This is a genomic window from Flavobacterium sp. LK-23 (assembly GCF_058135255.1).
The window spans coordinates 288,358-346,028 of sequence record NZ_JBYUVT010000004.1 but is presented as its reverse complement, the minus strand read 5'-3'; the positions used below and the strand labels follow the sequence as shown (position 1 = coordinate 346,028).

At 34.7% G+C, this 57,671-nt stretch carries 46 protein-coding genes (2 of these 46 only partly in view); 19 read left to right on the top strand and 27 right to left on the bottom strand.

Annotation, left to right across the window (positions count from 1 at the left end; genetic code table 11):
• The 7 genes from AC3Y25_RS08990 to truA all read right to left on the bottom strand — a co-directional run.
• On the bottom strand, positions 1 to 632 hold the 5' portion of the coding sequence (locus AC3Y25_RS08990; protein WP_489902506.1) for a YegJ family protein. The gene continues 118 nt to the left of window position 1, outside the view; only the first 632 of its 750 coding nucleotides appear in the window; it begins with the start codon at positions 630 to 632; its stop codon lies off the left edge, out of view.
• 310 nt (positions 633 to 942) lie between these two features.
• Positions 943 to 1,533, bottom strand: a complete 591-nt coding sequence (locus AC3Y25_RS08985; RefSeq protein ID WP_489902505.1) for a hypothetical protein — start codon at positions 1,531 to 1,533, stop codon at positions 943 to 945.
• Positions 1,534 to 1,720: 187 nt separating this feature from the next.
• Positions 1,721 to 3,109, bottom strand: coding sequence for a dihydrolipoyl dehydrogenase (gene lpdA / locus AC3Y25_RS08980; RefSeq protein WP_073416603.1), 1,389 nt, complete (start codon positions 3,107 to 3,109; stop codon positions 1,721 to 1,723).
• 855 nt (positions 3,110 to 3,964) lie between these two features.
• Positions 3,965 to 4,549, bottom strand: a complete 585-nt coding sequence (locus AC3Y25_RS08975; protein ID WP_489902504.1) for an NUMOD4 domain-containing protein — start codon at positions 4,547 to 4,549, stop codon at positions 3,965 to 3,967.
• A 487-nt stretch (positions 4,550 to 5,036) separates the two neighbouring features.
• A complete protein-coding gene (locus AC3Y25_RS08970; protein WP_489902503.1) occupies positions 5,037 to 5,270 on the bottom strand; it encodes a ubiquitin-like protein in 234 nt (77 codons plus the stop codon).
• A gap of 239 nt (positions 5,271 to 5,509) precedes the next feature.
• The gene (locus tag AC3Y25_RS08965) at positions 5,510 to 7,264 is read right to left on the bottom strand and encodes an ABC transporter ATP-binding protein (protein ID WP_250836816.1); all 1,755 of its coding nucleotides are present in this window, start codon (positions 7,262 to 7,264) and stop codon (positions 5,510 to 5,512) included.
• Positions 7,265 to 7,349: 85 nt separating this feature from the next.
• A complete protein-coding gene (truA, locus tag AC3Y25_RS08960) occupies positions 7,350 to 8,084 on the bottom strand; it encodes a tRNA pseudouridine(38-40) synthase TruA (protein WP_489902502.1) in 735 nt (244 codons plus the stop codon).
• A gap of 218 nt (positions 8,085 to 8,302) precedes the next feature.
• Between truA and AC3Y25_RS08955 the strand changes: the two genes are divergently transcribed.
• On the top strand, positions 8,303 to 8,797 hold the full coding sequence (locus AC3Y25_RS08955) for a metallophosphoesterase family protein (protein WP_095928829.1): 495 nt from the start codon (positions 8,303 to 8,305) through the stop codon (positions 8,795 to 8,797).
• Here the strand turns inward: AC3Y25_RS08955 and AC3Y25_RS08950 are convergent, their stop codons facing one another.
• The 3 genes from AC3Y25_RS08950 to AC3Y25_RS08940 form a co-directional block, all read right to left on the bottom strand.
• Positions 8,798 to 9,703, bottom strand: a complete 906-nt coding sequence (locus AC3Y25_RS08950) for a sensor histidine kinase (RefSeq protein WP_489902501.1) — start codon at positions 9,701 to 9,703, stop codon at positions 8,798 to 8,800.
• Positions 9,704 to 9,715: 12 nt separating this feature from the next.
• Positions 9,716 to 10,375 (bottom strand): response regulator, encoded by a 660-nt coding sequence (locus tag AC3Y25_RS08945; RefSeq protein WP_427874660.1) that lies wholly within the window; start codon positions 10,373 to 10,375, stop codon positions 9,716 to 9,718.
• A gap of 149 nt (positions 10,376 to 10,524) precedes the next feature.
• Positions 10,525 to 10,935: a DUF4293 domain-containing protein gene (locus tag AC3Y25_RS08940; RefSeq protein WP_008468670.1), complete on the bottom strand. Its 411-nt coding sequence runs from the start codon at positions 10,933 to 10,935 to the stop codon at positions 10,525 to 10,527.
• Positions 10,936 to 11,116: 181 nt separating this feature from the next.
• Between AC3Y25_RS08940 and rho the strand changes: the two genes are divergently transcribed.
• Positions 11,117 to 12,955 (top strand): transcription termination factor Rho, encoded by a 1,839-nt coding sequence (gene rho / locus AC3Y25_RS08935; RefSeq protein ID WP_489902500.1) that lies wholly within the window; start codon positions 11,117 to 11,119, stop codon positions 12,953 to 12,955.
• Positions 12,956 to 13,131: 176 nt separating this feature from the next.
• Here rho and AC3Y25_RS08930 read toward each other — a convergent pair whose 3' ends face one another.
• The 4 genes from AC3Y25_RS08930 to AC3Y25_RS08915 all read right to left on the bottom strand — a co-directional run bounded on the left by AC3Y25_RS08930 (position 13,132) and on the right by AC3Y25_RS08915 (position 16,522).
• Complete coding sequence (locus AC3Y25_RS08930; RefSeq protein ID WP_489902499.1) at positions 13,132 to 14,148, bottom strand: M28 family peptidase; 1,017 nt, start codon at positions 14,146 to 14,148, stop codon at positions 13,132 to 13,134.
• 9 nt (positions 14,149 to 14,157) lie between these two features.
• Complete coding sequence (locus tag AC3Y25_RS08925) at positions 14,158 to 15,132, bottom strand: DUF3667 domain-containing protein (RefSeq protein ID WP_489902498.1); 975 nt, start codon at positions 15,130 to 15,132, stop codon at positions 14,158 to 14,160.
• Positions 15,133 to 15,186: 54 nt separating this feature from the next.
• Positions 15,187 to 15,960 (bottom strand): dienelactone hydrolase family protein, encoded by a 774-nt coding sequence (locus AC3Y25_RS08920; protein WP_489902497.1) that lies wholly within the window; start codon positions 15,958 to 15,960, stop codon positions 15,187 to 15,189.
• A gap of 109 nt (positions 15,961 to 16,069) precedes the next feature.
• Positions 16,070 to 16,522: an Lrp/AsnC family transcriptional regulator gene (locus AC3Y25_RS08915; protein WP_095928823.1), complete on the bottom strand. Its 453-nt coding sequence runs from the start codon at positions 16,520 to 16,522 to the stop codon at positions 16,070 to 16,072.
• 223 nt (positions 16,523 to 16,745) lie between these two features.
• Here AC3Y25_RS08915 and rocD point away from each other — a divergent pair, with 223 nt between their 5' ends.
• Entirely contained in the window at positions 16,746 to 17,999 is a 1,254-nt protein-coding gene (gene rocD, locus AC3Y25_RS08910; protein ID WP_489902496.1) for an ornithine--oxo-acid transaminase, read from the top strand.
• Between the two features lie 143 nt (positions 18,000 to 18,142).
• On the opposite strand, the gene AC3Y25_RS08905 is transcribed toward rocD, so the two are convergent.
• From AC3Y25_RS08905 to AC3Y25_RS08860, 10 genes are all read right to left on the bottom strand, one after another.
• Entirely contained in the window at positions 18,143 to 19,795 is a 1,653-nt protein-coding gene (locus tag AC3Y25_RS08905) for an arylsulfatase (protein ID WP_489902495.1), read from the bottom strand.
• 30 nt (positions 19,796 to 19,825) lie between these two features.
• Positions 19,826 to 21,274: a RagB/SusD family nutrient uptake outer membrane protein gene (locus AC3Y25_RS08900; protein ID WP_489902494.1), complete on the bottom strand. Its 1,449-nt coding sequence runs from the start codon at positions 21,272 to 21,274 to the stop codon at positions 19,826 to 19,828.
• A gap of 10 nt (positions 21,275 to 21,284) precedes the next feature.
• On the bottom strand, positions 21,285 to 24,332 hold the full coding sequence (locus AC3Y25_RS08895) for a SusC/RagA family TonB-linked outer membrane protein (protein WP_489902493.1): 3,048 nt from the start codon (positions 24,330 to 24,332) through the stop codon (positions 21,285 to 21,287).
• A 907-nt stretch (positions 24,333 to 25,239) separates the two neighbouring features.
• Positions 25,240 to 26,499 carry a YeiH family protein gene (locus tag AC3Y25_RS08890; protein ID WP_489902492.1) on the bottom strand — a complete coding sequence of 420 codons (1,260 nt, stop codon included), beginning with the start codon at positions 26,497 to 26,499 and terminating at the stop codon, positions 25,240 to 25,242.
• Positions 26,500 to 26,622: 123 nt separating this feature from the next.
• A complete protein-coding gene (locus AC3Y25_RS08885; RefSeq protein ID WP_489902491.1) occupies positions 26,623 to 28,242 on the bottom strand; it encodes a sulfatase-like hydrolase/transferase in 1,620 nt (539 codons plus the stop codon).
• 221 nt (positions 28,243 to 28,463) lie between these two features.
• Positions 28,464 to 29,180 (bottom strand): thioredoxin domain-containing protein, encoded by a 717-nt coding sequence (locus AC3Y25_RS08880; RefSeq protein ID WP_320492081.1) that lies wholly within the window; start codon positions 29,178 to 29,180, stop codon positions 28,464 to 28,466.
• An 11-nt stretch (positions 29,181 to 29,191) separates the two neighbouring features.
• Positions 29,192 to 30,247 (bottom strand): sterol desaturase family protein, encoded by a 1,056-nt coding sequence (locus AC3Y25_RS08875; RefSeq protein ID WP_489902490.1) that lies wholly within the window; start codon positions 30,245 to 30,247, stop codon positions 29,192 to 29,194.
• Between the two features lie 232 nt (positions 30,248 to 30,479).
• Positions 30,480 to 32,396: an arylsulfatase gene (locus AC3Y25_RS08870; protein ID WP_489902489.1), complete on the bottom strand. Its 1,917-nt coding sequence runs from the start codon at positions 32,394 to 32,396 to the stop codon at positions 30,480 to 30,482.
• 209 nt (positions 32,397 to 32,605) lie between these two features.
• Positions 32,606 to 34,078, bottom strand: coding sequence for a RagB/SusD family nutrient uptake outer membrane protein (locus AC3Y25_RS08865; protein WP_489902488.1), 1,473 nt, complete (start codon positions 34,076 to 34,078; stop codon positions 32,606 to 32,608).
• 15 nt (positions 34,079 to 34,093) lie between these two features.
• Positions 34,094 to 37,225, bottom strand: coding sequence for a SusC/RagA family TonB-linked outer membrane protein (locus AC3Y25_RS08860; RefSeq protein WP_489902487.1), 3,132 nt, complete (start codon positions 37,223 to 37,225; stop codon positions 34,094 to 34,096).
• Between the two features lie 989 nt (positions 37,226 to 38,214).
• On the opposite strand from AC3Y25_RS08860, the gene AC3Y25_RS08855 reads away from it, so the two are divergent.
• From AC3Y25_RS08855 to moaA, 16 genes are all read left to right on the top strand, one after another.
• Positions 38,215 to 39,693, top strand: a complete 1,479-nt coding sequence (locus tag AC3Y25_RS08855; protein WP_489902486.1) for an MFS transporter — start codon at positions 38,215 to 38,217, stop codon at positions 39,691 to 39,693.
• A 16-nt stretch (positions 39,694 to 39,709) separates the two neighbouring features.
• Positions 39,710 to 41,302 carry a magnesium transporter MgtE N-terminal domain-containing protein gene (locus tag AC3Y25_RS08850; RefSeq protein WP_489902485.1) on the top strand — a complete coding sequence of 531 codons (1,593 nt, stop codon included), beginning with the start codon at positions 39,710 to 39,712 and terminating at the stop codon, positions 41,300 to 41,302.
• A gap of 30 nt (positions 41,303 to 41,332) precedes the next feature.
• The gene (locus AC3Y25_RS08845; protein ID WP_489902484.1) at positions 41,333 to 42,382 is read left to right on the top strand and encodes an MFS transporter; all 1,050 of its coding nucleotides are present in this window, start codon (positions 41,333 to 41,335) and stop codon (positions 42,380 to 42,382) included.
• A gap of 146 nt (positions 42,383 to 42,528) precedes the next feature.
• A complete protein-coding gene (locus AC3Y25_RS08840; protein ID WP_489902483.1) occupies positions 42,529 to 44,745 on the top strand; it encodes a molybdopterin oxidoreductase family protein in 2,217 nt (738 codons plus the stop codon).
• Positions 44,746 to 44,762: 17 nt separating this feature from the next.
• Positions 44,763 to 45,332: a 4Fe-4S dicluster domain-containing protein gene (locus AC3Y25_RS08835; protein ID WP_379795274.1), complete on the top strand. Its 570-nt coding sequence runs from the start codon at positions 44,763 to 44,765 to the stop codon at positions 45,330 to 45,332.
• 10 nt (positions 45,333 to 45,342) lie between these two features.
• Positions 45,343 to 45,855 (top strand): Rieske (2Fe-2S) protein, encoded by a 513-nt coding sequence (locus AC3Y25_RS08830; RefSeq protein ID WP_379795275.1) that lies wholly within the window; start codon positions 45,343 to 45,345, stop codon positions 45,853 to 45,855.
• A gap of 11 nt (positions 45,856 to 45,866) precedes the next feature.
• A complete protein-coding gene (locus tag AC3Y25_RS08825; protein WP_379795276.1) occupies positions 45,867 to 46,121 on the top strand; it encodes a DUF6755 family protein in 255 nt (84 codons plus the stop codon).
• A 163-nt stretch (positions 46,122 to 46,284) separates the two neighbouring features.
• The gene (locus tag AC3Y25_RS08820; RefSeq protein WP_489902482.1) at positions 46,285 to 47,457 is read left to right on the top strand and encodes a molybdopterin molybdotransferase MoeA; all 1,173 of its coding nucleotides are present in this window, start codon (positions 46,285 to 46,287) and stop codon (positions 47,455 to 47,457) included.
• Between the two features lie 176 nt (positions 47,458 to 47,633).
• A complete protein-coding gene (locus AC3Y25_RS08815) occupies positions 47,634 to 48,380 on the top strand; it encodes a sulfite exporter TauE/SafE family protein (RefSeq protein WP_489902481.1) in 747 nt (248 codons plus the stop codon).
• Between the two features lie 177 nt (positions 48,381 to 48,557).
• Positions 48,558 to 49,130 carry a molybdenum cofactor guanylyltransferase gene (locus AC3Y25_RS08810; RefSeq protein WP_489902480.1) on the top strand — a complete coding sequence of 191 codons (573 nt, stop codon included), beginning with the start codon at positions 48,558 to 48,560 and terminating at the stop codon, positions 49,128 to 49,130.
• A 6-nt stretch (positions 49,131 to 49,136) separates the two neighbouring features.
• Entirely contained in the window at positions 49,137 to 49,925 is a 789-nt protein-coding gene (cobA, locus tag AC3Y25_RS08805) for a uroporphyrinogen-III C-methyltransferase (RefSeq protein ID WP_489902479.1), read from the top strand.
• A gap of 2 nt (positions 49,926 to 49,927) precedes the next feature.
• Positions 49,928 to 50,167 (top strand): MoaD/ThiS family protein, encoded by a 240-nt coding sequence (locus AC3Y25_RS08800; protein ID WP_489902478.1) that lies wholly within the window; start codon positions 49,928 to 49,930, stop codon positions 50,165 to 50,167.
• A gap of 11 nt (positions 50,168 to 50,178) precedes the next feature.
• Positions 50,179 to 51,255, top strand: coding sequence for a molybdopterin-synthase adenylyltransferase MoeB (moeB, locus tag AC3Y25_RS08795; RefSeq protein WP_489902477.1), 1,077 nt, complete (start codon positions 50,179 to 50,181; stop codon positions 51,253 to 51,255).
• Positions 51,256 to 51,420: 165 nt separating this feature from the next.
• Positions 51,421 to 51,852 (top strand): molybdenum cofactor biosynthesis protein MoaE, encoded by a 432-nt coding sequence (locus AC3Y25_RS08790; RefSeq protein WP_035648088.1) that lies wholly within the window; start codon positions 51,421 to 51,423, stop codon positions 51,850 to 51,852.
• A 9-nt stretch (positions 51,853 to 51,861) separates the two neighbouring features.
• Positions 51,862 to 52,776: a bifunctional molybdenum cofactor biosynthesis protein MoaC/MoaB gene (gene moaCB / locus AC3Y25_RS08785; RefSeq protein WP_489902476.1), complete on the top strand. Its 915-nt coding sequence runs from the start codon at positions 51,862 to 51,864 to the stop codon at positions 52,774 to 52,776.
• Positions 52,763 to 53,770 carry a GTP 3',8-cyclase MoaA gene (gene moaA / locus AC3Y25_RS08780; protein WP_489902475.1) on the top strand — a complete coding sequence of 336 codons (1,008 nt, stop codon included), beginning with the start codon at positions 52,763 to 52,765 and terminating at the stop codon, positions 53,768 to 53,770. The genes moaCB and moaA overlap by 14 nt, the downstream gene beginning before the upstream one ends.
• 276 nt (positions 53,771 to 54,046) lie before the next feature.
• On the opposite strand, the gene AC3Y25_RS08775 is transcribed toward moaA, so the two are convergent.
• The 3 genes from AC3Y25_RS08775 to AC3Y25_RS08765 all read right to left on the bottom strand — a co-directional run.
• Positions 54,047 to 54,655: a hypothetical protein gene (locus tag AC3Y25_RS08775; RefSeq protein ID WP_489902474.1), complete on the bottom strand. Its 609-nt coding sequence runs from the start codon at positions 54,653 to 54,655 to the stop codon at positions 54,047 to 54,049.
• Positions 54,656 to 54,786: 131 nt separating this feature from the next.
• On the bottom strand, positions 54,787 to 56,217 hold the full coding sequence (locus AC3Y25_RS08770; protein ID WP_489902473.1) for a rubredoxin: 1,431 nt from the start codon (positions 56,215 to 56,217) through the stop codon (positions 54,787 to 54,789).
• Between the two features lie 290 nt (positions 56,218 to 56,507).
• Positions 56,508 to 57,671: the 3' portion of a molybdopterin-dependent oxidoreductase gene (locus AC3Y25_RS08765; RefSeq protein WP_489902472.1), read on the bottom strand. Its footprint extends 2,355 nt past the window's final position; 1,164 of the gene's 3,519 nt are visible here — the last part of the coding sequence; its start codon lies beyond the right edge, outside the window — the gene reads right to left on this strand; the stop codon is at positions 56,508 to 56,510.

The window sequence follows — 57,671 nt, the reverse complement described above, 5'->3', positions numbered from 1 at the left end:
GAAGTTTGATTTCCAGCAATAGCTTCACGATGCAAAAAAGTGTAGCCTAAATCGTCTTGCGCTTCTATTTCTTCTGGATTGTTTTTTAAGAATTCGATGAGACTTTCTTTCATATTGATACTCATCGGATGCTCTACCAAGTTCTCTGGCTTCTCTTTCTGATTTGTAACAACCAGAATATCATCGTAATCTCCAAACTCTAAGCCCCAAGCGTCGTCGTGGTCTTTTCTTTCGTCTTCGTCCATTTCTGAGCGCATGGCATGTATTGTAAAAGCCCCGTATGTTTTTCCTTGACTTGCAAATAACCAATCGCTGATTTGATTAATCGGAATTGCAATTTCGTCTCCATTATTGACATTGGTTAAGTCATTGGGATCATTTACTAAAATTCCGTATATCATTTCGCCATCAAAGTTTACGTCGTTAATCCACATATGTTCTACGATGGTTTCGTCGTCTATATCTTGAGTGAAAGCCAATTTTACACAAGCAACATCCAATCCTGGAACTATTCTTCTGTATTCCCAAGATAATTCTCTCCAGAAATATTTAAAGGTTTCTTGTGCTCTTTTATAAGCTTCGATCATTTTTGGATTTTCTCCGTCGGCGTAGAATATTTTTGTTTCTTCCATAAAAAAGGATATTTATAATGATTTATAAAAGTAATCTTTTTAGTACTTTGGGAGAAATGTTATTTAATTATTTTGAGGTTTTAATTTAAAAGTAAACCTTTTTTTAGACAAAGTATTGTCATTTCGACCGAAGGGAGAAATCTCCGCAAGAAACTCCGCAAAGTAAAGTTATTAGCAAAGAGTTTTACTAATCTTTGTCGAGCTACTTATGGAGATTTCTCCCTTCGGTCGAAGTGACAAAACTATACGCACAAAAAAATCCGACCTGTTTTCACAAATCGGATTATATAAAAAAATAGAAGTTAATTTCTTAAAAAGTATACCCTATTCTTAAATGGAAATAAAGCAAGAATTGTTCTTTTGTGTAATCAAAATTATCTACACTTTGTGCATTTCCAAAATTAGAATTTGCTTTAATAAATACCATTCTGTATCCTATTCCTGCACCAGCTTCGTAAGTAAAATGATCTCCAATTGCTCTTTTCATTCCCCATGTTGGTGTAATAGATAAATCTGCATTTTTAGTGATATTATCATCTAAATTAATGACAAACCAATCTGGATGGTAACTTGTTTTAAGAGAAATATAATTACCGCTATTATTTGAAATGTTTTTTCCTCTAGCGTTTCTTTTTTTCAGATTGAAATAAAATTTTGGCTCTGCTGTAATTACGGGTTGTAATATAAAACCAGCTTCATCATAATGATCTCCAACTGCAAAATCATGTTCGATACCAATTTCGCTTCTTAAAGCAATTGAATTAGCAAGTTTTAATTCGTTATTAAGCCAAATTCCGGCAAAACCTGTTTGTACCGAAAAGATTGATTTTTCTACACTAGCTTCTTGAGCCGTGGCATTAATAGTTATTCCTAAGATTATAAATAGGATTAATTTTTTCATACTAGTATTTGTTGTTTTGTAATTGGTTAGATTAATTTTGGTGCGAAAATAGTATTAAAATTTTAAAATCCTAATTTGCAAAAACTATAATAGTTTAAAGGGAAAAGGCACAAAAAAAATCCGACTTGTTTTCACAAATCGGATTTATTAAATTGAGAATTATATATAACCGTAAAACGGTATATTTTTACAAGTGAATTACTTCGCCGTAAGCATCAGCTACAGCTTCCATAACAGCCTCGCTCATTGTTGGGTGAGGGTGGATAGATTTAAGGATTTCATGACCTGTAGTTTCTAGTTTACGAGCTACAACTGCTTCAGCAATCATATCTGTAACACCAGCACCAATCATGTGGCATCCTAACCATTCTCCGTATTTAGCATCGAAGATTACTTTTACGAATCCGTCAGCATTTCCAGCAGCTTTTGCTTTTCCAGAAGCTGAGAATGGGAATTTACCAATTTTTAATTCGTAACCTTTTTCTTTTGCTTGTTTTTCTGTTAAACCTACAGAAGCGATTTCTGGAGTTGCGTAAGTACAACCAGGAACGTTTCCGTAATCGATTGGGTCTACGTGTAAACCTTTAATTTTTTCTACACAGTTAATTCCTTCAGCAGAAGCTACGTGAGCTAAAGCTTGACCTGGAGTAACGTCTCCAATTGCGTAGTATCCTGGAATGTTAGTTTCGTTGTACGCGTTTACTAAGATTTTATCTCTATCAACAGCGATTCCAACTTCTTCTAATCCGATGTTTTCAATGTTTGTTTTGATTCCAACTGCAGAAAGTACGATGTCAGCTTCTAAAACTTCTTCTCCTTTTGCCGTTTTAACAAAAGCTTTAACTCCTGCACCTGTTGTGTCAATGCGCTCAACAGAAGAGTTAGTCATTACTTTAATTCCTGATTTTTTCAAAGAACGCTCAAATTGTTTTGAGATATCTTCGTCTTCTACAGGAACTACGTTTGGCATAAATTCTACGATAGTAACATCTGTTCCCATTGAGTTGTAGAAGTGAGCGAACTCAACTCCAATTGCTCCAGAACCCACAATGATCATAGATTTTGGTTGAGTTGGCAATGTCATTGCCTGACGGTATCCAATTACTTTTACACCATCTTGAGGTAAGTTTGGTAACTCACGAGAACGAGCACCAGTTGCGATGATAATATGATCAGCGCTGTATTCTGTAACTTTATTGTCTTTATCGGTAACGTCAAGTTTTTTTCCTGGTTTTAATTTTCCAAAACCTTCGATAACGTCAATTTTGTTCTTTTTCATTAAGAATTGAACACCTTTGCTCATTCCTTCAGCTACACCACGGCTACGTTGAATAACTGCAGGGAAATCTTTATCAAATTCAGAAACTTTCAATCCGTAGTCAGAAGCGTGTTTAAGGTAATCAAAAACTTGAGCAGATTTTAAAAGCGCTTTTGTTGGGATACATCCCCAGTTAAGGCAAACTCCACCTAGATTTTCTTTTTCTACTACAGCAGTTTTAAAGCCTAATTGTGAAGCTCTAATCGCTGTTACATATCCTCCAGGACCACTTCCTAAAACAATAACGTCGTATTTCATTTTTTTTGCTTTTAGTATTAACTATCGAAAATGAAGTTTGTATTTCCGAAACTCATCTTTCGATTTTTTCTTTGTTATTTGTGTTTGCGAATTTAAGGATTTATTTTATATGAACACTTGAAATTTTATTTTTAAAGACATAGATTTTGGTCTTTTCACATAAAGCGAACTAATTGTGAATTGTAAATTGTGAATTATGAAGTGATTTTTAAGATTTAGTGATTAGTTCTTAGTAATTAGAGACAAGTGCCTTAAAAAAAAATAAAAAATAAGCCACAGATTATTGGGATTAAAATGATTTTAAAAAATCTGTGTTAATCTGTGTAATCTGTGGCTATTATAATTTTGTCTCTCTGAGCGAAGTCGAAGAGCTTTGCGCGGGCTTCGACTTCGCTCAGCCTCACAGTTATTGAATATTATGAAAAAAATAAGCCACAGATTATTAGGATTAAAATGATTTTAAAAAATCTGTGTTAATCTGTATAATCTGTGGCTATTATAATTTTGTCTCTTTGAGCGAAGTCGAAAAGCTTTGCGTGGGCTTCGACTTCGCTCAGCCTGCCAGTTATTGAATAGTATGAAAAAAATAAGCCACAGATTATTAGGATTAAAATGATTTAAAAAAATCTGTGTTAATCTGTGTAATCTGTGGCTATTATAATTTTGTCTTTCTGAGCGAAGTCGAAGAGCTTTGCGCGAGCTTCGACTTCGCTCAGCCTGACAGTAATTGAATATGCTGTAAAAAAAATAAGCTACAGATTATTAGGATTAAAATGATTTTAAAAAATCTGTGTTAATCTGTATAATCTGTGGCTTATAATTATGAATTAATAATTTGCCATTCACAGTTAAAAATTAAATCTTAACGTGTCCCCAGTTTTCTCCACTGGCAATTCTTCTAATTTGCATTTCGCTTACACCAAATTGTTTGGCAATCATTTTAAGACGTGTTTTTTGTTGAGGTCTTGCTAGGATTTTTTTAATTAACATCACTTTTGTGGTCGTTAATTTTCGTCCGTCAGCTTTAAGATTGTGTTCAATTAAGTTCTTTTTTGCCTGAATAACCCGCGGGCTTTTACGGCTGTGCGCCATCATTTCTTGTTTGGTTGCCCAACGCAGATTACTCACATCATCGTTTGCTCTGTTGTAATCTAAGTGCAAAACATAGGTTTGATCTTCAGAATCTTTTGGAATAAAGTACTGAGCCACTAGTTTGTATAAGAAGAGATATTTATTTACGATTTTATCGTCTTTTTTAACCTTAAAACGGAAAGTTGGATATCCGTCGCTTAAACCGCCTTTTAAAATGCGTCCGTTTTCAATATCGTCGGTAAAACTGATTAGTCTTCCTCTGTTCGAAATGGCGTATCTTAATTGTAATGAGGCATTTATTTCTATTTCTTTGAATTTTTCATCAGGATAAAATCTATTTTGTGGCATTGTCTTTTACATTTGATTTCTATATTCTCAAAGATAAAGAATAAACAAAAAATTTCTGCTATCTAACTGATTGTGAAAGGTCAATTTTATGATTTCTATAACGCTAATTTAACGTTTTAAAGCGTTTTTGACAGTTTTTAGTCGGATTTTAAATCACAATTTATGAATATTGCAGTTTTTTAATTTAAGAAACAAACATCAATTTATGGCTAAATAATTATTAATTTATTGATTGAGCCAATTTTTGAAAGTATGAACTTCCTTTTTACTCATGGAAATTGTGTTGAATTGGGTTTGAAGTACATCAGAATCAATCTAAACTCTATAATGTGAAAAAAGGGTTTGACTTTCAATTAAAGTCAAACCCAATTATTTTTAAACTCACATATTTTTTAGAAGGTCTTTTGATTTCCTAATATTGGATTTGAAATAATAAGCGTATCAAAAATCCAGTTTTAAGCAATTTGTTATCTTCTTTAAAAGCAAATTAATTACAAGGAGGAGTTCTAAGAACCATATGTACTGTGGTTTCTTTTGGGATGTTGTAATCAGATAATGTTCTACCGTCTTCAAGTTGTTTTCCTGCAAATATGATTCTTTGGCATTCAACTGGAATTCCTTCTTTATCGAATATTTTAGCCTTAAGATTATCAATAGTGTCTGAACTTTCAATCTCAATTGTTATAATTTTTCCAGTCAAAGTTTTTACAAAAATTTGCATTGAAAAGGCATTAAGCGAAAATGCCAAAAATAGAACGATAAAAAGTAATTTTTTTTCATAGGATTTTTTAAAAATGATTATTTATTCCTCAAACTTACTTATTTATTTGTAAGAATACAATTAAAATTATGGAGTTATGATAAATTCATTTTTTCCTAAATACAAGAAATATCCGTGTTTTTGGTGTTTAATTTTTTGTAAGATTTTGAAAATTAAGCATGTAAGTAATTTCTTAAAGCCTAATTAGCTACTGAAAATTGCGAATCGTACAGGTTTTTATAATAGCCATCTGTTTTATTTAGTAATTCGTGATGTGTGCCTTGTTCGACAATCAGACCTTTATCCATCACGACAATTTTATCAGCATTTACAATTGTTGCGAGTCGGTGCGCAATAATAATCGACGTTCTTCCTTTTGTAATTGTTTCTGTTGCACGCTGAATCATTTCTTCAGAATAGGTGTCGATAGAAGAAGTTGCTTCGTCCAAAATCAAAATACTTGGGTTGCTTACATAAGAACGTAAAAAAGCAATAAGCTGACGCTGTCCAGAAGAAAGCATAACGCCTCGCTCTTTTACATCAAAATCGTAATTATCAGGCAGATTCATAATAAAATCATGAACTCCAATTTTCTTTGCGGCATCAATTACTTTGTCTCTTGTGATTTCTGGATTGTGCAAAGTAATATTATTATAAATCGTATCGGCAAACAAAAACACATCTTGCAAAACAACAGCAATTTGTTTTCTTAAAGAAGCCAAAGTGTAGTTTTCGATATTTTCTCCATCAATGCAGATTGTTCCGCTATTGATTTCGTAAAAACGATTCAATAAATTAATAATAGTAGATTTTCCTGCTCCTGTAGAACCTACAATCGCCACGGTCTGTCCAGCAGAAACCGAAAGATCAATACCTTTTATGACTTCTTCTTCTGGAATATAGCTGAAACGAACGTCTTTGAAATCAATTCTTCCGTCAAAAACAGGCGCTTCAATGGTTCCTGTATCTTGAATGTGATCTTGCGTATCAATAATGTCAAAAACACGATTGGCAGCAATCATTCCTAATTGCATCTCGTTAAATTTATCCGCAATTTGTCTCAATGGATTAAACAGCATTCCGATAAACATCGTATACGAAAACAAATCACCAAAAGTGGTAAAATGATCTCCATTCAAAATTCTGAATCCGCCATAAACCACAACCAAACCTAAAGTAATAGACGAAATAATATCGGCAATCGGGAAGAAGATGGAATTGTACAAAATCGTTTTAATCCAAGCAACTCTATGTTTGTTGTTGATTTCTTTAAAGTTTTCTGCTTCGATTTTTTCGCGGTTAAAAAGCTGTACAATTTTCATTCCCGTCACGCGCTCTTGTACAAAAGAGTTCATATTGGCAATTTGCGTTCGAACTTCTTCAAAAGCCACTTGCATTTTACGTTGGAAAATTCGCGTAATGTAAACCAAAATAGGCATTGCAACTACAACGATCCAAGTTAGTTTCCAGTTCATATAAAACATGAAAATAAGAACCACGACCATTTTCATCAAATCGCTTATAATCATAAACAAACCTTGACTGAAAATACGGGCAATCGATTCAATATCCGAAACAGCTCGAGTAACCAGCTGTCCAACTGGAACCAAATCGAAATACTTCATTCTGAAACTCAAAATGTGTTTAAAAAGTTTAGTTCGAATATCTTTTACAATATCTTGTCCGAGCCAGTTGGCCCAATAAACAAAGTAAAATTGAGAAAAGACCTCCATCAGTAAAACGACTCCCATCAAAACGATATACATCAGTAAGCCCATTTTATCATGAGTTTTGATGTAGCCATCGACCGTTTCTTTTAGTAAATAGGGGCGAAGTGCTGCGAAGATAGACAGCGAAATGGCAAATATGATTACGCCATAATAACGCCATTTATAAGGTCGTGTATATTTTAAAATTCGTTTGAATAGTCCTGTGTCGAATGCTTTTGCTTTCATTTGTTTTTTCAAGCTTTAAGCTTTAGGCTTTAGGCAATAGGCTTAACACTTTTAATGCTTAAAGCCTATAGCTTATAGCTAATAGCTATAAATAATCGTAATAAATATTGGTTAAATATAAACCATGAGCCGGAACCGAAAATCCTGCTTTTTCTCTGCTTTTGCTGGCAATGATATTTTCAAAATCAGCTAAAGTTATTTTCTTTAAACCAATATTGATCAAAGTGCCCACAATAGCGCGAACCATATTTCTTAAAAAACGATTTGCTGAAATGGTAAAAATCAGTTTTTCGTTTTCTTGTTTCCAGTACGCCTCAAAAATCGTGCAATCAAATGTGTTTACATCAGTGTTAACTTTTGAAAAACATTGAAAATCGGTATGCTTCAGTAGTAACTGCGCTGCTTCATTCATCAAAGTTACATCCAATTTTTGTGTAACATACCAGCTCAATTCCTGTAAAAACGGATTTTTTACTGTATTGATATGATATTCGTAAGTTCGTTTTGTAGCATCAAATCTACAATGCGCATCATCGTGAACCAGAATAATATTAAAAATCGCAATATCTTTTGGTAAATAAGAATTCAGTTTATGAATTAAAACTGTAATGTCTAAGTTTTTTTCTGTGTCAAAATGACCGTACATTTCGCTTGCGTGAACGCCAGTATCTGTTCTTCCAGCCCCCATAATGCTGATACTTTCATTTAATAAAACCGAAAAAGCTTTATTTAAAGTTTCTTGAACTGAAGAAGCGTTTGGCTGTATTTGCCAGCCATGATAATGTGTTCCGTTATAAGCGAATTGAATAAAATATCTCACTGTTGAGGTTCAAAGGTTCAGAGTTGCAAAGGTATGAAAAAGATACTAAGGTTCTGAGATGCTAAGATTCTAAGTTTTTTCTATAGGGATATTATGATGTTTTTGATATTTGTTATTTGCTAATCAAGTTTTAGACGCACAGCAGTGCGTCTCTACAATTTAAAATGCTAGGAAAAACTTAGTATCTTAGCACCTCAGAATCTTAGCCTCTTAAAAAAATGACCAAAATCCTCCTTCTCTCAGACACCCACAGTCATATCGATGATACTATTTTAAAATATGTTGCTCAGGCAGACGAAGTTTGGCATGCGGGAGATATTGGAGATTTGGTAGTTACAGATGCGATTAAAAAACTAAAGCCATTAAGAGCGGTTTATGGAAATATTGACGATGCAAAAGCGAGATTAGAATTTCCGCTTAATAATCGTTTTTCATGTGAAAATGTTTCGGTTTGGATTACTCATATTGGTGGTTATCCCGGAAAATATAATCAGAATGTTAGAGAAGAATTAGCTTTGAATCCGCCTAAATTATTTATCTGTGGGCATTCGCATATTTTGAAGGTCATGTTTGATAAAAAGAATAATTTATTGCACATGAATCCAGGCGCGGCAGGAAAAAGTGGTTTTCATAAAGTGAGAACCATGTTGCGTTTTGTAATCGATGATGATAAAATCAAAGACTTGGAAATTATCGAAATAGGAGAGAAGTAATTAATGCGGCAGCGGAATCTGAATCTTTATTTTGGTTCCCTGATTTTCTTTGGAAGTTATCGATAAAGTTCCTTTGTATTTTTTGATTCTAGCTCTAATTCTACTTAAACCGAAGCCTTCAGCATCTTTTAATTTTTGTGTTTTAAAACCAATTCCATCATCGTGAATGTGGAGGATAAGTTGGTTTTCTTTTTCTGCTAAAGAAAGTTTTGCTTTTTGAGCATTGCTATGCTTGGTAATATTGCTGAACAGTTCACTGACTATGAAATAGATTTTCATCTCAAATTTTTCAACATATCTTCTACTGGTCGGAATAGTGCTTGAAAATTCAAATTCAATTGCAGAGTTTGAGTTTTTCTCGCATAGATCTTCCAAAGCATAAATTAATCCAAAACGCACCAAAAGAGACGGAACAAGATCATGAGACATATCGCGTAAAAGTTCATGCACTTCTGATAGAATAGTTTTTGCTTTACGTATTTCTTCCGATTTTACATCGTTCTGAGCTGTAAATGTATTTAGATGTAATCCTGCAGAAGACAATAGCGAATTGATATTGTCATGGAGAAAAGAAGCAATTTTTTTACGCTCTACTTCTTGAGAATCGATTCCAGAATTAATAATATTGAGAAGGATTTTCTGTTTGGTGTCTTTTCTTTTTATTTTCTGTTTTAGCTTGTTGTTTTGGTATAAAAAGTAAAACAAAAGAAAAATGATGACAGTAAGTATAATGGTTAAACTGACGATTTTTTTATTTCGAAGCTGTTCTGATTTACTAAGATGATTAACGGTCGTTTGGTTGTTTGCCGTTTGTGAAACTTTTGTTGCATCCTTTGATTGTGCGATACTATTTCCTTCAAAAGAAAAAAGTAAAAGAAGAAATACGATGAATTTGAAACGAAACATAAAAGCAATCTTTTAAGGATTAATCAAATTGTTTTTAAGAGCATATTTTACCAGACCTATTGTGCTTTTTATATTAAGCTTTTTCATGATGTTTTTTCGATGCGTTTCGACAGTATGGGAGCTGATAAAAAGCTTTTTGCTAATTTCTTTACCGCTGTATTCTAAGGCAATTAAAATAATGATTTCAATCTCACGCGGACTTAAAATTGGGTTTTCTATAACCGCGTTTTGATTTAATTTAGGATTGTCTCTAAAAGTATTAAAAATTTTTTCTCTAATGCTATCGCTAAAATATTCCTGACCTTGATAAACGGCTTCAACAGCTTCAATGATATTTTCTCCGGCGCAATTTTTTAACAGATAGCCTTTTGCACCTAATTTCATAACCTCTTTAATGATTTTCAGATCATCATAACTGGATAAAATAATAGCTTTGCAAGGCATTTCTTTTTCATTAAACTCTTTCAGTACCTCTATGCCGTCTTTCTTTGGCATACTGATATCTAGAATTAAAACGTCGGCTTTGTCCTTCATGACATCATCATAAACAGTAGTCCCGTCTAAAGAAGTTCCGACCACTTCAAAATTTGAAACAGTTTGGAGCAGGTTTGAAAGACCATCAATTAATACCTGATGATCATCTGCAAGATGGATCCTTATTTTTGGTGTCATGATTGTATTTGAATTCGAAAATGCAAATTTATCATGTATACACATATTTATAATGCTCTTTAGGTCTGATTTATGATAAAATAAGGCATAAAAAAAACCCGAATAAAAATTCGGGTTCTTCTTCGCACAAATAAACTAAGTTTATAGGTTTACCTCAAACGATCAACAGATTTTACAAGATCTTCGTCCTTTTTGATGGCCTTATTAGCTAAAACTAATAACACGATAGCAACAATCGGCATGAACATCCCAATACCTTTCTCAGAGACCTCAGTCCCTCCAGATAGATTTAGTGATCGATATACAAATAATCCTAATAAAATTAAATTTAATATTATATTCAATCTGTTTAGCACAAACTGATTTTGTCTCTTTTTGAATGAAATGATACTGATAATACTAAGCATAGTCGTTAAGCCTAATAAAACAGTATAAAGCTGATCCTGCATAAAAAAGAATGGCTTTCCTGCACTAGTTGTCCAAAGCGGAACAAAAAGCATTAAAATGCCAGTTGCAGCAAAAGCTAGAAATAAATATACAGTCTGAATTCTTTGTATCATGGTCTAAAAATGTTTTACAAAAATATATTTTCTTTTTTTAAAATACTATTGTATGATAAAATTTTATTCGTATTATTGCATCATAATACCGTAAGCACTTCATACTGCGGTCAATTCAAATTAATTATCTACCTATTCTTTTTACAGTATTCCTTAAAATAATTAAATTCATAGAACATTCATGTTTGATATTTCTGCATTAAAAGAAATGAAGCTTTCTGAGCTTCAAGAAATAGCTAAGTTAGCTAAAACAATAAAGATTACTGGTGTCAAAAAAGAGACTTTAATTAGTCAGATTTTAGCACACCAAGAGAGCTCTAATGCGCCAGCTCAAGCTTCTCAAACAGAAGTAGCTTCTGATGCCAAAGAAGATAAACCAAAGCGTGCCAGAATTGCTCCAGCAAAAACAAAAGCAGCAAATACCAAAAATACACCCGTTTTAGAATTTGATAAAGTAGAGGAAACTGTTCAAAAAAACGATGCTGCGGATACAATCGAGCCAATTGCAGAAACGGCGACAGTAGAAGCACAGGATAAGAAAGAACCAGTAGCAAAAAAAGAGCCTAAAGTTGTAAAATTCAGCAAGTCGGCATACGAGAAAAAAGTAGCTCTTAAAAAAGAGAAAGAGGCTGTAAATGAAGTTCCTGCAGAGGAAAATGTAGAAGCAGCCCCATCTGAGCCAACTACTTCTGAGCCAACAGCCGAAACAGCTGAAAAAACTCCTCAAACTGCTCCTGTTAAAAAGATCAATCCGAATCAGAATAAAAACCAGAACCAAAATCAAAACCCGAATCAGAATCAAAATCAGAGCGGGAATGGCAATGGAAACGGAAATCACAATAATCAAAATCCTAATCATAAAAATAAAAAGAACAATAATAATTTCAGAGATTCAGATTTTGAATTTGACGGAATTATTGAAAGTGAAGGTGTTCTGGAAATGATGCCTGACGGTTACGGATTTTTACGTTCATCAGATTATAATTATTTAGCTTCTCCAGATGATATTTATTTATCAACTTCACAAATCAGATTATTTGGTTTAAAAACCGGAGATACTGTAAAAGGTGTGGTTCGCCCGCCAAAAGAAGGTGAGAAGTTTTTCCCTTTGGTTCGTGTATTAAAAATTAACGGACACGATCCGCAAGTTGTTCGCGATAGAGTTTCTTTCGAACACTTGACACCAGTTTTCCCTTCAGAAAAATTCAAACTAGCCGAAAAAGGTAGTTCTATTTCAACCAGAATTATAGATTTGTTTTCACCAATAGGTAAAGGTCAGCGTGGTATGATCGTTGCACAGCCTAAAACAGGTAAAACAATGCTTCTTAAAGATATTGCAAATGCAATTGCAGCAAACCATCCTGAAGTTTACTTAATTGTTCTTCTGATTGACGAACGTCCTGAGGAGGTTACCGATATGCAAAGAAGTGTACGTGGAGAAGTTATTGCTTCAACTTTTGATAGAGAGCCACAAGAACACGTAAAAATCGCTAACATTGTATTGGAAAAAGCAAAACGTTTAGTAGAATGCGGTCACGATGTTGTGATTTTATTAGATTCTATCACTCGTTTAGCAAGAGCTTACAACACAGTTCAGCCAGCATCTGGAAAAGTATTAAGTGGAGGTGTTGATGCCAATGCATTGCAAAAACCAAAACGTTTCTTTGGAGCTGCAAGAAATGTAGAAAACGGTGGTTCTTTAAGTATTATCGCAACTGCATTAACAGAAACGGGTTCTAAAATGGACGAAGTTATCTTCGAAGAATTTAAAGGAACAGGTAACATGGAGCTTCAATTAGACCGTAAAATTGCGAATAAACGTATTTTCCCTGCAATCGATCTTACATCGTCAAGTACACGTCGCGATGACTTATTATTAGACGAAAAAACATTACAAAGAATGTGGATTATGCGTAAGTACCTATCAGACATGAATCCAGTAGAATCTATGGACTTCGTAAATGATCGTTTCAAGAAAACAAAAAACAACGAAGAGTTTTTGATTTCGATGAATGACTAGTTAAAGTTGCTAAGGCTCTGAGATGCTAAGATTCTAAGTTTTTTAGCTTTGAGAAAAGTAAATCAAAAAATATATAAAACAAAAAAAGGATGAGTTTTACTCATCCTTTTTTTTATGACCGTTTCTAAAATAAAACTTAGAATCTTAGCATCTCAGAACCTTAGTATCTTAAAAAATTACTTTTTATCAACTACCGGTCTATTCTCTCTATTAGCTAAATTCCAAGCTACGACAAAAGCCAGTTTTGTTCTTTTAGTTAAAGCGTCGTATTCAATTTTTTGAGGTTCGTCGCCTTTTCCGTGGTAATCTTCGTGAACTCCGTTGAAGAAGAAAACAGCTGGAATACCATGTTTTGCAAAGTTATAGTGGTCAGAACGCTCATAGAAATGGTTTGGATCTTTTGGATCATTAAATTTAAAATCTAAGTCCATTTTGATATATTTTTCGTTTTGAGTTACAACCGCATTGTGTAAATCAGAAGATAATCTGTCAGCACCAATTACATAAACGTAGTTGTTTGTATTTGAATGCTCCACATCGCGGCGTCCGATCATGTCGATGTTGATGTCTGCGATTGTATTGGCAATAGGAAATAATGGATTTTCAGAATAATAACGAGATCCGTGTAAGCCATGCTCTTCACCAGTTACATGAAGAAACAAAATAGAACGTTTTGGACCGTGACCTTGTTTTTTAGCTTTAGCAAAAGCTTTAGCCATTTCGATTACCGCTACAGTTCCAGAACCATCATCATCTGCACCGTTGTACACTTCTCCATCTTTGATACCCACGTGATCGTAATGTGCAGAAATTACCAAAACTTCATTTGGTTTTTCTGTACCTTCAATGTAAGCCCAGATGTTTTCTGAATCAGGAAGGTTTTGATTGCGTTTTGCATTCATAAATGCTGCAGGAACTGGTTGATAGAAGTCCGATGCTCCTTTTGGAAAAGAAATTCCGCTTTTTTTGTATTGCTCGATCATGTAAAGACCTGCTTTTTTCTGTCCTTTAGAACCCGTTTCACGGCCTTCCATTTCGTCAGAAGCAATAGTGTAAAGCATTTTTTTAAGATCTTTTTCACTGATAGCTTTAACATATTTTGACGGATCCGAATTGTCTTTGGCTGTTGTTGACTGCGCAGTTTTACAAGAATACGCAGTAACAACTAATAATAAAATGAGTATTTTTTTCATTCTAGTTAGTTAGTGTAAATTAATAAATGTGTAAAGAACGTATAAAGTCAGTAAAAATAGGATAAAAAGAGAATTTATTATAAACAATAAAAAGCTTTTTATAAAAGAGACTATTCTTGATTCGCCATAAGAACGGTGGTGTGCAGGATAAAAATAATAGCACATCCAGATGGTTCCTGCAAATGTTGTAATTGAGGATATAAAAGACAGCGGACTATCTTCTCCAAAAAGACCAATAACCCTTTCTATGATAAACATGATGAGGAAAATCAGTAATAGAAAAGAGAAATAGTGTAGTGTGAAAATTCCGTGATCAAAATAATACCATCTTTTTTTGTTGTGAAAAAGCCACAAGAAAAAAGCAAAAAACGGCATGATGATAAACAGAATTTTAGGCAGGTTATGAAAGAACGATTCGACGAATTTTTCATAAATCTCTTTTTTGGTATATTTTTCCGTAACGTGTATTGCTTTTTCTGAAAACCAATACGAAGAAGCATTCAGTTTCTCATTTGGTTTTCCATATTTTTGAATCGAATCAAGTTCTTTCATCGTTTTAAAATGAAAGTATCTTTTGTCGTCCTTTCTGCTTATATTTAGGCTGTCAGTAGCTTTAGAGAGTTCTTTGTTAAGTGCTTCTTCACTTTTATCAATTTTTTCACCTACATTGTTTGGAAACATTGCAATTAATAAAAATGTAATAAAACTTATAAAAATGTAAAGTCGAACTGGCGCAAGATAAGACAAACGTTTTCCCGAAAGGTATTCTTTAGTAAGCGTGGATGGTTTAAAAAGAAGATTTTTTATTGTTTTCCAAAAAGCATTTTCATAATGGGTTAAATCTTCAAAAAAGTGAATAAATAAATGATGAAAAGTCTTTCGGCTATCACTATTTTCTTGTCCACAGTTGGGGCAGTATTTCTGCTCCACAACATGTCTGCAATTTAGACAAGTTTTGTCTTCTCTAATTTTGTTATGTGACATTGGTTTATTTTAATTGATTTGTTCTGGTAGTTTTTAGGTATTTGTTTTTTGAAATTATTTTTTCAGGACTTCGTTTAAGAAAAGCTGTAAATGGTCAAAAGATCTTTTTGCAGCCACAGCATTATACGCCGCACCTTTAGAATTGTCACTTCCTGCTTCAGGATTAGTAAAAGAGTGGACGGCATTTGCATAATAAATCATTTCCCAGTCTGCTTTGCCATCACGCATTTCCTGTTGGAAAGCAGCGATTTCGTCTTTTGAAACAAACGGATCATCGGCTCCATGACAAATAAGAACTTTGGTAGCAATAGGTTCATTTTTTCTGCTGGCATCTTTTCCTAAACCACCGTGAAAGGAAGCAATACCTTTTACATTCAAATGTCCGCGGGCCGCTTCAAGAACACCGCTTCCACCAAAGCAATACCCAATGGCAACAATATTATCGGCATTTGCGCCAGATTTTACTAATTCTTTCAAAGCGGCATCAATGCGTTTTTGATACGCTTCAAAATTTGTTTTATAAAAACCAGCCTGTTTTCCTGCTTCGTCAGTATTTTTAGGATAATTTCCTTCGCCATAAATGTCAGCGATAAAAACATGATAGCCCAATTTAGATAATTCTTCTGCGATTCCTTTAGAAGCATTATCAATCCCAAGCCATGCCGGTAGAAGTAAGATTCCAGGATTGTTACTGCTTTTTTTAGCAGATTTTATAAATAAGCCATTAAGTTGCTGGCTTCCTTCTGTATATTTTACTGGTTTTAATTGCGCATTCATAAGATTTGAGAATAAGATTGCACTGAATAAAATGATTATGGAGTTTTTCATAATTTCTTCAATTTTTAACAAATATCAGAAATATTATGTTACAAAAAAACCTCACAAGTAAATTCTTGTGAGGTTTGTAACCAATACTTTAAAAGAATGGTTTTTCTTTTTATAAGGATATGTTTCGTTTAAAAGCGCAACCCAATTCTACAATAGAATCGGTTTTGTCAATGCCTGGAATTCCGTCGATTTTTTCGTAAAGAATACGGCGCATATGTTCGTGATTTGTTGCTATGATTTTTATGTAAAGCGTAAAGGACCCTGTTACATAATAGCATTCGGTAATCTCAGGAATTTCTTTAAGAGCCTCAATAATTCTTTCAGAATCAGAATCTTTATTTAATGTAAGTCCAGTAAAAGAAGCCCAATCGTAACCAATTTTCTTTTCCTGAATAATAGGTTTTATCCCAGAAATTACACCTTGTTCAATCATTCTGTTAATACGCTGATGCACCATTGTATTTGATATTTTAAGATTAGTGGCGATAGAAGAAAAGGCCATTCTTCCATCTTTTTCCAATTCTTTGATAATGCTAATATCAAATTCGTCTAATAATTCCATTCAATAAAAATCGTTTAAAAATTGAGTCTTTGTTATTTATAAAAGTAATTCTTTTTTTTAATAATCGAACACATAATCGCATTTCGAAAAAAATAAATATGTCTTTTTAAAAGTGATTAAATTAAGTTTTTGACTTTTATTTTGTTATATTTGAGTCAAAATATCGTTTTGTAGGTGGTTATTTGTTTAATTTTAATATTTTTGTAGAAATAAAAAGCATATTATGATAAGTACAGAAAAAACACTTTCATCAAAATCAGAAGTTTTGATTGAAAAAGAAAACAAATATGGTGCTCATAATTACCACCCGCTTCCTGTAGTTTTAGAGCGCGGAGAAGGCGTATATGTATGGGATGTTGACGGAAAGAAATATTATGATTTTTTATCTGCTTATTCTGCGGTAAATCAGGGGCATTGCCATCCTAAAATTGTGAATGCAATGGTAGAGCAGGCGCAAAAACTGACTTTGACTTCGCGTGCTTTTTACAATGATAAATTAGGAAACTATGAAGAATATGTGACGAACTATTTTGGTTTCGATAAAGTTCTTCCAATGAATACAGGTGCTGAAGCAGTTGAAACAGCCTTGAAAATTTCAAGAAAATGGGCGTATGAAGTAAAAGGAATTCCTGAAAATCAGGCGCAGATTATTGTGTGTGAGAATAACTTTCACGGAAGAACGACAACTATCATTTCATTTTCTAATGATGAAACAGCTCGTAAAAACTTCGGGCCTTTTACAGATGGGTTTATCAAAATCGAATATGATAATTTGGAAGCGCTTGAAAATGCTTTAAATTCATCTAAAAATATTGCTGGATTCTTGGTTGAGCCAATTCAGGGTGAAGCAGGAGTTTATGTTCCTTCTGAAGGATATTTAGCGAAAGCGAAAGCACTTTGCGAAAAACACAATGTTCTTTTTATCGCCGATGAAGTTCAGACAGGAATTGCACGTACAGGAAAATTATTAGCCGTTCACCACGAAAATGTACAGCCTGATGTTTTAATTTTAGGAAAAGCAATTTCTGGTGGAGTTTATCCGGTTTCGGCTGTTTTATGTAACGACGAAATCATGAATGTGATTAAACCAGGACAACACGGATCTACTTTTGGAGGAAATCCAGTTGCAGCGGCAGTAGCGATTGCAGCTCTTGAAGTAATTAAAGATGAAAAACTGGCTGAAAATGCAGAACGTTTAGGAGTTATTTTAAGAGACGGATTAAATAAAATCGCTGAAAAAAATAACTTAGTCACGCTGGTTCGCGGAAAAGGACTTTTAAACGCAATTGTAATCAATACAGATGAAGATTCTGATTTGGCTTGGGAAATCTGTCTAAAATTTAGAGACAACGGATTATTGGCAAAACCAACTCACGGAAACAAAATCAGATTGGCACCGCCGTTGGTAATGACCGAAGAGCAAATTAATGAATGTCTTGAGATTATTGAGAAATCTTTGGAGGAGTTTAAAAATTAATCTGATTTCTTTTTAAGATAAAAACAAAAGCTGTCTCATAACAAGACAGCTTTTTTTTGTACACCTTTTTTTTATTTTAAAAAGCGACTGTCGCAATAACAATCGCTTTTTGTTATAATTACTAAAAATATCAAAAAAAGTAATTATTTCTTTGGAGCTGAACCCGGAATCAATTCGCCTTTTTGTTTGAATTTGCTGTATTCTACAACTCCTGTTTTGTCTGCCCAATCAAAATATTTTGCCGAAAGATCGTTTACAATGCCCGGATTTTGTGCTGCAACGTTTGTTGTTTCGCCACGGTCTGCTTCAAGATCGTAAAGTTCCCATTGGTAAGACGGATAAATAGAAACCAATTTCCATTTTCCTTCTCTAACAGCTCTGTTTCCAGCTCTTTCCCAGAATAAAGGAGCGCCACGGTTTACTTCTGAAGCGTTGTCAAATAAAACCGGAAGTAAACTTTTTCCAGGAAGCGGATTGGAAGTTACTCCGTTTAAAGTTTTAGGATATTCAATTCCAGCCAATTCGTAGAAAGTAGGAGCAAGGTCAATAATATGTCCGGTTCCTTTATCGATTCTTCCTGCTTTAATTTTAGACGGATACCAAGCGATAAAAGGAGAACTGAATCCGCCTTCGTGCATATTGTTTTTATAATCTTGTAAAGGTGTATTAGAAAGATATGCCCAGTTTTGTTCTTGATAATCAAAAGATCCAGAAGTTCCAATTGGACCATCATTACGCACTAAACCTCTTTTTAAAGGATTATACGTATTGAATCCGCCTTGAGCACCATTGTCTGCAATGAAAATGATTAAGGTATTTTTGTCTTTCTTTAAAGCTTTCAATTTATCTAAAACCTTTCCAACATTTTGATCCATGTTGTCGACCATTGCAGCATAAACTTCCATTTTAGCTTTCCAAAATTGTTTTTCGTCATACGTCAGTTTATCCCATTCTGGCACTTCTGGGTCTCTTGGAGCAATAGTTTGGTTAGGAAGCAAAATGCCGTTTTCTCTTAATTTTTTAATTCTTTTTTCTCTTAAAGCATCCCAGCCTTCATCAAATTTCCCTCTGTATTTGGCAATATCAACAGGTTTTGCCTGCAATGGCCAGTGAGGCGCTGTAAAAGCTAAGTATAAAAAGAAAGGCTTGTTTTCTTTGTTTTGTTCGTCTAAGAAAGTAACCGCATTATTTCCGATTTCATCTGTGAAATAGTACGAATCGTCTTTTGGATGCAGTTCTTCATTATTGCGGATCATTTTTACAGGATAAGCCGTTTTCCCGAAAGGAAGCGGTTTCGTATCAAAGTAATTTGCAGCCCCTTTTAAGATTCCGTAAAACTTATCAAAACCTCTTTGATTTGGCCATTGTGCTTGATCTTCAGAACCAACGTGCCATTTTCCAGACATTAAAGTGCTATAACCACCAGATCGGAAAACTTCGCCTAAAGTCAAAGATTCTTTGTTTAAATAACCCTGATAAGCTGGTAAACCCAAATTCACATCAAAATAACCAACTCCAGCTTTGTGCTGATATTGTCCTGTTAATAAGGAAGCTCTCGTAGGCGCACAGATTGAGTTGTTGTAAAATTCGCGGAGACGCGTTCCTTCTTTCGCTAAACGATCTAGATTTGGCGTTTTTATCTCAGAACCGTAATTTCCTAAATCAGAATATCCCATATCATCGACCATAATTAAAATTACATTGGGTTTAGAGGATGCGGTTTGGGCTTCGGCTTCATAAGAACCTATTATTCCTGTCAATAAAACAGAAAATAAAATGTTTATTCTTTTATTCATCTTATTTATAATTTACTGTTAGTATATTTTTTATCTCCAAGCTGGAACTTGTTTCAAATTTGGATTCAAATCCAATTCTCTTTGCGGAATAGGAAAGTGAACATGTTTTGGCTGTGCATTAGTTTTTCCTGCTGCTTTTAATTTTGCCACAAAATAATCTGGGCCTCTTCTTGCCAAATCAAACCAGCGCTGATATTCGTAAACTAATTCTTTTCTTCTTTCTTCAAAAACCGCTTCTCTAAAAGCGTCTTGACTTAATGCAGGAGAAGTTGTCGCAAGCAACGGAATTCCTGCTCGAGTTCTCACTCGATCAACTGCTGCATATGCTTCTGGAGTTGGACCTCCGTTTTGTTCGTTTAAAGCTTCTGCATAAATCAGTAATACTTCTGCAAAACGTATAATTGGCGTATTTTTAGAAGATTGCCCTGGCGAAGTTGGAGTCGCTGGATCGAAATATTTGTTGAAATGCGGCGTAACTTTATACGTTTTTCCATCGGTTGGACTCACAAATTCTACTGCAAAAGTGATATACTTTCTTTTGTCTGTTTCAGCGAAAGCTTCAAAAAGACCGCCTTCTTTGTGCAAAGCATCGGCTTGATCTCCTGCAATTCCAGGAACTGAAGTTGGTGCAGCCGTAGAAGCAAGCATGTTTCCATTCCAGTTGGTTAATCCTTTAAATTGAGCAGAGAAAATATGTTCTTTTCCGTTTTTGGTTGCTACATTAAAGACATCAGCATAATTTTCGAATAAATCATAAACTTTACTATCAATGATTTCTTTGCTTTTTTCGGCTGCTTTCTGCCATTTCTTTTCGGTTAAAAATACTTTTGCTAAAATACTTTTTGCCGCACCAGCCGTTACTCGGCCTTTATTTTGCTGCACTACAGGAAGCGCTTCGGCATCAATTAAATCATTTTCAATTTGAGTATAAACATCTGCTTCTGGCGTATTGCTGACATTGATTGCTTCTGGCGTTAAAACTGTTGTTTCGTGTAAAACCAGCGGAACATCTCCAAACCATCGTACTAAATTAAAGTATAAAAGCGCTCGTAAGAACTTTGCTTCGTTAATTAAATCTTTGTCTTTCTGTGAATTAAGATTTGGATTTTTCTGGATATTGTCAATTGCTACATTTGCTCTGTTGATTCCGTCATAACTTTGTCGCCATAACTCAATCATACGGTCGTTTGAAGCATCGTGCGTTAAATTGGACAAAGCTCTAACGTGGGCATTTCTCGCTCTTGGTCCTGCTTCGTAATCGTCTGTTGCCATTTCGGTAGCAATCTGAATTAAACGATTGTATAATGTATGCGTCGAACTGTTTATAGCATTATGAATGGCAATAACGGCAGCATCAGCATCTTCGGTGGTTTTGTAAAAATTGGTAGACGAGATAAAAGCTTTCGGATCTTCGTCTAAAGAATTGCAAGCACTTACTAAAAAGAGTACCGCTAAACTGAATATTATATTTTTTTTCATGATAAGTCTTTTAGAATGTTACGATTAATCCGCCTGAGATTGTTTGAGAAGCAGGATAAATTCCAGTATCTGTTCCCGGAGAAATTGTCGTTCCGTTTGTTACTTCAGGATCGTAACCTGTGTATTTTGTCCACGTTAATAAGTTCTCTCCGATAACACGGAATTTTACTGAGGTCAAACTTAATTTCTCTGATATTTTTTTTGGAAGATTATAGCTTAAAGCAATGTTTTTTAATCTCACAAAAGAACCATCTTCAACAAATCGATTAGAGAAAACCGGTGCAGGATCTAATTTTGCTCTTGGTGTTGTATTACTCGGATTTGTTGGTGTCCAAGCATCTAAAGCTGAGGTTGACGCATTTTGCTGTCCGTTGTATAATTCCAGAGCCTGTAAGTTTCCGTTCAGGATTTTATTTCCAACAGAACCATTCACTAAAATGGCCAATTCAAAACCTCGGTAAGTGAAATTATTAGAGAATCCGAAAACAAAATCGGGCTGTGCATCGCCAATACTAGTTCTGTCTGCTGCAGTTGTAAACGCTCCGTCTCCGTTGATATCTTTATACAAACGATCTCCAGCTTTTGGAGTTGCATTTCCGGTGTAAACTCCTTTTGTCGCCACTTCATCTGTCTGTAAAATTCCGTCAGTAACCGCGCCATAGAAAGTTCCTAAAGACTGGCCCACTTTTAAAATATAGTTTCCGAAAGTGTAAAATTCAGCACCATTTCCTAAAGCAATAATTTTGTTTTGGTTAAAGGCAATATTAAAGTTCGATGTCCAAGAAAAAGCAGTATTTCCAAGAGAAGCATTCAAGCCAAATTCAATTCCCTGATTACGAACAGATCCAAAATTCTGAAGAGAAGAAGTAAATCCCGTTGTGTACGGAAGTTGAACGTCTAACAATAAATCTTTAGTGGTTTTGCGATAAACATCAATCGTTAAATTCAATTTATCATTAAAGAAACCAACATCAACTCCAGCATCAAACTGGTTGGTTAATTCCCATCCTAAATTGTTGTTTGAAATTCGCGTAGGCGTAAAACCGGTATAAATCTGATCTCCAAAAAGATATTTTACACTTGTCAAAGTTGATAAAGACTGATATTCTCCGATTTCCTGATTTCCTGTAGCACCCCAGCTTGTTCTGATTTTTAAACTATTGATAACGTCTTTTACAGGATTAAAAAACGATTCGTTACTAATCTGCCAAGCTGCGGCAACAGAAGGGAAATAACCCCATTTATTGTCTTTTCCAAAACGAGAAGAACCATCGGCTCTAATACTTCCTGTTAAGAAATATTTGGAATCATAATTATAATTTACCCTCGATAAAAACGAATTCAGCGCCCAAGTGCTTTCGCCAGAAGTTGGCATTAAAGCCACATTTCCGCTTTGTAAACTGTAGTAAGAAGTAATATCATTCACATATTGCTGCGATCCAGAAGTGTTAAATTCTCTGGTTGAGCTTTGCTGTGTATATCCGGCTAAAGCATTCAGATGGTGTTTTTCGCCAATTATTGTTGTATACGTTAAGGTGTTTTCGTTTAACCAGCTTCTAGAATCAGCAGTTCCGATTTTTCCTTCTCCATTGGTAATAGAACCTTCATAAATGCTAGATGGGAGATAACTTTTTTCTTTGTTGAAAATCATATCGGTTCCAAAAGAAACTTTCAAAACCAGATTTTTCAAAATATCATATTCGCCGTAGATAGTTCCTAAAATACGATCGGTGATAGATTGATTTTTACGTTCATTTAAAGTCGCGATTGGATTGGCAAAAATATTTTCAAACGGATTTCTTAAAGTATAACTTCCGTCTGGTTCATAAATCGTTGCCGTTGGAGGCATACTCAATAACGCTGTAACCAAACCGCTCGGAGCCACTTTAGATTTGGTTTCGGCAATTGTTAAGTTCAAACCAAATCTCGCTTTACTGCTTATTTTTGAATTTAAATTAACACGTCCACTGAAACGTTCAAAACCTGTATTTTTTATGATTCCTTCTTGATTGTAATAGTTTCCAGAAACCGCATATTTGGTCTGATTGTTTCCGCCAGAAACACTTAATTGATGATTTTGTGTCAGTCCTTTTTGGAAAGCCGCATCTTGCCAGTCGGTTCCTTTTCCTAATTGCGCAATTTGTGCATCACTCAGATATTGGTTTGTTCCGCCCGCTGGATTAGAATCGTATAAAGCGGCATTTCTTAATCTCGAAAAACCTTGGGCATCTAACACATCAACTTTTTTACGAACCGACTGCTGGCCGATTGTAAAATCATAGTTTACAGTTGTAGCAGTATTTGAACCTTTTTTGGTTGTGATAATAACAACTCCGTTTGCTCCTCTAGAACCGTAAATGGCTGTTGAAGAAGCATCTTTTAAAACCGTAATCGATTCGATGTCTGACGGATTTATGGTAGAAAGCGGATTGGTTGGCGTACCGCTCAAAACACCAGAAGTGACTTCTGAATTGTATAACGGAAAGCCGTCGATTACGTATAAAGGCTCGTTTCCGCCCTGAATCGAACTTCCTCCACGAATACGAATACTCATTCCTGCGCCCGGCTGACCTGAAGTCTGTGTTACATTAACACCCGCAACAGAACCTTGAAGCGAACTTTCAAGCGTTTTTTGAGTTGCTTTTAAGGACATTTGGGCTACGGTTTCGGCGGCTCCGGTATAATCTTTTTTAGAAGTGCTTCCGTATCCAATAATTACAATTTCATTCAATTCTTTTACATCTTCTTTTAGCGAAATCTGAATGAAATCTTTGGTTGCGATATGCTCTGCGGTAACGTAACCTAAATAGCTTACGATTAAAGTATAAGGGAATTTTTGTCCCGTTTGAAAATAGAATTTTCCGTCTAAATCGGTTACAGAACTATGAGTTGTTCCTTTGATCTGAATCGTTACGCCAGGAATGGGCTGATTGGTAACTTGATCTACAACGGTACCATTTAAGGTCGAATTAATTAAGGGCTGTGTATTTTGTGCTTTAATTCCGATCGAAATTAAGAATACAAAAAGCCACAAAAAGGCATGTAATTGCTTGTTCATTACTTTTTTGGATTTAAATAATAAAGCGGTACGGAAAATTGGTTTTCCAATTTCCGAAGGCTTTCTTTAGTGATAAATGTTCTTTGAGTCTTGCCATTTCTGTTGCCGCAGAAATGGTTTTTACTATGAAAGGATAGGGCAGTGCATTATTTTCATTTTGTAATCTTGTTTAGTTATTATTTTTTTTAGTTAATATGGTTTTGACATAGTTAATCTTTCAATACACTTTAGGTATCAATCATTTATTGTCAATGTGAAATTTAGTTTGTGATTTTATTTTCGATAAGAAACGAAAACGGAGATTGGATTTTTAACAGCACATGCACATATAACAAAAAGTGTTATAAGTGAATTTTTCAGGAAGAATGTAATGCGATGTGTAAGCTGTTGTTTTCAAAATGTAGTTCTTTATTGTTTAAACTCTACTAATCCTATAGACAAAGTTAATTTTATTATAATGAAAACCAAAAGATTATTTATTTTTTTTGAGTAAAAGTATATTTAAAGCACTTGAAATATATTTTAAATGTTTTTAAGTAATTGTAAATTAGTTGTTTAGTGTTTTTATTTTAAAAAATAAAAATAGGGTTGAACTATTTTGTTTATACAGTTTTTACTTGCTTTTTTTAATAAATACAAATCAGCGGGAATTTTTAATATTCCGTAGGAATATCTCGTCGGTAGAAAAAAATTGTTCGGTATCGTGTGTCCTGTAGGGACACTTGATTTTATAGAAATAAATGCATTTGTGAATAAATTCCAAACGTTCCTACGGAACGTATATTCACAATTCAAATTAATTCTACCAACCAGACATTCCTATGGAATGTAATAGAATTTTTAAAAGTATCAAACCCGACAGGTTTTAAAAACCTGTCGGGTTTGATATAGAATAGTAATGCTATTTTTAAGGTGTAAAAAGTAAAAAAGCGATAATCAATGTTATAATGATATTAAAGAATTGCGCAGCGAGAAATGCAATTAAAGGTTCTCTGCTATTGTTTTGAAGCAAATCTTTAAAATTAGTTTCTAAACCAATACTCGTAAAAGCCAAAGCAAACCAAAGTCCTTGCAGATTCTTCAAACTTTCTTTTAGTTCATCGCGAGTTTCTGGCGCAACAAAAAACGAAAAGACAATAGAAGCGGCAATAAAACCAATAACAAACTTTGGAAAACGTTCCCAAATTACGCCAAGAGTTGGTTTCGATTTTTGAACTTCAGAAGACTGATTATGAGTGTAAGTCCAATAAATAGAAATGGCAAAAGCGGCTATACCCAATAAAACATTTTGAGAAAATTTGACAATTGTACTTATTTTTAAGGCAGTTTCTCCAACCAAAGTTCCAGATGCGACGACAGCTCCAGAAGTATCAATACTTCCGCCGAGCCAAGCGCCCGTAACTTCTTCTGGAAAATTAAAATGACTGGCAATGATCGGCATAAAAATCATCATTGGAATGGCGGTAACCAAAACCATCGAAATGACATAAGAAAGTTTTTTAGAATCTCCTTTTATGGCGCCCGAAGTTGCAATCGCTGCCGAAACGCCACAGATAGAAACCGCGCTTGAAATCATCATGGTTAATTCGTCGTCGACTTTTAGTTTTTTACATAACCAGAAAGCAAAATACCAAACGGATAAAACTACCACTAAAGCCTGAATTAAACCTAATGAACCCGCTTTTAAAATATCTGAAAAAATAACACTCGTTCCCAATAAAACCAATCCGATTTTGACAAAAAGTTCGGTTGATAAAGCAGAACGAAACCATTCTGGAAGTTGGAAGAAATTTCCAATAATCAATCCGATGACTAAACTGAAAATAACTGCTTCTAGATTTAGCGCTTTTACTTCAGAATTTCCTGCAATGATTAAGGCGATTATTGTCAAGAGATAAATGATTGGAAATCCGAAGATGAAATTTTTAATTGATTTTCCAACTAAAAAAGTGCCGATTGTTCCGATAGAAATAAAATAAAGGAATTGAAGACTAATTGTTTGAATGTTTTTAATTTCGAAAACATTGTTTATTAAGTCTGTTCCATTTGTCCATTTAAAAACGGGAACTTCTGGCAGAAAAATAAAGATAGAAATTCCGATAATTAAAAAACCGAGAATAACGACGGTCCAATCTTCGTGGATAGTAAATTTTGTTGAGGTTGACATTGTATGTTTGCTTTCCTGCAAGGTTTCCAAAACCTTGTAGGTATTAAGTAATTATTCGAGTAGTTCAAACAAACCTACAAGGCTTTGGAAACCTTGCAGGAGTTGAGTATTTGTATTTAAATATTACAAATCGACAAAGTATTTTTGTTTGCCAAAGTCAAATTCGTAATAGGTTAAATTAGGCCAAAGCGGTTTAATTAATCCTTTTTCCCAGTTTTGTAAAGCAGCTTGTAATTCCTTTACTTTTTCAGGACTTTTTTGTGAGAGGTCTGTTTTTTCAAATTTATCAGAAGCAAGATTGTAGAGCCATTTTTCATGGGTTCTTCCGCTGATGACTAATTTCCAGTCGCCGCTTCTAATGGCTTTTGCATCGCCCGAACGCCAATATAAATCTTTGTGAGCAACTTTATTTTCATTTACCGTTTTTACTAAATCAACTCCGTCATAAACTCGATCTTTTGGTAAATCAGAACCAATCGCTGATGCAATGGTTGTGAAAATATCTAGAGTGCTTATAGGATTTTTGTAAACAGTATGAGGTTTGACTTTTCCTTTCCACGAAAGTGCAAAAGGAACATTGATTCCGCCTTCAAAATGAGAAAATTTACCGCCTTTTAAAGGTGCATTTGTTGTGGCAAAAGTATAATCGGCACCGCCATTGTCACTGGCAAAAACAATTAAAGTATTTTCTTCAAGACCTTCTTTTTTGATTTTTTCTCGGATTCTTCCAATCGCATCATCCAAAGCGCTGATCATGGCAAAATAAACGCGTTTGTTTTCGTCTTTTACATTCGGAAAACGATCGTAATATTTTTTACGAACCTGAAATGGCGTATGTGGCGCATTAAACGGAATATACAGTAAGAAAGGTTTGTTTTTATTTTTGTCAATAAAAGCTTCTGCTTCTTCCGCAAATTTTTCAGTTAAATAGGCTTTTTCATCAATGATTGTGCTGTCTCGGCGAATCTGTCCAATTCCGACACGACCTTTGCCCCAAATCATTTTATCGGTAAAATCTTTATGATGATGATTGATGATGTCTGGATTATTATCTTCTGGAGCAAATAAGGAGAACGCCTGATAAAATCCGTAATGATAATCGAAGCCACGGTCTAAAGGAAAGAAACCTTTATTGTGGCCCAAATGCCATTTCCCAATAATTCCTGTAGTGTAACCTTGTCTTTTGGCTAAATCGGCAAAAGTGATTTCAGATTTCGGAAGTCCTTGTGTTGCAATTGAAGCATCGTTTGGATATTCGATTTTATCATTTAATCTCCAATTATTAGTATTCACCAAATATTTGAAGGCATAATATTCGAGATTGTTTTTAGGATAGCGATCTCCTGGCTGATATTCATGTCCAAAACGTTCCTGATATCTTCCTGTAATCAAACCCGCACGAGAGGGCGAACAAATTGCTGCCGATGCATATCCATCGGTAAAAGTAACTCCAGAAGCCGCCAAAGAATCAATCTGTGGAGTAGGAGTCGATTTTCCGCCGTAGAGCGAAATATCATATTTGCCTAAATCATCGGCAAGGAGAATAATAATATTCGTCTTTTTTACTGTTGAATCAGATGGAGCTTTTGAAGCTAAAAAGGCTTTTTTCCCTTCGGCAAGTTTTTGATCTTCTTTGACTAATGTTCCGTCAGTGTTAATAGGCCAGAATAAAAATGCTGCCAGAATGAGAAGCACTAGTAAAATAAGGGTAACAATTTTGGTTATTTTTTTATAGGTTGCCATATATGGTTTTGGTTGGGTTTGAGTGGAATTGATTTTTTTTTGTCATTTCGACGAAGGAGAAATCTTCGCCAGTAACTCCGCAAGAAACTCTACAAAGATTGGCGATTTTGATTGCGGGCTTTGACTTCGCTCAGCCTGACAAACTGTACGTTTATAGAACTTTGTCAAAGTTTCAAACTTTGACAAAGTTTTACGCTCATTTTTTGTGTAGTTTAAAAGCTTTACTTAGAAGCCAACGCAACATCAACTTCACTTTTCAAATCATTGATGCCTTCTTTCTTAAAAACAATTTTTCCATTTTCATACAAGATTAAAGTCGGAAAAACTTTTACTGTTTTTAAATCGGCAATAACTTGCGGACTGTCTTCCAATTCAATTTCTACGATTTTTAAATTGGTTCCGTATTCAGATCTGATGGTTTCTAAAACTGGCTTTACTTTTTTGCAGGGTGCACAATATTTGGAACCAATATCAACTAAAACCGTTTTATTATCAGCAATGATTTTATTGAATTCTGCCAAAGACAATTTGCTTTTTAGATTGGAATAAAAAGGTTTTCCGTTTCCGATCCAGTTGGCAATTCCGCCCTCTAAACTGTAGGCTTCAGAAAAGCCATTTTTTAATAATTCTTTTTCTAAAGCCACACTTCTGCCAGCTCCAATAGAATAAATAAAAACAGGTTTTGATTTATCTAGTTTAGCAACAGATTGCGCGTAGTTTTCTGATTGAAGATTAAAGTTTACAGCGCCTTCAATATGATTCAAAACAAATTCTTCAGGAGTTCTGGCATCAACAATCTGCGGATTTTTTTGGCTTTTTATTTTCGAATAAAATGAATCTAACGACAATGAGCTGTGACTTTCATTTTGCGAAAAAGCAGCAACTGCCCATAAAAAGGCAATTGCTGTTATACTGTTTTTTAAGATTTGATTTTTCATATCCAGAAGAATTAAACTTGTTCTAATACAGGTGAAGGAGTTTCTTCGGTAACCGTTTTTGGTTTTAGCGGAAGCGATAATACTCCCTCGGCAAGAGAACTGCCTTCTTTTTTAGATTTAAAAATCGGCCAAAGAAACTGAGCGTACCATTCTTCTTGTTTGTATGATTTTGTTCCGAATGATTTAGGGTATTGACGTGTTATTAGCCCTGTTCCGAAAATAACATCCCAGATAAAAAACATGTTCCCGAAGTTTCCTTTAAAATGACCAACGCCATCTCCGCTTGTATCAGCATGGTGCGCGTGATGCGTTGCAGGAGTAGAAATCAGTCTTTCTAAAACCCATGCTATTGGATGCAAGACTTTATATTTGTAAAAAGGTTTGTCCCATGGAATGCTTGAGTGCGCGCCTAAAGTGATGAAACTTTTAATTACTAAAACAAATAAAGCAGGAAGACCTAAACCTAGATAGGTTAAAGTTGCTGTCAAATAAATTTGAGAAAAGAAAAGCGTGTAAATAAAGTTTTGTCTAGAAGCCATCGCCATTCCCATATACGGAGCTGAATGATGTGTTCTATGAAAACGCCATAAAAACGGAACTTGATGATGCAATCTATGATACCAATATTGCGTTAAATCGTCTGCAATGGCAATTAAGAAAAAGCCTCCCCAAAACGGAACCCATGATAATGAGTTTGCTAAGTTTGGCAGTAAATAAGGCAAAGCAGTTAAACTAAAAAAAGCAATTACAGGAGGTAAAAGCAATTTTGGTGCTAAGAAACAAACAATGTCTATTTTACGTTCTTCGCCTGTCCATTCATCATCGTATAAACCTGCGGCAAATTCGATAACTCCCAAAACAAGCATAAACACTGTTAATCCCCAAGTTCTAATATTAGCAAAAACGGGTTGTGCAAATTCTAAAAAAGAAGGCAGTGTAATATGCGATTCACTTATAGATCCGCCTGTTAATTTAAAATAAAGGTAAATTGCCACTACAGGCAATGAATAAATGAAGAAACTTATTGTTAAGTCTCTCGTTAATTTTTCTTTTTGAACTATTGCCATGATTTCTTATTTTAAAAATTGATTTACTACTGCTAATCCGCCAGCCAGAATCGCCAGTGGAACTAAAAACAAGATTATCCCAACGACAATCTTTTTTCCTATAATTTCATAATCTACTCGTTTCATAATTCTTCGTTTTATATCCTGCGAGGTTTTTCAAACCTTGTAGGGATGTTTTTTTAAGCTTTTAATTTAAACCTACAAGGTTTTTGAAACCTTGCAGGTTCGGTAATTAGTTATTGGTTCCTCCAGGTTTAGTTGCCTGTTTGATTAAATCGGAAACTGTTTTTCCTTTGTCGGCACCAGTATTGTGAATTCTTCTGTTGTAAACATCCTGCCAGTCAATTAGCGGATACACATTGTTTTCTTTTGCCTGTTCGTCAAATAATTTTTGAAGTTCAGCCAGTTTTTCAGGATATTTTTTTGCCAGATTATTACGTTCGTTGAAATCTTCATTTAGGTTATACAATTCCCAAACATCAGTATCGAAGTTGCTCGGAGCGGGTTTTTCGTTGCTCCCTAAAGATTTTTTCACAGCAAAAGAATCTGGTAAATGTGCTGCAGAAGCTTTCCATCCGTCTTTGTAGATTGCTCTATTTCCAAAAATGTAGTAATACTGTACTTTGTGCAATGATTCGGCTTTCGGATTATCTAAAGAAGCTTGGAAAGAAGATCCTTGAATAATATCTTGTTTGATTCCTTTGATATATTCTGGCGCTTTAATTCCTGCAACAGCCAATGTAGTTGGAAGCAAATCGGTTACGTGGCTGTATTGATTTCTGATTCCGCCTTTATCTTTAATTCCGTTTGGATAAAAAACAATCAACGGATTACGAGTTCCACCTTCTGAATGCGCATCTTGTTTCCAGTTTTTGAAAGGAGCATTGGTTGCTTGTGCCCATCCTAAAGGATAATTGGTATTTAGACCTTTTGCTGTTCCGATTTCTCCAATATTATTTAAATTGCTTTGGAAATTCTCTTCATCTGTTTTTCCTTGAGCAAACAAACTCTGATTGATTGTTCCTTGTAAAGTTCCTTCTTTACTGGCTCCATTATCACCAATGGCAACAAAGATTAAAGTATTATCCAGCTGTCCGCTTTCTTTTAGATAATTTACAACTCTTCCAATTTCATAATCAGTATAAGTCAGGAATCCTGCGTAAACTTCCATGAATCTTGCATATACTTTCTTTTGGTCTGGAGTTAATTTTTTCCATTCCGTAATTAAAGCGTTACGATCTGGCAGTCCTGCATTTTGAGGAAAGATTCCCAATTTCTTTTGGTTTGCCAATACTTTTTCGCGGTAAACATCCCAACCTTCGTCAAATTTTCCTTTGTAAGGCTCAACCCATTTTTCAGCTACCTGATGAGGTGCATGAACCGCTCCAGGAGCATAGTACAGGAAGAAAGGTTTTCCCGGTGCCGCTTTTTGCTGTTTTTGAATATAACTGATGGCTTTGTCTGTAATCAATTCATTCAAATGACGTCCGTCAGGTTTAATGTGAACTTGATCTTCTACCAAATCAGGATTGTATTGATCGGTTTGAGAACCTAAGAATCCGTAGAAATGATCGAAACCTTTTCCAGTTGGCCAACGGTCAAACGGACCAGCATCTGAGGCTTCCTCGTCTGGTGTAACGCCATATTTTCCGACTGCAAAAGTGTTGTATCCATTATCGCGAAGAATCTCTGCAATTGTTCCTTTATCAGAAGGAATTCTTCCGTCCCAACCTGGGAAACCGGCAGATAAAATAGTGTGCGAAAATCCGCTTACGTGAACTCTTCCTGAATTTCTTCCGGTCAATAAAGCGGCACGAGTGGGAGCACAAATTGCTGTTGTGTGAAAGTTGGTATAACGCAAACCATTATTTGCCAGATTATCAAAAGTAGGCGTATTAATCAATCCTCCAAAAGTACTTGAAGCTCCAAATCCTACGTCGTCTAAAAGAATCCAAACCACATTCGGAGCACCTTTTGGCGCCGTTACAGGATCTGGCCAGTATTCTTTAGAATCAGCCAATGTTTTTCCGATTACTCCTTTAAATTCAGTTTTTTCCTGTGCTATTCCCAATTGTGCAATCAGGAAAGCAGTAATCAAAAGCCCTTTCTTCGGACTTTTGATTGTAATGCTATTTTTTAAATTTTTCATTTTTTATAGTTTTTTAGTTATATAGTTTTTTAGTTATATGGTTTTAAATAATGGTTCTTGTTTTTTAAACACATAGAATCATAGATTTGCTTTGCGTTGAAAAGGTGTTTCACTTGTTTAAATGCACATAGTAATCTATGTGTGAGAAACATGTTTCTGTTTTAATTCTTTTATTAAATAAAATCTATGTCTCTATGTGTTTAAATTTTTTAATACCCAGGATTTTGCGGTAATCCATCAGGGTTGATATTTCTTTCGCTTTGCGGAATCGGATAGAGGTTATTTCGTTCAGAAACCGAGTTTTTAGCCGTTACTTTTTTCACTTCGGTAACCAATGTTCCCCATCTTACCAAGTCAAACCATCTTTGCCCTTCTTGAACAAATTCTTTTTTGCGTTCTTCCTGAATCGCTGCTCTAAAAGAGGTCTGATTTAATCCGACTAAATCCACAGCTGCGTCTGGAGTTGTAATAGGCTTCCCAAAAGCTCTTCTTCTTACTTGATTGATTAATTCGTATGCTTCTGCCGTTGGTCCACCCTGTTCATTTATCGCTTCCGCTAAAGACAAAAGGATATCTGCATAACGAATAACAGGAAAGTTGATCGCTACGTTTCCAGGAGTAGCCAAATTGGACAAATCCAAGTATTTTTTGAAGATTGGTTTCGGAAAAGTATAAAGTGTTCCCGTTGCAGGATTCAGCAGCTGTTTGGCGTAACTTACATCTCTTCTTTTATCGCCAGGGGCATAAATATCATAAAACAAAGCAACGTCTGAGATAATATCTGCTGGTTCTGTAGCTGTAAATCCGGTAAAAGAAGTGGCTTGGAAAGTACTTCCGCTAGAACCGTTTCCTGCCTGATTTGGCTCAAATTGAACTGAGAAAATATGTTCTTTTCCGTTCTTTTTTGTTTTAGTGAAAATATCTTGAAACTCTTCAAACAAAGCATATCCGTAACCTCCATCAATTACTTCTCTAGATTTTGCAATAGCATTTGGCCAGTCTTTTCTAGTCAGATATACTTTTGCTAAAATCGCTTTTGCAGCTCCCGATGTAGCACGACCTGCATCTGCGGCTGTATAGGTTTTTGGAAGAGATTCAGCGTCTGTTAAATCTTTAATGATTTGATTGTAAACTTCGTCAATTGTAGAACGATTGGTTTTTAAATCTCCTAAATTGATAGAAGTCGCTTCGTGCAAAACAATCGGAACTCCGCCCCAAAGACGAACTGCCTGAAAGTACAATAGCCCTCTAATAAATTTAGCTTCATTGATCAATCTGGTTTTGATTACCTCTGAACCAGAAACTTTTTGAATGTTATCAATAGATACATTGGCTCTATTGATTCCGTTATAAATTTGTCTCCAAGCCACTTGAACACGATCTGAAGTCGCATCATGCGTTAAACTGCTCAAAGCTCTAACCTGGGGATTGGTTGCCGAAACTCCAGCTGCTGCATAATCTGAAGCCATATCGGTCAAGAAATAAAGGTTTCTTCCAAATAAACTCTGCTCACCCGGATCAAGACTTAAAGAAGCATAAACAGCAGTTACACTTGCAGTAGCATCATCTTGCGTGACAAAATAATTGTCTTCGGTTACAAACGAGGTAGGTGTTACCTCAAGATCAGCGCACGATACCAATAGACCGGCACTTAAAAGGAATGTTATGATTATCTTTTTCATTATATATTTTTTTACTTAGAAAGTTACGTTCAAGCCCGAGATGAATGTTTTAGAGTTTGGGTAAGAACCAAAATCAATTCCCGGATATAAGTTATTTTGTTCGTATGAGCTTACTTCTGGATCATATCCAGTGTATTTGGTCCATGTGATGAGGTTTTCTGCCGAGATGTAAAATTTCACACTCTTGGTTCCCAGTTTTTTAGAAACGCTTTTTGGCAAAGTGTATCCTAATGTGATTAATTTTAATCGTAAGAAAGAAGCATCTTCTACGTAGCGCTCAGAAACAATTCCAAGAGGAGAACTAGATGCTCTCGGGATTTCGTTGCTCGGATTGGTTGGTGTCCAACGGTCATTCAATGTAGACGCAGCATTGGTTCCTAGTGTAGAAATTTCTAACTGCTGATTTAAAGCATTGAAAATTTTTCCTCCGTAAGCTCCTTGAAATGAAAAGTTCAAATCAAAATCATTGTATGAAATGGTGTTACTGAAACTTCCAACAAATTTTGGCTGAGAAGTGCCTAGATTTCCTTTGTCAAGAGCTGTAATAACACCATCTCCGTTGGTATCCACATATTTTCTGTCACCCACTTTTGTGTTCGCCAAACTGTTGATTTTTGGTTGTGTATTAACTTCTTCCTGAGTCTGAAAAATTCCGTTGGTTTTATATCCCCAGAAACTTCCCAAAGGCAAACCTACTTTTACAATAACAGGCTGTTGCTGTAGCAAAGAACCATTTGGAACTACTGGGAAAAATTCATTTACACCATTTCCGATCTCAGTAACTTTATTTCTATTTAAAGAAAATACGATATTGGAATTCCAAGCGAAGTTTTCTGTTTTGATGTTTTCAGTTGTTAAACCAACCTCAAAACCTTTGTTTTCAACCCCTCCAATGTTCTGAAGCACTGTTGCATAACCTGAACTCAATGGCACTGGAACGTTGATTAATAAATCTTTTGTCTTTTTGTAATACACATCAAAAACAAAATTGATTTTTCGGTCTAATAAGGATAAATCCAAACCAACGTTATACTGATTTGTTTTTTCCCATTTCAAATCAGGATTTGCCAATCGGGTAGGAGCTAAACCGGTGTATAAAGTTCCACCAAAAGAATAATTTACAGATCCCATTGAAGCCAAAGGCAGATAGTTTCCAATTTCTTGGTTTCCTGTTGTTCCGGCTGTAATTCTTAATTTTGCTTCGGTTACACCTTTAATGTTATTCGCAAATTCTTCATCGGTAATATTCCATGAAAATCCGGCAGAAGGAAAATAACCCCAAAGTGATTCTGAACCAAATCGAGAAGAACCATCTGCACGTCCAGATAACGTTAAATTGTATTTTCCTTTATAAGAATAATTCACTCTCGCTAACCAAGATTTTAGTACGCTTTCGTAAGCATCACTGTAAGGTTTTACAGGTACACCATCTTGAATAGCATTATAAGTATTGGCATCATTAACAAAAGTTTGAGCTCCAGCATTTACAACTTCGCCTTTTGTATATTGAAGTGTATAACCTCCCAAAGCAGAAAACTTATGATTTTCGCCAAAATGAGTGTTGTAATTCAGCGTGTTTTCATTTAAAACAGAACCTACTGATCTTTCTCCGATAGAAGCTAAACCTTTGGTTCCAGCGCCAGTAGTGGTGTTTGATGGCGCGTAATAGTTTTGTTTTGTATTTAAAACATCGCCACTAACCGCAACTTTTGCAGTTAATTCTTTATTGAATTTATATTCGCCAAATAAACTGGTTAGGATTCTGTTTAATTTGGTTTCGTTAGTTGTATTATCCAAATCGTTAATTGCGTTCGGAATATAACCATTTACAGAAGTTGCATAAGGATTATTGGTTACATTGTAGCTTCCGTCTGCATTTTTAATAGGAACTACAGGAGCTGTCAAGACCACACTTACAAGCGGATTCGGATTTCTTCCGGCCGCCGCACCGCCATTTGTACCCACACCATTTGCAATTGAATTGGTATAGTTGGCATTTACGCCAAATTTGAATTTTTGGGAATAATTTCTTTCGTAGTTAACTCGAAGCGAAATACGTTTAAAATCAGATCCTAATACAATACCATCTTGATCAAAATAACCTGCAGAAACTGCATATCTAGATTTTTCGTCACCGCCAGAAAAAGACAGGTTATGACTTTGAACGGGTGCCGCAGTGATAAATGCTGCAGACTGCCAATCGTAATTTCCAGAAGTTTTTAAAGCCTCAATTTGGGCAGCAGAGAAAGAAGGCGCCTGACCAATACTTGCTTGAACGTCGTTTCTTAAACTTGCCCATTCGCTGGCATTCATTAACTTTAGTTTTTTTGAAATATTCTGGAATCCGAAATAGCCTTGGTACGAAATATTATCTTGTCCTTTTGTTCCCTTTTTAGTGGTAATAATTACAACTCCATTGGCACCACGCGAACCGTAAATTGCTGTTGCCGATGCATCTTTAAGCACTTCTATCGATTCTATATCAGCAGGGTTAATAGTTGACAGAACATTTACACTTGCTCCGGCATAAGTTACTCCAGCGCCACTATTGCTGTTATCATTATAAATTAAAATTCCATCAACAACATATAAAGGTTCGTTACCAGCAGTAATAGAATTTCCTCCGCGAATGCGGACACTTGAAGAAGCGCCTGGACGACCAGAACTTTGTGTAACTACAACTCCAGCTACAGCGCCTCTTAAAAGATTATCTGCCGATGAAGTGACCTGAGATAAATTGGCTTTTGGAACCGATGCTACAGAACCTGTAATATCTTTTCTTTTTTGAGTTCCGTAACCCACAACAACCAATTCGTCTAATTCTTGGCGTTCTTCTTTAAGGTTAATGATTACTGGATTTTTCTCAACAATTACTTCTATTTTTTTATATCCGATATAAGTTACAATCAAAGTGTAAGGAAATTTCTGTCCGGTCTGAAAATAAAATTTTCCTTCTGCATCTGTAACAACGCCGTGAGTGGTTCCTTTAATGGTTACAGAAGCACCTATAATAGGCTGATTTGTAATGTCATCTACAACAGTTCCGTCCAATTTTGATTGTATAAGCGGGGTGGTATTCTGGGCTTGTATTCCTGCTGTTATGAAGAGTAGAAACAGCAGTATGTGTATGTTTAACTTTTTTTTCATTTCTTTGTGTTGGTTTTAAGTAATTAACAAGGCGCCCTGAGCACTGTTTATACAGCACTCTAAAAGTGTTCTTGATTTAGTGATAAATGTTCTTTAAGCCTTGCCATTTCTGTTGCCGCAGAAATGGCTTTTTTTATTTACAGCAACAGGTTTGCAATGTTTTCATTTTAGTTTTTTTTAGTTGTTAGTTATTTAATTTGTTGAATAATAGGTGTGGTTTCAAGAATCTATTCCAATACAATTGAATGCATCAGAGAGACTTTTGGTTAAAATTCAGTAAATATTTTTGGTGGTGTTTTTTTTGATTTGCTTTGATATGTATTCTAAAGGCAAACAAAATAAAAGTAGATTATTAACAACAGAAACACATATAACAAATAGTGCTATAAGTGTATTTTTTAGGAAGAATGTAACGCGATATGCTTTCTGTTGTTTTCACAATAATAATTTTTATAGTTTGAAATATTATCTTAAACTCTACTAATCCTATAGACAAAGTTAAATTTTATATAATAAAAACCAAAAGTTTGTAAAGTTTTTTTCAAAAAAATATTCATTTAAAGTAGAACCTAAAGAATTGATTCTCTTGGAATGCCTTATTTCAATTGATTTCGTGCTAAATTATTGATTCACAGAAATGTTAAATTTAAAATCAGAAATAAAATAAAAATGTAGTATTTATACCCTTTTTTTATAAATCTAAGAGTGCTTAAGACGTAAAATGGAGCTCTTAAAACGTCTGAAAACCATCTTTGTAATATTAATTTATAAAAAAATAATAGAGCACATATTCTTTCTTTATAAAGTTGTGTTGCAATTGGTTTGTTTTATAAATATTTATTCTTCAATAAGTAATGTTTTGGTTTAATAAAATACCATTTTATCCTTTAATATGATATTTGTCATTTTTAGTAAGAATTTAACCCTGTAGTTTTGCTTTGTAATTGAGGAATAGTATTCTCAATCTAAATCAAAGTAATTTTCTATTTATGGGTAATCTATCTCAGTCTCACAGAATTTTATTCCTTAACACACTTGCTTTTACAATTTGTTTTGCTTGTTGGACTTTAAACGGCGTTTTGATTACTTTTTTGGCTGATAAGGGAATATTTAATTTCACTGTTGTAGAAATTGGTTGGCTTTTAGGAATTCCAATTCTTTCAGGCTCTATATTCAGACTTCCAATCGGGATTTTAACGGATAAATATGGAGGGAAAGTTATTTTTTCTGCTTTATTATTACTTTGTTCAATTCCACTTTTTTTAATGCCGTTTGCAGATTCTTTCTGGACTTTTGCCATTCTTAGTTTTTTCTTTGGCTTAGTGGGAACAAGTTTTGCTGTCGGAATAGGTTATACCTCAATTTGGTATCCTAAAGAATGGCAAGGCAGGGCTTTAGGGATTTTCGGAATGGGAAATGCAGGCGCTGCAGTGACTACTTTTATAGCGCCAACCTTATTAAATACTTTATCAGAAGATGATCCTACTAATGGCTGGAAAATGCTTCCTGTTATTTACGGAGTAACATTAGTGCTTGTAGGAATCCTGTTTATTGTTTTTGCTAAAAACAAAACCAATCAGGTAGTATCAAAAACTATTGGCGAACTAATGTCGCCTCTTAAAAAAGCCAGAGTCTGGAGATTCGGTGCCTATTACTTCTTAGTTTTCGGATTTTTTGTTGCCTATTCGCAATGGCTTCTTCCAAACTTTGTGAATGTGTACGGTACAAGTTTAGTCTTGGGAGGAATGTTTGCCACAATGTTCAGTTTGCCGTCTGGCGTAATCAGAGCTCTAGGAGGCTATCTATCAGATAAATTCGGAGCTCGAAAAGTGATGTATTGGGTTTTAGGATCTTCAATAGTAATTAGCTTTTTGTTGATGTTTCCAAAGATGGAAATCATTACTGCTGGTCCTGGCGTTATGTCGCTTACCAACGGAACAGTTACAGAAATTACTGCAAATGAAATAATTGTAAACGGGAAAAAACATCAAATCAACAGTAAAAAAGATTTAGAAACTAACAGCGAATCTTCTGTTTTTCCTGTAAAGAAATCATGGCAAGAAATTGTTGTAGAGCAAAATCAGGAAGTTAAAAAGAAAGAATTATTAGCTCATGGCATTACCCAAATTAATTTCAGTGCCAATCTTTGGGTTTATCTCGTTCTGGTAATCCTGATAGGCATTTCTTGGGGAATTGGTAAAGCAGCAGTCTACAAACACATTCCAGAGTATTTTCCAAATGAAGTTGGTGTAGTAGGCGGAATGGTTGGTTTAATAGGCGGTTTAGGCGGGTTTTTAGGTCCCATAATCTTTGGATATCTCCTTACCTATACCGGACTCTGGACCAGTTCATGGATTTTTATATTTCTAGTTTCTGTGCTTTGTCTGGTATGGATGCACCGCACAATCATAAAAGCTATGAGAACAAAATCACCAAATTTTGTAAGACAAATAGAAGATAATCAATAATTTAAATAAAATAAAGATGAAAACTTGGTTAGAAAAATGGAACCCAGAAGATGAAGCATATTGGAATTCTGACGGAAGTAAAATAGCATGGAGAACTTTAATTATAACGACAATTACTTTAACATTATCATTTGCTTCCTGGTTTATGATGAGTGTTATTGCAGTAAAATTGCCAGGTTTGGGATTTAGTTTTTCTAAAGATCAGCTTTTTTGGTTAACAGCAATTCCAGGATTGGCGGCAGGGTTATTAAGAATTATTCACACCTTTCTGCTTCCAATATTTGGAACTCGTCATATTGTATCTTTTGCGACAGCAATTAAATTAATTCCCGTAATCGGAATTGGTTTTGCAATTATGGATGTAAATACCCCATTTTGGGTTTTTGCAGTTTTAGCATTTACTACAGGTTTTGGTGGAGGAGATTTTTCTTCTTATATGCCAAGTACAAGTTTGTTTTTTCCGCAAAGATTAAAAGGAACTGCTCTTGGGATTCAGGCAGGAATTGGAAACTTTGGAGTTTCTCTCGCACAATTTGTTACGCCTTTAGTAATTAGTGTCGGAATTTTTGGAGCTTCAACGGTATTTACGAGTATTGACCCAAAAGAAACCATAACGGTATTTGAAAATTCATCAGTGCAGAAACAAAAAGAAGTTTTTGCTTCTTTAGATACAGAAGTACAGGCTCGAATCTTATCAAATGTGAAAAAGAATATTGTAGATTCTGTTAGCACGGCAGTTAATTCTCAAGATAACGCAGTTATTTTTTCGTCACTTCCGCTTAAGGCTAAGGCAAAAGGAATTGCAAACGCTAACCCTAAATTAGCCGAAAAAGTACTGAACAATTTAAGCCCCGAAAATTCGGCTGTTAAAAACAAACCAATTTATCTGCAATCTGCTGCATTTTGGTTTGCGCCATTTTTAATACTTATGGCATTTGTAAGCTGGTTTTATTTAAAAAGTATTCCAATGAAAGCTTCTGTAAAAGAGCAATTAGATATTTTTTCGAATAAACATACCTGGTACTGTACAATTACTTATGTAATGACTTTTGGGACATTTGCAGGTTTGTCTGCAGCATTTCCTCTTATGATTAAATTTTTATATGGAGATTTTCCCAATGCACCAGATCCTTTGGTATATGCATTTTATGGGCCATTAATTGGTTCTGCCAGCAGAATAGCTTTCGGTTTTGTGGCCGATAAAGTAGGAGGTGCTATATTAACGACTATAACTGGCTTAGGAATTTTAGCAGGATCAATACTTTTAGTAACACAAGGTCTGGTAGCGCCGACAAGTATGGATCAGTTTCCGCTTTTTGTAACTGTAATTTTAGGTATGTTCTTTTTTACAGGTATTGGAAACGCAGGAACATTTAGACAATATCCAATTATTTTTAAAGAAAATCCGCGTCAGGCAGCGGGAGTAATTGGCTGGACTGCTGCGATTGCTGCTTTTGGACCTTTTATATTCTCTAAATTAATAGGCAATAATATTTCAGCAAATGGTACCGTAAATCAGTTTTTTATTGGTGTTTGTCTTTTTACCCTTTTAGCTACAGCTATTAACTGGTGGTTCTATAATCGTAAAAATTGCGAAAAACCAAGTTAAAATTACTAACCAATAAATTTTTAATTAAGGATGAAAAACAAAACATATAACACGAAAGCTTTGCTGGTCGCTTCGGCTGTTTCTATACTTACAGTTGTGTTTGTATTTTATGGTTCGAGAGAATTACAAAATTTTGATGCCGCACTTGTAACATACCTTTTTGGAACGATATTCGCCTTCTTCGGAATCGTTTACAGATACACCGTTTGGCTGCAGCGTCCTCCAACATGGATGTACTTTAAACGAAGTATAAAATTTCTATTTACTGGAAAAGTATTTTCTCATTTATGGTTTTTAGGAAAAGAATCGGTGCAGAATATTGTCATTCAGAAATTTATTTATCCACGAAGTAAATATCGCTGGTTTGCGCATTTTTGTATTGCATTAGGTTGTCTGTCTGCTTTTGCCATTACAATACCGCTTACATTTGGATGGATCCATTTTACATTGGCTCCTAATTCTATTTCGATTTATGAAGCACATTTTTTTGGATTTAAAATGATGGATTTTGAAATAGGATCGTTTCTTGCATTCTTAATATTTCATGCCTTAAACTGGTCTTCATGGCTTGTAATTATTGGCTCGGTTTATTATTTAAGAAGAAGATTAACCAATCCGGGATTAATTGCAACACAAACTTTTGAAGGCGATTTACTACCTCTAATTTTATTGATTGCAATTTCAGTAACGGGTTTATGTCTGACGTATTCCTATCAGTTTATGAAAGGATTTGCTTATGACTTCTTAGCTGTAATTCATGCTGTAACGGTTATCATGTTTTTGATTTGGATTCCCTTTGGAAAATTCTTCCACATTATTCAGCGTCCGGCACAAATTGGTGCACACATTTACAAACAGGAAGGCATTAAAAAAGGAATGGCCGTTTGTCCGCATACAGGAGAAGAGTTCGCAACAAAACTTCATATTGATGATTTAAAAATCGTGACCAATCAGTTGGGATTTGATTTTACACATGAAGATGGAACTTCTCATCTCGATTTAAGTCCAGAAGGTAAAAGATCAAGATTAGCTCAGGCACATTTAAAAGCCAGATCGCAAGGCGGTAAGTTATTTGGATAATTTAAAAGTTTCAGTTTTTAACGTTCCAAGTTTGTGCGAAACTTCAAACTTCAAATAAAAATATAGTTTCACTTTTTAGGTTTCCAAGTTGCACAATCTGTAGATAGCTTGAAACCTGAAACTTTAAACAAAAAAACAAAATAAGCATGGCAAAATTACCAGTATCAGCAGAAAAAATAATAGAAGTTTTCGGACCTCATAAAAATTACGCGCCTCTTGACGGTTATGAAGGAAGAGATGAACCAGATGAGGTTGTAAAAACACATTGTTGTTTTTGCGGAATGCAGTGCGGTATTCAATTATTAGTTAAAGAAAATAAGGTGGTTGGTTTTGAACCTTGGATGGAATTTCCTTTTAACGAAGGCCGTTTGTGTCCAAAAGGCGTACAACGTTATCTTCAGAACAATCATCCTGACCGACTTTTACATCCTATACAAAGAGTTGAAGGAAAAGGTTTTGAAAAAATATCATGGGATGCTGCAATGGATAAAACTGTTGCGGAAATAAAACGAATTCAGGAAAAATATGGAAAAGATGCTTTTTCAATGCTTTCAGGAGTATCACTGAGTAATGAAAAAAGTTATCTAGTCGGAAAATTTGCACGAGTAGCCCTTAAAACAAAGAATTTGGATTATAATGGAAGACTTTGCATGGTGAGCGCTGGTGCGGGCAATAAAAAAGCTTTTGGTTTAGATCGTGCTTCAAATAATTATTCAGACCTCGAATATGCCGAAGTTATTATTGTGACAGGAGCAAATATCAGTGAAACTTTTCCAACATTAACACACTGGATTTGGAAAGCAAGAGACCGTGGTGCCAAACTAATTGTAATTGATCCAAGAATGATTCCGCTAGCCAGAACAGCAGACATTCATTTGGATATAAGACCTGGAACAGATTCTGCTTTGTACGGTGCCATGTTGAAATATTTGGTAGATCACGACATGCTAGATCATGATTTTATAGATAATTACACATCAGGTTTTCAGGAAACGATAGACGCTGTGAAAGATTATACATTAGAATGGGCAGAGGAAATAACAGGCATTGATAAAAACAAAATTAAGGAAGCAGCAGAATTATGGGGTAAAGCTAAGACAAGTTTTTTACTTCATGCGCGAGGCATCGAACAGCATTCTAAAGGAGTAGATAATGTGGTCGGGTGTATCAATTTAGTTTTGGCTACAGGAAGAATTGGAAGACCTTATTGCGGATATGGAACAATAACCGGACAAGGAAATGGACAGGGTGGAAGGGAACACGGTCATAAATGCGACCAGTTGCCAGGGAATCGAGATATAGAAAACCCAGAACATCGCAAATACATTGCTGGAGTATGGGGGATCGATGAGAGAGATATGCCTGGAAAAGGACTTTCGGCTTATGAAATAATTGACGCTATTCATAGAGGAGAAATCAAAGGTTTACTTTCGATTTGTTTTAATCCATTAGTTTCTCTTCCAAATAATAGTTATGTGCGAGAGGCGCTGGAAAAGTTAGAGTTTTATGTTTGCATCGATTTCTTTTTAAATGAGACTGCTCGCCATGCCGATATTGTTTTGGCAGGTTCTTTACAGGAAGAAGAAGAAGGAACCACAACTTCTGCAGAAGGGCGTGTTATAAGAGTTAGACAAGCTGTAACGCCTCCAGGAGAAGCACGAACAGATACTTCTATACTATTAGAAATTGCCAAAAGACTGGGAGAGGAAGATAAATTTACCTATGACAATAGCGAAGCCATTTTTAATGAACTTCGCGTGGCTTCGAAAGGAGGTACAGCAGATTATTTCGGAATTTCTTATAAAAAAGTAGAAGATAATATGGGAGTTTTTTGGCCCTGCCCGACAGAAGACCATCCAGGAACTCCAAGGCTATGGGAAGATAAAAAGTTTAAAACTCCAGATGGGAAAGCGCATTTTAACCCAGCACCCTATAGATTGCCAAGTGAAGTGACAGATAATGCATATCCGATTACTTTGACTACTGGGCGAGTGGTTTCTCAATATTTAAGCGGAACACAAACCCGTAGAATTGGAAAATTAGTAGATCAATTTCCTGAGCCATTTGTAGAAATTCATCCAGATCTGGCAACAAAATACGGAATAAAACAAAGAGAATTAGTGAAGGTATCAACAAGAAGAGGAGAAGGAATTTTTCCAGCAAATATTGTAGAAACAATTAGGGAGGATACTGTTTTTGTACCTTATCACTGGCCAGGACTAAAATCAGCAAATCAATTAACTATTGCTACACTAGATCCTGTTTCTAAAATGCCTGAATTTAAAGTTTGTGCGTGCCAATTGGAACCACTGGGAACAATGGCTCCGCCTTCTAACGAATCTGATGCATATGCAAGCGTTTAATCTGTAAAAAAGAACTTATGAATTTAACCAATTTTAATACCAGCGAGGAATTTTTTGTAGATATGCAACGCTGTATTGGCTGTAAAGCCTGTGAAATGGCCTGTGCTGAATGTGAAACAAATGGTCAGCAAACTTTGATCAGTGTAAATTATGTTGATCGTGCTGCCACAATTCAAACCACAGTACAGGTTTGCATGCATTGCGAAGATCCGGTTTGTGCCAATGTTTGTCCTGCAGATGCTATTTCTCAGGACGAATTTGGAGTCGTGCACACCGCCAATACAGAAAGATGTATTGGCTGCTCAAATTGTGTAATGGCCTGCCCATTTGGGGTTCCAAAAAAAGTCGAAGAATACGATTTGATGATGAAATGTACAATGTGTTACGACAGAACAAGCGTGGGCAAAAAGCCAATGTGTGCAACCGTCTGTCCAAGTGGGGCTTTGTTTTACGGAACAAGAAATGAAATAGAAGAAATGAGACCCAATAGCACACCAATTAATAATTTCATTTTTGGCAAAGAGAAAGTTAAGACTAAAGTCAACATTATGATGCCAAAAGGAAGTACAGAATTAAGAATTTATTAAATATCGAGTCATGTCTAAAGAAGATAACTTAAATCAAAACTGGAAAAAAGATTTTCCAATAAAAAAACAAGAATCAACTCAAGTCAGCCGACGCGATTTTGCTAAATTTTTAACTTTTGTTTCTGGCGGATTAATGGTTGGAAGTGGTTTTGTAACTGCAAAAGCATTTTTATTGCCAAAAGAAGAAGTTCAGGGCGAGCATTTTATTTGCAATAAAGAAGATGTTCCTGTAGGCGGTACAAGAGGTTTTGTTTTGGAAGGGAGTACGATTCCGTATATTTTGATTCACTTAGAAAATGGTGAGTTTAAAGCATACGAACAAAAGTGTACACATCTTTCTTGTTCCGTATTCTACAAACCTGGAACTGGGATTATACATTGTCCTTGTCACGAAGGTTCATTTGATGCCATGACGGGAGATGTAATCGCAGGACCACCGCCAAGAGCTTTGCCACAATTAGAAGTGATTTTTAAAGAAAATGCTGTTTTTGTGAAAGCATTTATTGAGAAAAAGGATAGCTAAAAAATAAAGATATGAGTAATTTTAGAACAGGCCAGAACAATTCAAACCCAAATAAGTTGAATAACATACTTTCAACACTTATATTTATTTTAATTTTAAACGTCAGTATACAAATATGGCTTTTGTATGCTTCTCTAAATAATGCATTAGATAACAATAAAGAAATTTTAATACCAGCATTTATCGCTTCGGCAATCCTGTTTCTTATTGGTTTTTCATGGTTGTATTATCTTCCTAAGGGAAATTTCAAAAAAGAAAGAAAATAAAATCCTTAATTTCTTAAAGATATTTTGGTTTTTTCTAAATCAATTAACGGTAAATGCATTAAATTTATATTTTTTAAAAGAATTAAGATTATTAATAATTCAAACTAAGTAAAAGTACTTATATTTGTGATAAGTATTTTTTGCTTTTTAATACATACCGATAATGATTAAAGTTGAAGAAGCCATAGCAATTATTGAAGCGAATAGTACTAAAATGCCTTTGAAAAGTATTCCTGTCAGCAAAGCACTGGGATATGTTTTAGCAGAAAAAGTAATTTCGCCAATCAATATGCCACCATTTCGCCAATCGGCTATGGACGGATACGCATTTAAGCACGGCATTCGACATCAATATGATATTGTTGGTATTTCGCAAGCTGGAGATCATTCCAATTTCAAATTGAAACCGACAGAAGCTGTTCGTATTTTTACTGGTGCTTATGTTCCTAATGATGCAGATACCGTGGTTATGCAGGAACATGTCATGGCAAGCGAAGATTCAATTTTGATTGCAAAAATGCCAGAACCATTTTCCAATGTAAGAAACAAAGGCGAACAGATAAAAGCAAATGATGTTGTTTTCGAAGCTAATACATTGATTACGCCGGCGGCAATTGGTTTTTTAGCGTGTTTAGGAATTACAGAAATAACAGTTTATAAAAAACCAAAAGTGGCTATTTTAGTCACAGGAAATGAATTAGTAAAACCAGGAAAAAAACTTTCAAAAGGTAAAATTTACGAAAGTAACTCTTTAATGCTTCAAGCTGCACTGCAGACTATTGGAATTAATAAAATTAAAGTTCATACTGTTAAAGACAATTTAAAAGCAACAAAAAAAGCATTGCAGTCTATTCTGAAAAAGAATGATATTGTGCTTATATCTGGCGGAATTTCTGTTGGGGATTATGATTTTGTAAAAGAAGCATTGTTGAAGAATGGAGTAGAAGAGCTTTTTTACAAGATTAATCAAAAACCTGGAAAACCAATGTTTTTTGGTTCTAAAAAAGATACTTTGGTTTTTGCGCTACCTGGAAACCCAGCCTCGTCTCTGACTAATTTTTATATTTATGTATATCCAGCAGTCAATAACAGAATGGGTTTTTCTAATACACATTTACAAAAGATTGTTCGAAAATTAGACAACGACATTGTAAATAACACAGGTAAAACACTTTTTTTAAAAGCATTATATAATGAAACAAGTGTTGAAATTTTAGATGGACAAAGTTCTGCAATGCTAAATTCTTTTGCTGTAGCGAATGGATTAGTAATAGTACCAGAAGATGTTGAAAATATCAAAAAAGGCGAGTCGGTAACGATTCTACCAATTGATTAGAGTTTTTTAGATAGAATAAAGAATAAAGAATAAAGAATAAAGAATAAAGAATAAAGAATAAAGAATAAAGAATAAAGAATAAAGATTTTTGCATAAAAAACGAAAAGCGCTATATAAATAAAAACACATAGCAATAAACTTGAAACTTTAAACTTGAAACAAATAAAACAAAATACATGAATCTCCTAACTTCCGAAAATATACTATTATTCAGTTTTGCCTTAATTATAATAGCATTTTTATATTCAAGTGTAGGGCACGGCGGAGCATCGGGATATTTGGCATTGATGAGCATTTTTGCTTTTCCGGTTTCGGTAATGAAGCCATCGGCTTTGCTGTTGAATTTGTTTGTTTCGAGTATTTCATTTTTGTTTTATTATAAAAACAATTATTTCAAACCAAAGCTCTTTTATCCGTTTGCAATAGCATCGATTCCAGCGGCATTTATTGGCGGTTTTATAACCTTAGATAATACGATTTATAAAATTGTTTTAGGTATTGTATTGGTTTTTGCGGCATTGAGATTGTTTGGAGTTTTTAATTTTAAAGAAAAAGAAGAAGTAAAAATAAATCTTCCATTTGCTTTGGCAATTGGTTTTGCCATCGGATTATTATCTGGAATGCTAGGAATTGGCGGCGGAATTATATTAAGTCCGATTCTGTTATTTTTAGGATGGGCATCAGTAAAAGAATCGGCAGCAATATCGAGTTTATTCATTTTTGTGAATTCATTTGCGGGAATGATGGGATTCTTTTTAGGAGGAAAAACAATTCCGATGGAAAGTTTCTATCTCGTTCCAATTGCTGTAGTAGGAGGAATGTTAGGAGGTTTTTACGGAAGTGGATCTTTCTCCAACAGAACATTAAAAATGGTATTAGGAACAGTGATTTTAATGGCAAGTGTTAAATTGATTTTTCCTTGAAAATAAAATTGAATTTAACCGCAAAGCACGCAAGGTTTTGTAAAAGCGGTTTTTAAAATAGTAAAGTTCGCAAAGCTTTGCGAACTTAATTTAAAAGTTAAATGAATAAAAAACTTAGCGCGCTTTGCGGTAAAAAAAAAACTCATTGCAACTTAAAAACCTGAAACAAAAAAGACCATGGAAACACTAACAGTATTTATTCTTTGCGGAGGAAAAAGCACCAGAATGCAGTCAGAAAAAGGATTGGTTTTGTTTCAAGATAAACCTTTTATTGAGCATATCATTCAGGCGATTTTGCCTATTACAGATCAAATTAAACTAATTACGGGATCAAAAGAATACGATTATTTACCTTATCAAAAAATACAGGATTTAGTTGTAGACAAAGGGCCTCTGGGCGGAATTTACACCGCTTTATCACATTCTGAAACCGAATTCAATTTGATTTTAAGCTGTGATATTCCGTTAATTTCAACCGAATTATTGCAGGAATTAATTTCAAAACATACGCAAGAAGCAGGAATTACAGTTTTTGCTTCCGAAAGTAAAACCCATCCGTTAATCGGAATTTATTCAAAAAACATTGTTCCAGTTATAAAAGAAGCAATTGATTCTAATGAATTAAAATTGATGGATCTGCTAGCCAAACTGCCACATCAGATTATCAATATAGAAGAAAGCGAGAACTTTCATTTAACCAATATTAATTCGGCCGACGAGTTAAACGACCTGAATATCAATTTAACTTAAAAGACTATGCGAAATTTAAAAACACCAAAATTGACGATTGTAGGAGCAGGTCCTGGCGACGTTGAATTAATTACTATAAAAGCCATAAAAGCTTTAAAAAGTGCCGATGTGGTTTTGTACGATGCTTTAGTAAACGAAGAATTACTGGAATATACATCGAATGCAGAAATTGTTTTTGTTGGAAAACGTTTGGGCTGTCATGCTTACACACAAGACCAGATTAACGAATTGATTGTTTCTATGGCAAATCGTTATGGACATGTTGTACGTTTAAAAGGCGGAGATCCGTTTGTTTTTGGAAGAGGAAGTGAAGAAATCGAATTTGCAGAAGATTTCGGAATCGAGACGGCTATTGTCCCTGGAATTTCATCTGCTTTAGGAGTTCCTGCTTCAGTCGGAATCAGTTTGACACAACGCAAAGTTGCCGAAAGTTTTTGGGTTATTACAGGAACGACTTCAGATCATAAATTATCAAAAGATATTTTGTTAGCATCAAAATCGGCAGCAACGGTGGTTATTTTAATGGGAATGCATAAATTAGACGAAATCATTTCGATCTATCAAGAAAACAGAAATGACGATCTACCCATTGCGATTATCCAGAATGGAACAAAAAACTCAGAGCAAAAAGTAATTGGAACTATCAATACAATTACTAAATTGGTGGCTGAAAAAAATATATCATCGCCTGCCATTATTGTAATTGGCGAAGTAGTAAGAAATACATCAAGTTGGATTTCGTATTTTCAAGAACACTTTGAAGACGAATTTATTTTTCAGAATTTAAATTTATAAAAATGATCGAGGTTAAATATTTTGGAGCTGTTGCTGAAAAAACAAAATGTGAATTCGAAAAATTATCTTTTTTGGAAGAATTGTCATTGCAGCAACTATTACAGGATTTAAACGAAAAATACGAGTTTGATTCGCTGACTTTCAGCGTTGCTGTAAATCAGAAAATAGTTTCTAAAACTTCAGATTATACTTTACATACTAGTGATATTGTAGCATTATTGCCACCATTTGCCGGAGGCTAAAACCAAACCTAATGAGCGAAACTTCACGATATAACAGACAAATTATTCTTCCTGAAATAGGAGAGGATGGCCAGTACAAATTGCTGAAATCTAAAGTTTTGGTTATTGGTGCAGGAGGTTTGGGAGCCGCAATTCTGCCTTATTTGGCAGGTGCAGGAGTTGGTGAAATCGGAATTGTTGATGATGATTTTATCGAAATTTCGAACCTTCATAGACAGGTAATTTATAAAAGTTCAGCAGTTGGAAAATCAAAAGCAGCTGAAGCAAAAGCGATGATTTTAGAACTGAATCCGCTTATTAAAGTGAATGTTTTTGCAGAAAAGTTATCGGCAAAAAATGCTATTTCGCTGTTTGAAAACTATGATATTATTGTTGATGCAACAGATAATATTGCAATTAAATATTTGATTAATGATGCTTGTCTCGCAACCCATAAACCAATGGTTTACGGATCTATTTTTAGATTTCAAGGACAAGTTTCGGTTTTCAATTATCAAAACGGACCAACCTATCGCTGCTTATATCCAGATGAAAATAATAGTGCATTAAATTGCGAAGATGCTGGTGTAATAGGAGTTTCGGTTGGAATTATTGGAATGTTTCAAGCGAATGAAGTCATAAAAATGATTCTAGGAGTTGGAGAAGTTTTAAGCGGAAAGATTCTGGTTTATAATATTTTGAAAAATGAGCAACAGAAATATGATTTCGAAAAAAGTTCAGAACTAGAAATGACCAAAGAAGATTTTGAAAAGAAATATAATTCATTTGAAGATCAGGTTGAAGAAATAAAATTTGAGCTTATTTTGGATGAAATAGAAAACGATAAGGTTCTTTTTTTAGATGTTCGAAATGAAGACGAACTACCAAAAATAAATTTGAAAAACAGTCTTCAGATTCCGTTGGTAAATCTAGAAAATGAAATTAAAAAACTGAATTTAAATCAAACTATTTACGTTTTTTGCCAATCTGGAATAAGAAGTAAAATAGCAGCTGAATTGCTTCAAAAACATCAATTTAAAAATATAAAAAGCATTGCTGGTGGTGCTTTAGCGATGAAACAATTATTAGAAACGGAGATAAATTTATAGGCCACAGATTTTAAGGATTAAAAAGGATTATAAGTTAGCATGTCACCCTGAGCGAAGTCGAAGGGAGTTCCAATTGGACGTGGGCTTCGACTTCGCTCAGCCTGACAAAAGAAAAAGAAAAAAATCCTTTTAATCTGTGTAATCTGTGGCAAAAAAAACATAAAAATGAGTAAAAATGTATTTGTAGAAGGGCCAATTGCTCCTGAATTTATAGCGGAATCGATCGCTAAACATCAATCAAAACATACAATTGGAGCGCATAATATTTTTCTGGGACAAGTCCGTGCCGATGTTATTCACGACAATACTGTCGTAGCAATCGATTATTCGGCGTATACAGACATGGCAAATGAAGCTTTGTATGCAATCCGCGAAAAAGCGTTTGCTAAATTCGATTTAACCTGCATGCACATTTACCACAGTTTAGGCGTTGTAAAAGCAGGCGAAATCTGTCTATTTGTTTTTGTTTCGGCAACACGTCGCAAACAAGTTTATGAAGCTACAGAAGCCATTGTAAACTGGATTAAAACCGATGTTCCGATTTTTGGCAAAGAAATGTTCGAAAACGATACATTCACTTGGAAACAAAATACCTAAGAAATTATAATGGTAGATATTACGCATAAAATAAGCACTTTAAGAGTCGCAACAGCAACCGCAATTGTAAAAGTCAGCAAGCAAGAAACAATTGATGCTGTTGTCAACAATTTAGTGCCAAAAGGAAACGTGTTTGAAATGGCCAAAACGGCTGGACTGTTTGCGGTAAAAAACACCCATTTGTCCATTCCAGATTGTCATCCGCTTCCAATTGAATTTACTTCTGTAGAGTACAATATCGAAGATTTAAATATTCATATTATTTTCAAAGTAAAGACCGTTTACAAAACTGGAGTTGAGGTTGAAGCGATGCACGGTGCATCAATTGTAGCATTGACAATGTACGATATGCTAAAGCCAATTGACAAAGAAATCGAAATTTCGACTATTAAATTAATCAATAAAGAAGGCGGAAAATCGTCTTTCAAAAATAAATTCCCGAATGTAATTAAAGCGGCAGTTTTCGTTTGTTCCGATTCGATTTTTGCGGGCGAAAAAGAAGATCGTTCTGGAAAAACAATTGTAGAAAAACTGGATTCATACGGAGTTGAAACTTCGCATTACGAAATCATTCCAGATGAATTGGATATTATTCAGGAAAAAACAAAAGCTTTCGCTAAAGATAATCAGTTGGTTATTTTTACAGGCGGAACTGGATTATCTCCAAGAGATGTTACGCCAGAAGCTTTAGAACCATTATTAGAAAGTAGAATTCCAGGAATCGAAGAAGCCATTCGCAGTTACGGTCAGCAGAGAATGCCATATGCAATGCTTTCTAGAAGTGTTGCGGGCACTTTAGGTAAAAGTCTAGTTTTGGCTTTGCCAGGTTCAACAAATGGCGTAAGAGAATCAATGGATGCTGTTTTTCCGCACGTAATGCACGTTTTTCATATTTTAAAAGGAAAAAATCATGACAGCCTCTAACACTATTTTGACGGATGGTTTTGGGCGCAAGCATAATTATCTGCGCATTTCGCTGCTGGAAAAATGCAACCTGCGTTGTACGTATTGTATGCCAGCGGATGGGATCGCCTTATCTCCAAAAACCAGTTTAATGACGGCTGATGAGATTTTTGCAATTGCCGAAACTTTCGTGAAAAATGGTGTTGACAAAATAAGATTAACAGGTGGAGAACCTTTGCTGAGAAAGGATTTTCCTCAAATTGTTTCAAAATTATCAGAGCTTGGCATTTCACTTTCTATGACGACAAACGGAATCTTAGTTGATCGCCATATTGATGTTTTAAAGCAGTTTAAAGTCAAAAAAATTAATTTGAGTTTAGACACTTTAGTTGCTTCTAAATTTGCTTCTATAACGCTTAGAAACCAGTTTGAAAAGGTAATTGACAATCTGCATTTGCTTTTAAATCACGATTTTAAGGTAAAAGTAAATGTGGTTTTGATGAAAGGTTTCAATGATAATGAAATTGTAGATTTTGTAGAACTGACTCAGTTTCTGCCTATTTCGGTTCGTTTTATTGAATTTATGCCTTTTGCCGGAAACGAGTGGGACAGAAGCAAAATGGTTTCGCAACAAGAAATTTTATCTTTAGTTGGAACTCCATTTTCTTCAGAAGAAATTCTGAAATTAGAAGACGAAAAAAACTTCACTTCCAGAAATTATAAAATTAAAGGGTTCCAAGGCGATTTCGGAATCATCAGTTCGATTACAAATCCGTTTTGTGACAGCTGCAACCGTATCCGCTTGACGGCAGACGGAAAAATAAAAAACTGCCTTTTCTCTAATTCAGAAACCGATTTACTGACTGCTTTTAGAAATGGAGAATCGATTACCGAGTTAATTTCAGAATCCATTCAAAACAAAAAGAAAGTCCGCGCGGGAATGGTTACGATGGATGAAATGGACGATCCTAAAAAACACTTTGACAATCGCAGTATGATTGCGATTGGGGGATAGGAGTTATGAGTTATGAATTGTGAGTTATGAATTGTGAGTTATGAGTTATGAGTTATGAGTTATGAGTTATGAGTTATGAGTTATGAGTTATGAGTGACTCATCGTTATAAGTCCTTCGACTTCGCTCGGGATGACATAAGGTTTGTCTGGCTGAGCGAAGTCGAAGCCTTAACCTCCTAGTTTTATCATAGAAATCAGAATGACAAACTGTATGTGACATTGCTAATGAAAATAAAAAAAAGGTTTAACTTTTTTAAAGTCTAACCTTTCTCAAAACTATTTTTTCTTTTTAGCTTTTGTTTTTTTCTGAGCTTTTGCTTTTTTATCAGCAATTTTCTTCGCTTTCGCTTTTTTAGCCTTTTCTTTTTTCTTTTCGGCTGCTTTTAGTTTTGCTTTTTTCTCTTTTTCTAATTTTTTGATAACAGCTTTAATCGCTTTTTCTCTTTTCTTTTCTTTCTCTTTTTTTGCTTTAAGTTTAGCTTTTAGCTTTGATTTTATGTCGTTTTTCTCTTTGCCAATTTTTTCAACAGTTACAACAGGTTTGCTTTCTGCAACCTCATTGGTTTTAATTTCTACAATCTCAGAAACGATAGGTTCTGTTTTTGCAGATGTTGTTGCAGGTTTTTTTACCGTAGGTCTTGGTGCTGTTTTAGAAGCTGCTCTTACAGGTGTTTTTGCAGCAGTTTTAACAGTCGCTGCGGGTGCTTTTGCAGCAGCCGTTCTTGTTGTAGCTGTTTTTGCAGTTGCTGGTTTTACTGCAGTCCTAGTAGTTCTTTTAATTGTTGTCTTAGTTTCTGGTTGTATTTCTGTAGTGCTTTCTACAGCTGTTTCTGCCGGAACATCGGTAGCTTTATCAGCAGAAGATTGTGTTGTTCTTTTTATCATAACTGTATTTTTTATTAAATAAATAGATCTTAACCAAGTGGTTTTAAAGCTTTTGAAGTATAATGCTTTAACGTAAATTCTTAGTTAAGCTAAATATACGCAATTTTTAAATACAGAAATAGTAGAACTTATTAATTTTCAACTGTTTCCAAAATTCTAAAATTGCTTTTTGGTGCTTCACAAAGAGAACAGCAATACGTTTCTGGAAGATTTTCAAACAAAAGACCTTTTGGAATTCCCTGAGTTTCGTCTCCATATTCTGAATTATAAAGCGTTAAGCATTCCTGACATTGGTAAATATCCTGTTGTGGTTTTTCTTTTTTCTGTTGTTTTTCGGTTGTTTCAGATGTTGTGTTTCCTAGTTCTTCAAAATATTTTCGGCTTAATTCAATTAAAATAGTTGGCAGTTCGAGCTTATCAATATCTTGTGAATGCACGATATATTCGCGAGTATTTGGATCGAAATTCTTGGCGAACAATACATTATAAGTATCTCTGATTTTTATGGATTCTAAAGCTATCGGAAGTTCATTCTTTTCGATGACAATCGAAGTAAAATAATGCCCGTCACGATTGTATTCTGAAATTCCGAAATTTAATCCATACGTACTGATATCAAATTGATCTAATGTTCTAACCAAAAAAGTTTTTAGATTTAAAGCCCATTCCATCGCAACGGGTAAATGCCAATTCAATTCTAGTAGTGAATGTCGAACATTGATGCCGCGTTTTCCTAAGAATTTTTCCCATTCTAGTTTTCGGTCTTTCGGGATTCCTTTTATGATAAAAGATTTCCAAGGCGTGATACAGATTTTCCCGATTTTGCATTCAAAACATAGATCGCACATTTCTTTCAGGAAATCCAAATCGTATAAATTGTTTCTCCAGTATAATCCCAGCCAATATTGATCAATTCCCATTCTGTTCATTCCTTCGTAATACGGAAATGGGTAAAAAGGGATATTCAGTGGTTTGTCAATTGTTCTGTTGTTGGTGTCTAAAGCTTCGCTGACCAAGGTAAAAAGCAGTTCGATATCAATTGTATCTTCTTCGGAAATTTTTTCGATTTCGTAATAAATCTTAGCCAAATCCCAACTGTAAATTAAAACAGGATAAACTTCTATTTTTTCCCATTTTGGAAGACGAATGTATAAATACCAATAATCTTCATGTTCTGAAGCAATGAAATTCAAATGACCTGTAAACAAAGGGACTAATTGCTGCTTCGGATCAGTTATATTAACTTTTAATTTTGGCTGTTCTTTAAATTCTTCCAAAATATATAAAAATCTATTTCCAGTAAGCCAATTGGTATTTCTGAAAATGTCTGTCGAAACATAAGAAGAAACAATATTGTTGCCGCTTTTTTGATCTGGAAAAACAAAATGATGCTTTCCTAAAGTATTTTTATCCAAAGATTTAAATCCTTTAGGAAAAATAATATCTTGTCTAGAACCAAACGAAATTGAATCCAAACCTTCTTCCAAAGCGATGTTTACAACTTCCTTAAGTTCTCCTGGCGAAATAACGCCTCCTTTTACTATTAATCTAGTTAGTTCCATTTTTTCTTTTTGTTTCAGGTTTTCTTTGTTTCAGGTTTCAAGTTGCTTTACTTTGAACATAAATTTTACCGCAAAGTTCGCAAAGGTTTTTCGCAAAGTTTCGCAAAGTTTTTTTATTTTATAATAAGTTGCCAAAGTTCACAAAGCTTTGGGTAAAGATTTTAGCGCATAGCTTTACGAACTTTTTTCGATAGAAAACAATTTTAAGCAGAGAATATTATTCTTTGCGAAACTTTGCGAAAAACCTTTGCGAACTTTGCGTTTAGATCAACACAACATAACAAAAGCAACTAAACCTTGCACTTAGCCAATATTTCCTTTACTTCCGTTTTGCAGCTTCCACAACCTAAACCTGCTCCTGTGTTTTTGCATAAATCCGTAAAATCACTTACACCGCTTTTAATTGTTTCTTCGATGTTTCCAGCTCCAACTTGGCTGCACGAACAAACTAATTTTCCTAAAACTGGTTTTGCATTTGAGCTTCCTCTTAAAAGCGTATTTCGTTTGTCTGATAATTCGATTTTGCTTTCAATCATCGTTTTAAATTCGGCAAACTCGTTTTTATCGCCCATTAAAATTGCTCCAACCAAAAGATCATCTTTTACAATGCATTTTTTGTAATAACGTTTTTTCAAATCTGCAAAAACAATTTCTTCGTAGGAATCATCATTTTCTGGAATGTTAAGATCGCCAATACTGCAAAGATTAATGTCTTCTAATTTTAAAATATTCATTAAAATCGAGCCTTTGTAATAACTGCTAATATCGCCCGCAAGGAAGTTAGCCAGAATATCAGCTTGTTCTTCGGCGGCAGAAGTGATTCCGAATAACTTATTATCAAATTCTGCTATTTCTCCAATCGCAAAAATATCAGGATTTGAAGTTTGTAAATACTGATTTACCTTTACACCGCGTCCGCAGGCTAAACCGCTTTCGCGAGCAATTTCGATATTTGGGATTGTTCCAATCGTATACACAATTGCATTTGCTGTAATGATTTTTCCGCTCTTTAAAGCAATTTCAATTTCATTCGGATTATCGGTTTCAAAAACGGTGCTGACTTCATTATCAAAATAAATCTGAATGTCACGAAGCTGTACTTCTTCGGCCAATAATTTGCTTGAAATCAGATCCAATTGGCGCTCCATTAAACGTGAAGCTCTCTGAACAATTGTAGTTTTTACTTTTTTATGCTTTAAAGCCGCAGCCAATTCTAAACCTAATAATCCTCCACCAATAATGACAACATGCTGTTCTTCTGGCGGAAGATTAGTGTTGTCCAAATGTTTTTTCAAACGATCCGCATCTTCTTTTCTTCTAACAGTAAAACGTCCAGGAAGATGAAGCTGTGCATTTTCAGGAATAAACGGACGGCTTCCTGTTGCTAAAATCAAAGAATCGAAAGTGTGAATTTCGCCTTGACTGTCAACAATTGTTTTTTGTTTTGAATCTAA

Bases quoted from the DNA above. Each gene is read 5' to 3' on its own strand.
- AC3Y25_RS08815 (WP_489902481.1), top strand. From the start codon at position 47,634: ATGAATCTCCTAACTTCCGAAAATATACTATTATTCAGTTTTGCCTTA.
- AC3Y25_RS08835 (WP_379795274.1), top strand. From the start codon at position 44,763: ATGAATTTAACCAATTTTAATACCAGCGAGGAATTTTTTGTAGATATG.
- AC3Y25_RS08855 (WP_489902486.1), top strand. From the start codon at position 38,215: ATGGGTAATCTATCTCAGTCTCACAGAATTTTATTCCTTAACACACTT.
- AC3Y25_RS08825 (WP_379795276.1), top strand. From the start codon at position 45,867: ATGAGTAATTTTAGAACAGGCCAGAACAATTCAAACCCAAATAAGTTG.
- AC3Y25_RS08895 (WP_489902493.1), bottom strand. From the start codon at position 24,332: ATGAACAAGCAATTACATGCCTTTTTGTGGCTTTTTGTATTCTTAATT.
- AC3Y25_RS08870 (WP_489902489.1), bottom strand. From the start codon at position 32,396: ATGAAAAATTTAAAAAATAGCATTACAATCAAAAGTCCGAAGAAAGGG.
- AC3Y25_RS08860 (WP_489902487.1), bottom strand. From the start codon at position 37,225: ATGAAAAAAAAGTTAAACATACACATACTGCTGTTTCTACTCTTCATA.
- AC3Y25_RS08865 (WP_489902488.1), bottom strand. From the start codon at position 34,078: ATGAAAAAGATAATCATAACATTCCTTTTAAGTGCCGGTCTATTGGTA.
- AC3Y25_RS08930 (WP_489902499.1), bottom strand. From the start codon at position 14,148: ATGAAAAAAATACTCATTTTATTATTAGTTGTTACTGCGTATTCTTGT.
- AC3Y25_RS08925 (WP_489902498.1), bottom strand. From the start codon at position 15,132: ATGTCACATAACAAAATTAGAGAAGACAAAACTTGTCTAAATTGCAGA.
- AC3Y25_RS08810 (WP_489902480.1), top strand. From the start codon at position 48,558: ATGGAAACACTAACAGTATTTATTCTTTGCGGAGGAAAAAGCACCAGA.
- AC3Y25_RS08800 (WP_489902478.1), top strand. From the start codon at position 49,928: ATGATCGAGGTTAAATATTTTGGAGCTGTTGCTGAAAAAACAAAATGT.
- AC3Y25_RS08840 (WP_489902483.1), top strand. From the start codon at position 42,529: ATGGCAAAATTACCAGTATCAGCAGAAAAAATAATAGAAGTTTTCGGA.
- AC3Y25_RS08940 (WP_008468670.1), bottom strand. From the start codon at position 10,935: ATGATACAAAGAATTCAGACTGTATATTTATTTCTAGCTTTTGCTGCA.
- AC3Y25_RS08820 (WP_489902482.1), top strand. From the start codon at position 46,285: ATGATTAAAGTTGAAGAAGCCATAGCAATTATTGAAGCGAATAGTACT.
- AC3Y25_RS08850 (WP_489902485.1), top strand. From the start codon at position 39,710: ATGAAAACTTGGTTAGAAAAATGGAACCCAGAAGATGAAGCATATTGG.
- AC3Y25_RS08790 (WP_035648088.1), top strand. From the start codon at position 51,421: ATGAGTAAAAATGTATTTGTAGAAGGGCCAATTGCTCCTGAATTTATA.
- moaA (WP_489902475.1), top strand. From the start codon at position 52,763: ATGACAGCCTCTAACACTATTTTGACGGATGGTTTTGGGCGCAAGCAT.
- moeB (WP_489902477.1), top strand. From the start codon at position 50,179: ATGAGCGAAACTTCACGATATAACAGACAAATTATTCTTCCTGAAATA.
- rocD (WP_489902496.1), top strand. From the start codon at position 16,746: ATGATAAGTACAGAAAAAACACTTTCATCAAAATCAGAAGTTTTGATT.
- AC3Y25_RS08770 (WP_489902473.1), bottom strand. From the start codon at position 56,217: ATGGAACTAACTAGATTAATAGTAAAAGGAGGCGTTATTTCGCCAGGA.
- AC3Y25_RS08880 (WP_320492081.1), bottom strand. From the start codon at position 29,180: ATGAAAAATCAAATCTTAAAAAACAGTATAACAGCAATTGCCTTTTTA.
- AC3Y25_RS08845 (WP_489902484.1), top strand. From the start codon at position 41,333: ATGAAAAACAAAACATATAACACGAAAGCTTTGCTGGTCGCTTCGGCT.
- AC3Y25_RS08985 (WP_489902505.1), bottom strand. From the start codon at position 1,533: ATGAAAAAATTAATCCTATTTATAATCTTAGGAATAACTATTAATGCC.
- AC3Y25_RS08915 (WP_095928823.1), bottom strand. From the start codon at position 16,522: ATGGAATTATTAGACGAATTTGATATTAGCATTATCAAAGAATTGGAA.
- AC3Y25_RS08965 (WP_250836816.1), bottom strand. From the start codon at position 7,264: ATGAAAGCAAAAGCATTCGACACAGGACTATTCAAACGAATTTTAAAA.
- lpdA (WP_073416603.1), bottom strand. From the start codon at position 3,109: ATGAAATACGACGTTATTGTTTTAGGAAGTGGTCCTGGAGGATATGTA.
- AC3Y25_RS08950 (WP_489902501.1), bottom strand. From the start codon at position 9,703: ATGTTTCGTTTCAAATTCATCGTATTTCTTCTTTTACTTTTTTCTTTT.
- AC3Y25_RS08885 (WP_489902491.1), bottom strand. From the start codon at position 28,242: ATGGCAACCTATAAAAAAATAACCAAAATTGTTACCCTTATTTTACTA.
- rho (WP_489902500.1), top strand. From the start codon at position 11,117: ATGTTTGATATTTCTGCATTAAAAGAAATGAAGCTTTCTGAGCTTCAA.
- AC3Y25_RS08900 (WP_489902494.1), bottom strand. From the start codon at position 21,274: ATGAAAAAAAATATAATATTCAGTTTAGCGGTACTCTTTTTAGTAAGT.
- AC3Y25_RS08890 (WP_489902492.1), bottom strand. From the start codon at position 26,499: ATGTCAACCTCAACAAAATTTACTATCCACGAAGATTGGACCGTCGTT.
- AC3Y25_RS08945 (WP_427874660.1), bottom strand. From the start codon at position 10,375: ATGACACCAAAAATAAGGATCCATCTTGCAGATGATCATCAGGTATTA.
- AC3Y25_RS08970 (WP_489902503.1), bottom strand. From the start codon at position 5,270: ATGCAAATTTTTGTAAAAACTTTGACTGGAAAAATTATAACAATTGAG.
- cobA (WP_489902479.1), top strand. From the start codon at position 49,137: ATGCGAAATTTAAAAACACCAAAATTGACGATTGTAGGAGCAGGTCCT.
- AC3Y25_RS08920 (WP_489902497.1), bottom strand. From the start codon at position 15,960: ATGAAAAACTCCATAATCATTTTATTCAGTGCAATCTTATTCTCAAAT.
- AC3Y25_RS08830 (WP_379795275.1), top strand. From the start codon at position 45,343: ATGTCTAAAGAAGATAACTTAAATCAAAACTGGAAAAAAGATTTTCCA.
- AC3Y25_RS08955 (WP_095928829.1), top strand. From the start codon at position 8,303: ATGACCAAAATCCTCCTTCTCTCAGACACCCACAGTCATATCGATGAT.
- AC3Y25_RS08975 (WP_489902504.1), bottom strand. From the start codon at position 4,549: ATGCCACAAAATAGATTTTATCCTGATGAAAAATTCAAAGAAATAGAA.
- AC3Y25_RS08875 (WP_489902490.1), bottom strand. From the start codon at position 30,247: ATGGCAATAGTTCAAAAAGAAAAATTAACGAGAGACTTAACAATAAGT.
- AC3Y25_RS08775 (WP_489902474.1), bottom strand. From the start codon at position 54,655: ATGATAAAAAGAACAACACAATCTTCTGCTGATAAAGCTACCGATGTT.
- moaCB (WP_489902476.1), top strand. From the start codon at position 51,862: ATGGTAGATATTACGCATAAAATAAGCACTTTAAGAGTCGCAACAGCA.
- AC3Y25_RS08905 (WP_489902495.1), bottom strand. From the start codon at position 19,795: ATGAATAAAAGAATAAACATTTTATTTTCTGTTTTATTGACAGGAATA.